We start from the raw sequence: 48,858 nt of genomic DNA on the forward strand, positions 1-48,858 counted from the left end.
GGTGTGTTAATATCTCTTATTTACTTATTCTCAAGAGACATCTTATCACTATTTTTAACAAGTCAAACTACAATTGAAATTGCTCATAGCTTAGTTATGATTACGTTATGGAGTTATTTAATTTTCGGTCATGCACAAATTATTAGTGCGACAATGCGAGCGAGCGGTACAGTACTTTGGCCAACTGTTATTGGAGTTGTTTCAATTTGGCTTGTAGAAGTACCCGTAGCATATTATCTTTCTTACCATACAAGTCTTGGAATAGAAGGCATCTGGATCGGGTATCCAGCAGCATTTATTGTCAGCTTAATATTACAGTATGCATATTATAAGCTTTCATGGCAAAAGAAACGAATTACACGATTAGTTAGTTAAATAGAAAAAATGTCCCTAAGTTATTAGACTTAGGGACATTTTTTCGTAAGTGCAGGTTTACAAATAGCTTTTTAAAGTGATATCAAAATGTTGTCTAATGAGTGTTTTATCACTCATATAAAACTCCCACGCTTTTTCCGGTTCACCGATAATCTCAAAGGATTCTTCTGTAATATATAAAGCGCAATTATCCTCGAGTGCAATTCCTTCTATATTCCCTTGATGATTTTGTAAAAAGGAATGGAAGGCGTTCATTCTGTTTAATTGATTATAATGTGGACAAAATCTTTTATTAACAATCCCCCATCCGTTACTTTCTATATAACCAGCACCTTCATAATCTGATCGGATACTAGACGTGAACCAACACATAGCACCAGCGCTATAACCAGCAATAAGTGTTCCTTGTTGCAGAGCCAATAATAATTTTTCATCGAGTCTATGTTCTTTCCATTGCGTAAGCATGTGAATATAGTTCCCGCCACCTAGATAAATTAAATCGGCTGAATGAATCATCTCGTCTATTTCATACTTAGAAGGTGAATCTGTTGTAGTACGTAAAATTTGTACTTCACAATGTAATTGTTTTTCAAACATGTCTAAAAATAATTTTATATAGCTTTCATCATCATGACTAGCCGTTGGAATAAACAATATTTTTGGGTACTGTTTATTTGTTAATTCTATAAGGCGTTCATTAATAGGCAAGTGATTTGAATCTTGTAAATCACCGCCACCAATGACAGCTAATTTCATAGTAAAGCACCACCTAATCATTTTTGTTATATAAAAATTCGATAGAAGAGAGTTACATTCCTTCCGTAATGTAATCAATAATTAGAAAATATAGCTTAAGTATATCGGAATAGTAAAGAAACTACTGACTATATATACCAATGCATTAGAAACCATTCATTGATATATAATATTTCATACTAATGTTTCAAAATATGGAAAAAATATGTTTAAATAGATATAATGACGCATTCATTCATATTGAATTTATACTTATATTTTAAAAGGGTATCGGAAATAAAAGCGATTTTCTAAAACAGTTTTTACTTTTAATAGGAAGTTTTATTACAATATGGTAAAATTATTTCAATATATTTATTTAATATAAAATACAAAGAAGGAGCGTGAAAAAAGTGGATTTTCGATTTGAATTTACAACGAAGCTGAAAGAATACTTAGACGATGAGAAGGATGAAAAAATAATAAAAGATGGACATAGAGATGTAATTTTTCACTATTTATATGCGTTAGAGACTGAAATTGGCGTTGTTAAAAATCCTAATTTTACTTTTTTTGCATCAGGAAGACGTTCACATATAGTGTTAGAAAACGTTGAATTTAAAACAGAAGTAAATGTAAAAAGTAATATAATTGAAATTACAAAAATCGTGGATAATGTAGCTATTCCGTTAGATACTATCGTAGCGAAAGATCGGGAATTATTTGCCCTTGGGCGTAATGAGAAGTTTAGTGTACAAATATTAGAGCAGTACCTTTTTGATACATTTGGAGAAAAATTAGGTTTAAAATGAATGGAATAGCCTATGTATTTATAGGTAGTTAATTTTCGTATATATCATTTACGTTTGACCTTTCATTTAATTTATACTACAATTCGTAGTGTGAAAGGAGTTGTACAATGTTTACTCAAAACTATAAGTTAAATGAGCACGGGTTAAATCATTTCTTTGGACCGCTTGAAGCAAAAATTATGGAGATTGTTTGGTCTAGCGATGGTATTACGATTAAAGAAGTGCAGCAGAAATTAAGTGAAGAATCACCTGTGAATTTTAACACTGTTATGACAGTTATGAACAGGTTAGTAGAGAAATTACACTTAGAAAAACAGACTGTGAAAAGAAGTGGCATATATCGTGCTGTACAAACGAAAGAAGAATTCTTATCCAATCAAACGAAGAAAATGACACAGGAATTGATGGGGGAATTTGGAGAATTAGTTGTAAATCATATGTTAGATGAGTTAGAGCAGGCTGATCCGACTTTAATAAAAAAGTTAGAAGACAAATTGAGTCAGTTAAAAAAAGAGGATTAATGAAATGAAATGGCAAATGCGTAAAATCGTATTGTTAGCAGTAATTGTTAGTACCCTCTTTTTCAGCTTGTTACTGTATTACGTTACATATCCATTTCTGTTTCAAAATAAGATGTTCCTTCTTTCAAAATTTTGCTTGTTCCAGTTAGAAAAACATATGAAAGAATTATCGCTGATTCGTATAATAATCGCTGGATTATTATTACTTACTGTATTAATCGTGTGCAAAAGAATTTGGCGACAATTTTTCTATAGTAAAAAATTACAAAAAGTACTTATCCCTTTCATCCGAAAAGGAAAACAAATATATATATTGCCGACTACGGAAGTTGCGGCATTTACAATTGGGCTATTTCGTCCGAAAGTTGTCATGTCAGAAGGGATGCTTCAAACATTTTCAGATGAAGAAATGGATGCAATTATTTTCCATGAAGAATATCATCAAAAGAATTGGGATCCGCTAAAATTATTTTGTTTTACGCTATTAGCAGAAGGAATGATGTACATACCAATATTAAAAGGGTTGTTACAGCGATATCATACGTATCAGGAACTAGCTGCTGATAAATATGCGATGCAAAAAATGGAATCCTCACTTGAGTTAGGTAGCGCGTTATTAAAATTAATTAAAATAAAGACAATGGAAAATCGATGTGTTACAGCTTCATTTGCAAAAACAGCAATAAATTTACGAATCGAGCAAGTGTTAAATGAAAAGGTTGTTAAGCTTACTATTCCGTTACATACGAATTCGGTATATGTAACAGTAGGTTTATTCTGTATGTCGGTTGTACTTATTGTCGGAGAGTGCATATAGCCTCTTTTTTTTAGAATAAACACTACTCATTGTAGTGTTTCAGGGGGAATAAAATGAATGCAGCAGATTTAACAATTTGGCTTGTGGCTGGGGCGGGAGTATTGTCATTTATATCACCGTGCTCTTTACCGCTATATCCATCTTATTTATCTTATATTACAGGTGTGTCTATTCAAGATTTAAAAGAAAATCGTGGGATTATGCAAAAATCAGCGATTATACATACAGTATTTTTTATGATCGGATTTTCGGTTATATTTTACGCGTTAGGTTTATCGGTAAGTTGGATTGGAATAACATTTTCATCTAACCAAAAATTGATTCAACAAATTGGTGGGATTTTTATTGTTTTAATGGGGCTATTTATGACGGGCTTGTTTCAGCCTAAGTGGCTTATGGCAGAGAAAAAGGTGCAGTATAGAAGTAAATCGACTGGATTTATTCGCTCGATTTTAGTCGGTATGACATATGCAGCGGGTTGGACGCCATGTGTTGGACCGATATTTTCAGCTGTACTCATGCTTGGCGCGACGAATCCTGAAGGGGCACTTCTTTATATTACAGCGTATACTCTTGGGTTTGCGGTTCCATTTTTCGTGATGGCATTCTTTATTGGGAAGGTAAAATGGATTGTTACATATGCCAATGTCATGATGAAAATTGGCGGTGGAATGATGATTGTAACGGGTATTTTATTGTATACAAATCAAATGACGAAAATTACAGCATTCTTTATTCGACTATTCGGTGGATTTACAGGTTTTTAAAAATGAGGAGGAAGAAAAGTGAAGAAACTAATTGCTATTATACTAGTAGGTGCTCTCGTTTGGGCGGGGGTTAACTTTTATAATTCAAAGAAAGAAGAAAAGGAAAGAAAAGCAAAGCAAGCAGAGTTACAGGAGAAAGAAGTATTACCACAAGTCGGTTTTAAAGCACCTAGCATCACATTAAAAGGATTAGACGGAAAGTTGCAGTCGTTAAATGATGCTAAGGGAAAACCATATATTATTAATTTTTGGGCATCATGGTGTGGGCCGTGTGAAATGGAGGCACCTGATTTAGTTCATATGTATGATAAATATAAAAAGGATGTTGAAATTTTTGCGGTGAATGCAACTGTTAGTGACCCAGTACAAGAAGCAAGCGCATTTGCTAATCGCTATGGGTTTGAGTTTCCTGTTCTATTAGATATGGACGGAGTAGCTGGACTAGATTATAAAGTATTCTCTTTACCGACGACATTTTTTGTTAATAAAGATGGAATTATAGTAGATCATGTACGAGGTGTATTACCACCAGATCAATTAGAAAAGAAATTTAAGAAATTGATTGAGAATTAAAAGGAGATTTCGTGACGATGGAGTGGATCGTGAGGTTACAACCCATATCTCTTATAATTGGAAGTCTATTTGGATTTGTGTTGATGAAACGAAAGATGAGGCATCAAAATGTATCATATGAAAAAATGATGGATGCCGTAACAAATGCTTTTCTTATCATCGTATTTGTATGGAAGTTTGCACCATCAATTTTAAATCCTGTATGGGCCTTTGGGGCGCCAGTGCAAGCAATATTAGCTGTTGGAAGTATGCAACATATTGTAGTAGGATGCGTGATTGCGAGTGTATACATTGTTTGGAAAAGTAAAAAGGAGCAATTTTCGCTTCGTATTTTACTTGATGCATTGCCTTTGGGTCTGTGTGTGAGTATTATCTTTTATTTTCTATTACATCATGAAGTAGGTGCACAAACGACACTACCATGGGGAATGAAAATATATGAATCTAAACTTTTATATCACCCTATTTTCGTATATGAGATCAGCCTTGCTCTTTGTATAATGGGCTTGTTATGGATGAAAAATGAAAGGCTCGGAAATGGAAAGAATATAAGTGTTTTTCTAATTATTGAGGGGTTTGCTCATATTATTATTTCGCTTGTTAGTGAACAAAATTCGGTTCTGTTTGGTCTATCAGCAGAGCAAATAATGAGCTTTTGTATTATTAGTTTAGGGATTTTGTTGGTGTCGAAAAAATAAAAGATAGCCATGTACAGAGAGTATATGGCTATCTTTTATAAGCATATTTCTTCATCATATGCTAAATCATTATATTGTAGAAATCTAAAAACCCCTTTATTAGGGGTTTTTAGGTTTCTATAGGTCTGCATGTGTTTCTTGTTTATCTGTATCCCATTTTGGAAGTTGTTTTGCTTGTTGACTTTCAGTAAAATTATTAAATCCAAAAGCAAGTATGCATGTAAAGGTTAAAATAGCTAAACTAATCTTTTTCATTATCTTAGTGCCTCCTTAGTTAATAATTTTTGTTTTGCTTCGTAAGTATTGAAAAAATATTTTTGAGATTTCTCTATTTTATTCACTTTATGAAATTCTACTGCTAATAATTCGTAATATTCTTGTACATAATCGTATAATTCTTTACTGTTAAAATATGTAGTGCCTGCAATGATTGCGTTTTCTAAGTCGTCTAGAATACCAGTGTGTTGTGTTTTTAAGATAGTGAAATGGTGTTTATATTCTTGATTATTTAATTCATTACAAATTTCTAAGCCTTTTTGAACCCAATCGTTTGCAATTTCTTTTTCATTTAAACTAAAATGTTCTTTGGCTTGTAGAAAATTGGCTTTTAGGTGTTTAGGTAATTTGTTTGTAACTATTGTAAGATGTCTAATAGCAAGGGTTGATAGATTTTGAGAAGAGTAGAGCCAACCTAAGTTATTTCGAACTTTTAAGATTAGTGTATCGTCTTTCAGCTTTTGTAAAATATTGATTGCTGAATTATAGTTCTCTTCGGCTTGTTCGAATTGTTTTAAATAAACAGAACATGAGCCTAAAATGTTTTCGCATAGAGCTATTTTAATTTCATAACGTGGATATTTTGAGAAAATCTCTTTAGCTTGATTTGCATAATTGATTGCTGTAAGTGGTTTGTTTGTATGGTGATTAAATATAGCGAATTTATATTTATATTCAGCTTCTTCTAGTTCGCCTGGTACATGTTTTAAAAGGGATTCAGCTTTTTCGTATTCTTTTTTTGCTTCATCATAATTTCCAATAATGGTAGCATGTTCAGCTTTAAAAAAGTGATAATAATAAGTAATAAAGTCTTCAGTTATTGGATTGTCTAAACGAACAATTTGACTAAAAGTATCATATTTAATGTTTGTCCAATCGGTTAGGACCTTATATTTAAAGTTTAGTAGGGAGTAGTAAAGCGATAGATTTTGATCAGCTTCAATTTTATTAATCTGTTTCTCTATTTTTTCTTTTAATTGTTTCGCTTCAATTAATTGCTCCGCTACCATTACTTGATATAAAATGTTTAATTCGTTGACAATCTGTTCATGCCCTTTTAATAACACACTCATTATATATTCCCCCATTCGATAAAAGTATCCTAATTTAATTATTTCTATAATAGCAAAATAGAAGAAGTATAAGAGTGATTTTACCATATTTTTCAACAAAATTCTGAAAAAATAATTAATTTTTACATATTTCTTATTTTTATGTGAATATTACAAGTGCCTCTGGTAGTGGTGGGATGAATCTGACTCATGATACGTTAGCATCAATGGGAGGGATAGTTTTACTTGTAAATATGTTTTTAGGAGGATTGTTCGGATTGGGTCCAACTGTTAAGTTTTTAACAAAAATTTCACTTTCTTATTTAATAAAAAATCGGCGGAGTAACAGAAAATAAGACTATCGCGTTTTTTTCAAAATGATTCACCCATTTATGCTTTAAATAAGCAGGTATTTTTACACTGTCGCCAGTTTCTAATACGTATTCTTCCTCATTTAAATATAATGTGATTTTCCCATCTAAGACAAATGCTAATTCTTCTCCTTTATGTTCTAGCACATTTTCTGATGAAGCTGTATTAGGCGGGACGGTCATAATTGCTGTTGCTAAATTTCCAGTGAAATCAGGTGAAAGCATTTCATATGATAAATTATCAATAATCATTTTCTTTCGTTTATGGGAACGTACAATTAAATCGTCTGTATTTGTATCTTCAAGTAAAAAGCTAAATGTTGGCACATCAAGAGCTTTAGCAAGCACTTTTAATGTTTGGATAGAAGGGTTAGCGGACCCGCGCTCAATTTGACTTAACATTGATGGTGTAATATCGGCCATCTTTGCTAGTTCTTTACTAGTTAAACCTTTTTCTTTTCTTTGTTTTTCAATTTTTTTACCAATATCTATATTTTCCATAATGAAAATCTCCTTAATAATTATTAAATTATATTTAAATAAATTAAATTAAAATTAACTTAATGGGATTATTTGTGTTAAACTATATTAAAATTAATTTAATTATAATTTATTGTATGGTGAGCTACAAGGATATAAGGAGGAAACAAAATGAAAGAAATAGGGGCATTACAAGCAGAATATCCATTAGTGAATAAGCTTATTGCAACAGAAGAAGTATTTTGGATAAATCCAAACATACAAATGTATGAAACAGCAATAAAAGATTCACCACTTAATGAAGAGAATGTAAAAGATGCGGAAGAGAGATTAAAGCGTTTTGCACCATATATTGCGAAAGTTTTTCCTGAAACGAAAGGGGCGAACGGCATAATCGAATCACCTTTAGTGAAAATACCTTCTATGAAAGAAGCTTTAGAGAGAAAATATGAGCAACCTATTTTAGGAGAATTATTATTAAAATGTGATAGTCATCTTCCAATATCAGGATCAATTAAAGCTAGGGGCGGCATTTATGAAGTGTTGAAACATGCTGAGCAACTAGCATTGCAGCACGGAATGGTAACAGAAGAAGATAATTATTCCGTTTTAGATAGTGATACATGTAGAGAGTTTTTCTCGGAATATTCAATTGCAGTAGGTTCTACAGGGAATTTAGGACTTAGCATAGGGATTATGAGTGCGAATCTAGGTTTTAATGTAACTGTTCATATGTCAGCAGACGCAAAAAAATGGAAGAAAGATTTATTAAGAAGTAAAGGTGTAAACGTTATTGAATATGAAGATGATTATAGCAAAGCAGTAGAAGAAGGAAGAAGACAAGCGGATGCGGATCCTAGCTGTTATTTTGTAGACGATGAAAACTCACATGATTTATTTTTAGGATACGCAGTAGCCGCATCACGATTACAAAAGCAATTAGAAGAGTTAGAGGTTGTAGTAGATGAAGATCATCCTTTATTTGTTTACCTTCCGTGCGGAGTAGGAGGAGGACCTGGCGGAGTAGCATTCGGTTTAAAGTTATTGTATAAAGATAATGTTCATTGTTTCTTTGCAGAGCCAACACATTCTCCTTGTATGTTACTCGGCTTAATGACAGGCCTTCATGACAAAATTTCCGTTCAAGATATCGGAATTGATAATGTAACAGATGCGGATGGACTTGCGGTAGGAAGGCCATCTGGATTTGTCGGTAAAACGATGGAACCATTTTTGAGTGGGAATTACACAGTAAGCGATGAAGAGTTATATAGATTGTTAAAAGAACTAGCTGATACGGAAAATATTTATTTAGAGCCTTCTGCACTAGCAGGTATGATAGGGCCAGTGAAAGTATGCAAAGAAGGTGAGTATTTACAAAAGCAACAGGTAACAGAGAAGGTGAAAAAAGGTACTCATATTGTGTGGGGAACGGGTGGAAGTATGGTTCCAAAAGATGTAATGAATGAGTATTATAGGAAAGGTTTGGATTTAACGGTATAAGAAAAATGAGGCTAGTTGTAGCCTCATTTTTTCATGTACATAAAAATCTTTGTTATTTTCACAATAGTTCTTTATAGTATATATAAAGGATAACTAATATTGAATAAATACAACAAAAAAGCTTTATTTTACATAATAAGAGGATGTGTATACGATGTCATTACAGACTAAATATATAGCGGGTATTTCGCTTGGGGTTATGGGTGTCGGCTTTGCGGCTTCTATCCCTTTTCAAGGAACGGTAGCTGGAGAGATTATACAAGGTGGATTTGAAGCTGGATTGGTTGGTGGACTTGCGGATTGGTTCGCGGTTACAGCTTTATTCCGTCATCCGATGGGAATACCAATTCCGCATACAGCTTTGTTACCTAAAAACCGTAAACGGGTAACGAAAGGACTCATTCATACGTTAGAAAATGAATGGCTGACGAAAGAAAGTATTACGAATAAAGTAAAAGAGATGCAGTTAGTACAAATGGTACTGCAAATTGCTGAGAGAGAAATGCAGTCTGATGCTGTGAAAAAGGGGATTGTAACGATTGCAGAGAAAGCAATTGTTACAATAGATACAGAAAAGTTAGCTGTTATTATTGAAAAAGAATTAAAAACATATGTGCATACAATTAATACAAGTAACATTTTACAAGTGCTTGTTGATCAATTAGTTGTGCAAGAATATGATGAAAAGACACTTGATTACATATTAGTGAAGGTAAAAGATTGGACAGCGCAAGATGAAGCTCGTTACCAGCTCGGTAGCTTAGGTCTGAAGGCGATGGAAAATATAAAAGTAGATGGATTCTTGCAGTTTACTTTGAAATCATTTATGAATATTGTAGATGAAGATAAAATTGGCGGCATTTTGCAGAAGTTTATCATTAGTAATATTAACAGCTTACAAGAGGCTGATAATAGCACAAGACAACTTATATTAGCGAAGATTCGTCAAGAAATTATCAATGTAAAAGAAAATGAAGCCTTATTACAGGAATTAGAAAATTGGAAAGAAAAGTGGATTGCGAATTGGAATGCTACTGACAAAATAAAAGAGATGCTAGAGCAAGTACAACAAAGAGCAGTTGCTTTTGTAAATAATGAAGAATTTGCTGATAAATATGTTATTCCATTTTTACAAAAACAAATGAACAAAATAAAAGAAGATGAACAAACTGTTCAAAAAATAGAGGAGTGGTTACAAAAGCAAGTTGTTACACTTGTGGAAAAAAACCATTCGAAAATCGGTAAGCTTGTACAAGAAAATCTTGATAAGTTAGATGATAAAACGTTAATCGAAATGATTGAAAATAATGTCGGTAAAGATTTGCAGTGGATCCGAGTGAACGGGGCGGTTTGCGGATTTATGATTGGATTAGTGTTAGAAGGAATTAAAGCGATTATATGAGAAAAACCTTCCGCAATTGCGGAAGGTTTTTTATTTTTCGAGAACACTCATATTCAAATTATAAGCTTTCTCAATATTTAACTTGTACGTGCCATTTCCAGTTTTAATCGAATTTTTATACCAATGTTCTTGGTTGTTTAATTCTGGATGTTCTTCTGGAGAAGTATTTTCTTTTTTCGTTAAATCTTCTACTTGTTCCCAAGGTGTGCTTCCATGTGTTTCTTTTTGATTTGTTACTGCTGTTAAAGATACATCACTCTCTTTTGCAAGATGGACAGATACTCTTGAGCTTTCCTGTACAAACCAATTAGTTTGTAATTGACCTGGATAAAGAGATAGTTCGTTATTTGAAGCACGGATTTCCACATTTTTATTTTGCGGAAGAACAAGCGTTGGTTTCACCTGTGGTGCTGAATTAAATAACGTATGCTGAACAGGTAATGATTTTAAAGTGATATACATCGTTTCTCCAGCCGTTTGAACTGAAAGGAAATCATCTCGTTTTAAATTGAGTTTTTTATTTGCTTTCGTCGTCATTTCATAAGTTCCCAAAAGGTGAATTTGATTTGTATTATTTCCCTCTATCGTTAGAGGCTGATGACCTGCATCTACTACGATTTTTTTGATAGATTCAGGTATATCAAATTGTCCGTCTGGAATATTACTCGTTTGCCTCGTTGTGTTAATAGAGTGACGAACTTCTTCTAGTAATCCAGTTGATAATAAACAGTAAAAAGCAATTCCGACGCTTCCTAAAACACCGATAAAGAAAATACTAAAAATATCATATTTAATAAATGATTGTTCCTTCTTAGAAAATAGAAGGTATAGTAAAACTTCAGCTCCAAGTATGATAAGTAAAACTGGCCACCATGCAGTTAGTGTATCTAATACTTGAATTCCTTTTACGACTGAAAATAGTAAAAAGCATCCTAACGATATAATAGAAAGCCCCATTGAGAATGTTCCAACACGCCAAGTCCTCATTCGCTTGTCCCACCTTTGTTTTCTTTATTTCCAAGTAACAATTTAAAGCCGCCGCCAATTAAAAGGAGCGCAACGATAGATGTCTGGAAATAGCGATAATATAGTTCACTAAGATGAATATTAAATATAGTTACAAAATAATCATTCAAAATAGGAAGGACTGTTTGATTTAATAAATAATAACCACCGATTGTAATTAATCCGATACCGATCCATCTTTGATGATTTATAAAATAATCGATAATGGGTTCGTCTTGTACTCGTTCTTTTCCGTATTTTGCTGTTTGCTGTAACGCATCAAAAAAGCTATAGAACCAAATGATTGGTACTAAAAATAAAAACGCAGAAAGTCTTAATAAGTCGAGTAAATAAATAGATAGTAAAAAGGCTGCCATAAGCTGAAGACCACGGCGTTGTAAACCTAAATACATATGACCTGCTCCAGGGAACATCGCTAAAATAGAAGCAAATGTTTTACTTTTCTTTCCTTGCTCTCGATGTTCTTCAAAATCTTCGAAAATAGTACGGTCATCTAGTTGCTCGCCACGTTCTTTTTTCTGGAGTTGCTGAACAACATCAAAGAAATTGTAAATCCATAAAACAGGTAATGTAATAAGGAAGATAAGAAAACTTTCTTGCGATGTTAAAAGTGCAACGAAAATAATCATACTTCCGATTCCTGTGCAAGCTACTAAAAATGTAAGTCCACGTTGCATAAGTCCTAATTGGAAATGGCCAAGTCCAGGGATGATGGATAGGAGAATGATATAAAATCGTTCGCTCTCTTTAGAGGAATTTATCAATTCTCCAGCTTCTTGTTTTTTCGTTTGTTTTATAATGGTGATAACTAAATCTAGTAAGTTAATTACCCATAGAACAGCTAGTAAAAATAGAGAAAGAAAAGCAATATCACGTCCTCTTACTACTATGGTACAAAATACTGCAAAGGAGAATAGAAATAAAGATCCTCCGCTATATAGAATAAACCGTCCTAGCTTTTTTAAGTATAAATGTCCAAGCCCAGGAATTAGCCCTAATACAAGTGCTAAAAAGGGGTTTTTATTCATGCTTTAAACCTCCGTCCTTTTTTGATGTATCTACCGATTTGTTTACAATTTGTTGTGAGATAGAAGACTCGTTATGCTTTGAAGATTTCTCGAAATTTGATGTCGCTGTAAAAATATATTGGAATAAACCACTTACCATAAAAATAATTGTAGCTGCAGTCGCAATTATGTAGTGAATAATTGTGCGTTTTAGTGAGTTTGTTTTTATATTTTCATTAGGTTGTAGCGTTTCAAAATTAATTTGCGTCATAACTTCGTTCGTAAATGAATCATCATTTATCATTGGAAGGTTTTCATGTTGTTCATCAATATTTTCCATATAAAGTGCTAAACAATGATCACATTCATAAAGGTGTTCTTCCATAGATTTACGTTCATTGTTTTCTATAAAATCTAATGTATAATTGCGCCAATCTTCTTTTGAATAATGCATCATAGAAACTCTTCCTCCTTCCAATGTTTTTTTATCCATTTTCTTGCCCGATACAGTTTCATTTCTACTGTTTTCACTTCGATGTTTTCTTGGAAAGCAATTTCTTGATAGCTTTTTTCCTCTAAGTAATGCGCGAGAACAACGTCACGGTAATTTTCCGGAAGTTCTCTCAGTTTTTGAGCAATAAGTAATTTTTGCTCTTTCGTCAATAGTAAAGCTTCAATGTTATGAGAGGATTTTATATTTTCCTCTGTTTCTTTACATAAGGAGAGTTCTTCGTGTTCTCTAGCTTTCTTTCTCTTATAATCAATAGCGTGATTGGTGGCAATACGTGCCATCCACGTTTTTAATCCGCGAAATTGATAATTTGGGAGAGAGGTATGAATTTTTACGAATACTTCTTGTGTAACATCTTTAGCATCTTCTTCATGTCTTAAAATAGAAAAGATAACTTGAAAAATATAATGACGATATGTTTGTACAAGGATACGAAAAGCATGCTCGCTTCCTTGCTGTGCTTTTTCAATTAATTGTTTTTCCTCAATCGGTCTCTCCCTCCTTTTTGACGCATTCTATTATATAGACGTAAAGAATGATAAGTCACCCTACACATTTTGTAAAAAAAGAATAATATATTTTTTGCAGGAGTGCTAGATGAAAAAAGGTGTGAAAAAATGGTAAAGAGAAGTATATAATGAGCAAGTAGGAAATGTTACGGGAAGAAAGGATGTGAATGTTAGTAGGGGAAGGGCCATACTAACAAACATGAAAATTAAAATATTAATAGCGGATGATAACTCTTTTATTAGAGAAGGCATGAAAATTATTTTAAATACATATGAAGAGTTTGAAGTTGTAGATACAGTAAATGATGGAAAAGAAGCAGTGGAGTATTGCAAAAAGAACGATGTTGATATCGCTCTATTAGATGTTCGCATGCCAAATATGAACGGGGTAGAGGCGACGAAGTTCATTTGTGAAGAGACGAAAACAAAACCGCTTATTTTAACGACGTTTGATGATGATGAATATATTTTGGATGCAGTAAAAAACGGAGCGAAAGGTTATTTATTAAAAAATAACGATCCGGAGCGTATTCGTGATGCGATAAAAGGGGTTTATAACGGTCAAACTGTTATGCAAGATGTTGTTCTTGATAAAATTAAGTCTAATTTAATGGAAAGTAAAGAGGAAGAATGTAAAATTGATAAGAGCCTTTTCACAGAAAGGGAGCTTAGTATTATCGCATTAATTGCAAAAGGTTTCTCAAATAAAGAAATTTCGAAACAGCTTTTTATATCTGAGGGAACAATTGCAAATTATATTACGTCAGTTTTAGGGAAAACTGAACTTGAACATCGCACACAAATTGCGATTTATTACTTAACAGGGAAAGTAGATTAATGATATGGAATTTTGGTTAACTGTAAGTAAATTAATTGTCTTTTTATATATTGTGTTTAGTTATATTTACGTAAATGTAGCAAATTTACCATGGGTTATATTTACTTTACTTATTTACCTCTCTGTAAACGTAATGATTTCTATATTTAAAAAAGATACGTATAAAAAAATATTAATCTGTATGTCCATTGGCGTAGTTATGTTATTTATATGGAGGGTTCATCCATTTTTTATTTTGTTTTTACCTTTGAACTTATACGAAATTACATTCCATTACATAGAAAAGAATTGGCCACGCTTTGTCATTATGATGCTCCCAATTACGATTGCAGATGAAAGTATTCGAATGACTTATGGATTAATTGTTGCATTTACTTTTCTCGTTTTAACTATGGCAGATCGATATATATCGCGTGTAGTAAAGCTTGAATCGCAAAATGATAAAATGCGAAAAGATATGCAACGACTTACGAAAAGTTTACATGAAAATAAAGAGTACATAAGACAATCTGAATACACATTTAAGCTAGAAGAGAGAAATCGGTTATCGCAAGAAATTCATGATAAAATTGGTCACTCGATGACGGGTGCACTTATTCAAATGGAAGCAGCAAAAAGGTTAATGGAAATAGATAAAGAAAAATCTGCGGAGTTATTACAAAATGCAATTCACATTTCAAAAGATGGAATTGAAAGTATTCGCATTACATTAAAAAATATGAAGCCACCAACTGAGCAAATTGGTATTCATCGTATGAAATTATTCATAGAGGAATTTGCCGGTAAGAATGATGTGAATATTCCTTTTGTATACAAGGGGAACTTAGATATGATTTCTCCCATTCAGTGGAAAATTATCGGTGAGAATGTTACAGAAGCACTAACAAATGCAATGAAATATGCTGATGCGACAGTTATTTCTATAGATATTCATGTGCTTAACAAGATGGTTAAGGTGCAAGTGAAGGATAACGGGAAAGGCGCAGCTCTTGTTAAGAAAGGTCTCGGTATTATGGGGATGGAGGAGCGAACAGCATCAGTAAACGGCAAAATTATTGTAGATGGAACAAGTGGTTTTTCAGTGACAATGTTGTTTCCGATATAAGAGAATGGGACGAAGATGAATCATCTCATATGAAAAAAGTGAATATTCTCATGTGAAAAGAATGAACTTCTGCACTGAGCAGGTTCATTCTTTTTGTTTATAATAACAGCAGAGAAACCGAAATAGGGGTGAAATGATGAATACATTAGAAATTAAAAATTTAACGAAAAAATTTGGTGATTTCATCGCAGTTGATAATATGTCTTTATCTATTAAAGAAGGAGAAATATTTGGCTTTTTAGGATCGAATGGTGCTGGTAAGAGTACGACAATTAATATGATTGCTGGTTTGTTAAGAAGTAATGAAGGCGAAATTAGCATACTAGGAAAAAATATAAAGAAACATAATCGATTTGCAAAGATGAATATTGGTATTGTTCCGCAAGATATTGCGATTTATGAAGAGTTAACTGCTTATGAAAATGTGAAGTTCTTTGCTGGATTGTACGGATTAAGAGGGGCCGAACTAAGAGTGAGAGTAGAGGAAGCACTTCAATTTGTAGGACTTAGTGATAAACAGAAAAGTTATCCGAAAAACTTTTCTGGCGGGATGAAGCGAAGATTGAATATCGCTTGTGCAATTGCACATAGACCGAAGTTAATTATTATGGATGAACCGACAGTTGGAATTGATCCGCAGTCAAGAAACTATATTCTTCAGTCTGTCCGGAAGTTAAATGAAATGGGAAGCACTATTATTTACACGAGCCACTACATGGAAGAAGTAGAAGAGATTTGTACGAAAATCGCAATTGTCGACCACGGTAAAGTGATTGCAGAAGGTACGAAAGAACAGTTAAAAGCGATTATTACAGATACGAAAGATATTTGGATTGAAGTGAAGTCAGTAGAAAATTTAGATGTAGAAAAGTTAAAAGAGATCAACGGTGTGAAAGCAGTTCAAATTGAAGAAAACGTAATTAAAGTGAATTCTGATGCGGGATTAAATAATTTAAATAAAATCATTCAACACTGTATCAATCATGATATTGAAATTCGTTCATTAGAGGAGCAGGCTCCCAACTTAGAAACAGTATTTCTTACATTGACGGGAAGAAACTTACGAGATAAATAAAAAGTAAATGAAGAAAAGGTAAAGGGAGGTTCATCAATTGAACATCTTCAATATTGCAATTATGCATATTAAAAGAGATTTCAGAGACGTAAGGACTTTAGTTTTTATGTTAGCATTTCCGATTGTGCTTATGCTTGTGTTAGGAACAGCGTTAACCAACGCATTTAATAGTGATAGTCATTCGATTAAAGATATACAAGTGCTATATAAAGATGAAGCGAGTAGCACGTTTTCTCAATCATTTGAAGCATTTACGAAAGAAGTGGATAAATCAGGTATTCATTTTAAAAAAGCTTCCGGCAGTATAGATGGGAAAGAAGAAGTGAAGCAAAATAAATATGCCGCTTATGTAGAGTTAAATAAAGATGGTGCAAAATTTTATGGAAGTGACAAAAGTAGTATTGAGGGAAGTATTGTGGAAGGAATGCTTACAACATTTGTTGATAAGTACAATGTAGCGGTCGAAGTTGCAAAAGTAGATCCTACTAAGGTTAGTACGGTTATTTCAAACGGAAATCATAATGATTATATAAAAGAAACATCTTTACAAGCTGCGAAAAAACCAGGTTCTATGGATTACTATGCGGTTGTAATGACAACGATGATTGCACTATATGCTGCGATGGGAGCGAGTTCTTTAATTCGAGGAGAACGAATACGTAAAACAGGAGATCGTCTCATTGCTGCACCTATAAGTAAAGCTGAAATATTCATTGGAAAAGTACTTGGTAGCCTAGTAGCAAATGCCCTGTGCATATTACTCGTCATGTTATTTAGTAAATTTGTTTTTCAAGCGAATTGGGGCGACCATCTTGGAATCATATTTCTTATTTTATTAACACAAGTCTTTCTAGCAATTAGCTTCGGTTTAGGAATCGGATATATTACGAAAACAGCTGAAGCGTCTAGGGCAATTATTATGGTTGTTGTGCAATTAGCTTCTATTTTTGGAGGTGCATATTTCGTAGTAGAAGAAAATTTCGTTACGAACTTATCACCATTAACTTGGGCAAATACAGCTGTTATGAAAATTATTTATGCAAATGATGTAGGGGCAGCACTACCAGTCATTTCTTTAAACATTGGAATTTCAGCACTCTTTTTATTAATTGCAATTATTGCATTACGTAGACGGGAGGGGCTATAGTATGAAGGATATTTTATGGCTCATACAAAAAACGTTATCTGTGCTTTTGAAAAATAAAAAAAGTTTACTCATTATAATTAGCTTGCCGATAATAGGGACGCTCATTTCCTTCTCGATATACGGAAATGCAGGGCAAGGAACGTTAAATATCGGGATTGTAAATAAAGAAAATGAGCCAATAGCAAATGATACGATAAAGTTTTTAGAAGGATTAAATCATGTGAATGTGAGTAAGGTTAAGGAGTCTGAAGTAGAAGATAAACTCACTTCCAAAAAACTTGATGGAGTTATTACATTAGATTCTGGTTTTTCAAAAAGTGTTCGAGAAGGGAAACCAGAGCATATTGAAATTTCATCGATTAAAGGTGATCAAGTAACAGGATTTATAAAATCATATTTATATAATTATATTGATAATATAGCAGCTATTAGTAAAGTAGCAGGAACAGATCAAAGTACATTCGACAATATGTACGCAGGGTATCAAAAAAGTTCATTTAAAATGAAAACGGAGACGCTAGAAGATACTTCGAAAAATAAAGATATGACAAATCAAACGATGGGTTACCTTATTATGTTTATGCTGTTTTCAGCAGCGAACCTATCAGGTCATATTTTAAAAGAAAAAGAGAATAGAACGTACTTTAGACTATTATCAACGCCGATAGATGGGAAGAAGTTTATATTATCTAATGTCGGAGTAAATATGATAATACTAACAGTACAAATTTTGATTACAATCCTATTCCTAACGAATGTTTTTCATACGAATATCAATATGCCTTTTATAGTGATGATGGGCGTACTAATGCTATTTGCATTAATCGCAATTGGAATATCATTAGTCCTTGTAGCTTTTTCGAAAAACTCAGCATCGGCAAATGCGATGCAAAATATGGTCATTGTACCAACATGCTTACTTGCTGGATGTTATTTCCCATATGACATTATGCCAAGTGCAGTACAAAAAGTAGCTAATTTTCTTCCGCAGCGCTGGTTGTTAGACACAGTATCGAAACTACAGCAAGGAATTCCATTCTCTGAGTTGTATTTAAATATTTTAATTTTATTCGCTTTCGCGATTGCATTCTTCTTAATTGCGATTTATAAGTTTGGAAGAAATAATGATGCGAGGAATTTTGTTTAATGTGAAAAGGATGTGACGTTAAGTCACATCCTTTTTTGTATGAAGCATGAAATCTAAACTTGAATGACAAAATAGAAAGGTGGAAAGAAAATGATCGGAAGGAAATCAAAATGATTAAAAAAATATTGCGAGTTACTTCTATTGTTATTGCTATTTTCGTTTTTATTTTAATATGGATGCATATCGATGTTACCTTAGGTAGGAAAATGGAAGCTGGGAAAAACATGCCGACAGAGTATGCGCCTCATTATAGTGACTTTCAATTATATGTAGAAGGGAAGCCTTTTTATAAACAATTATTTACTGATATAAGAGAAGCGAAAAGCTCCATCTACACTTATTTCTTCATTTTGTCGGATGATAAAAGTAGCCATACTTTTTTAAACTTATTAAAAGAGAAGGCAAAAGAAGGATTAAACGTCTATTTATCAGTTGATCGCATTAATGATTTATCATTTGAAAGAAAGGTGATAAATGAATTGCGGGAAAGTGGTGTACATTTTACATATAGTAGAAAACCTACATTACCATTCGGATTTTATTCACTTCACCATCGTAATCATCGCCGTATTACGACGATTGATGGAGAAATTGGCTATACAGGCGGATTTAATATAGGAGATGAGTACTTAGGGAAAGATAAGCGATTTGGATATTGGCGTGATTATCATGTGCGGCTTAAAGGAGAAGGAGCAAAAGATTTAGAACAGCAATTCGCTTTAGATTGGAAACGAGATACGAAAGAAGAGATAAAGAGAAGTACGAATAAAGCTAGTAAAGGGACTACATTACATACTATGACTAGTTACAATGGGCATTACGTTGCTGAAAAATATATAGAGCTCATAAAACAAGCTCAGCACTCCATTGTAATTGCAACACCGTATTTTATAGCGAAAAATAAAGAATCTATGAATGCTTTAATCGCGGCGCAAAAGCGTGGTGTTACAGTAAAAATACTTTGGTCATATAAACCGGATCTACCTCTTATAAAAGAAGCGGCGTATCCATACATACGTCAAGCTGTTAATAATGGGATTACTGTATATGGTTATAAAAAAGGAATGTTCCATGGTAAATTAATGCTTATTGATAATGAATTAACCGTTATTGGTACAACAAACTTTACTTCGCGTAGCTTCAATATAAATGATGAAATGAATTTTTATATTTATGGTGGTCCTATTGTAGGACAAGTTAATAAGGCGTTAACAGAGGATTTTCATGATTCGAAAGAAATGACGAAAGAGTTTTTTGAAAAGTTATCTTTTTGGGAGCGTTGTAAGGAGAAAGTGGCGGGATTGGTTGACTTCTATTTGTGATGATGAATTAGGAAAGGGTGCCTACAAAAGGCACCCTTTTTGGTGGGGAATTATTATTTTTCATGCACCAGCATCGTAACATCATCATTGATCAACGTCCCCACATGTTCGCCTAAACATATTTTCTTCATGACACCAGGCTCATCAAAGTTAAAGACGTGTGCTGGTAAATTGTAGTCCCGGGCAAGCAGTAATGCCGCTTGATCCATGACTTGTATATTTTGTCTAACGACATCATTATAGTTTAGTTTGCTGTACATTTTTGCTGATTTATTATGCTTTGGATCACTTGTAAAGACGCCATCGACCCCTTGTTTTGCGACTAATATGGCATCACTATTCATCTCGATGGCTCTTTGTACACTTGGATAATCTGTTGTCACGAACGGTTGGCCGTTTCCGCCTCCAAAGATAACGATATAACCGTTATCTAAATGGTGGACTGCACGCAAGCGAATGTATGGTTCAGCTACTGCATTAAATGGAATGGAAGTCATAACGCGTACTTCTCTATTTGTTTTACTTGTTAAAACACCGCGAAGCATTAAGCTGTTAATGATTGTACCTAGTGTACCGATATTATCAGCTTCTACGCGATCGATGCCCCATTCTTCAGCTAGATGCCCCCTAAAAATGTTACCGCCACCGATGACGATGGATACTTCGATACCTAAATCAACAATGGATAAAATTTCGTTTGCGATATGTTCTAATCGTTTGGAGTTAAAGCTATTTCCAGTTTGATCGGCAAGTGCACCGCCGCTTAATTTAATTAAGACACGTTTATATGGTCTCATAACAATTCCCCCTATATAGATTGCAATAAAAAAGGAACAAAGGCGAATGCCTTTGTTCCTTTTTAAGAAAATGAAAAAGAAAAGAAGAAGATAGGACGAATTGCTTTGTATAGTTTTTCATAACATCCACTCCTTTTCCTTTTGATTTGTTGTAAGTATATATCTTTTTGATTATACGAAATAATCTGATTGCTTATCAAGTTTATTTTATCGTTTTTTAACAAAATGGTGTCAATGAAAAAAAGAAGAAAAATATTTGAATTTTTTGTGACGAACTTGTAGGTTTTTGTATGATTTTGTAGGTTCGCTTATAAGATGTGTGAGTAGCTTTTATAAATTCAAATTGAAAGCGTTCGCATGAAGGGGATGAACATAAATGAAAAAATTCGGATTGGCAACACAAATTTTTGTCGCGCTTGTTTTAGGGATTGTAGTAGGGGCATTCTTTTATGGCAATAAAACGGCGATTTCTTATATCACACCAATTGGGGATATATTTATTCACTTAATTAAGATGATTGTAGTACCAATTGTTATTTCAGCATTAATTGTTGCGGTAGCTGGTGTAGGAGATATGAAAAAGCTTGGGAAACTGGGCGGTAAGACAATTCTTTATTTCGAAATTATTACGACGATTGCTATTTTAATGGGATTACTTGCAGCGAATATATTCCAACCAGGTACTGGTGTTGATATGAGTAATTTACAGCAAAGTGATATTTCTTCTTATAAACAAACAGCAGATGCAACGGAGAAGAAAGGTTTTGCTGAGACAATTGTTCACATTGTACCAAAAAACGTATTTGAATCGATTGCACAAGGTGACCTATTACCGATTATATTCTTCTCAGTATTATTCGGCTTAGGAGTTGCGGCAATTGGGGAAAAAGGAAAGCCTGTTTTTAACTTCTTTGAAGGCGTACTCGAAGCAATGTTTTGGGTTACAAATCAAGTTATGAAATTTGCACCATTTGGTGTATTCGCATTAATTGCCGTTACAGTTGCAAAATTTGGTGTAGCAACATTACTTCCGCTAGGAAAACTAGTGCTAGCTGTATACGTAACTGTTATACTATTCGTTGTGATTGTATTAGGTATTAATGCACGAATGGTTGGAGTAAACATTTTTACATTAATAAAAATTTTAAAAGAAGAACTGATTCTTTCGTTTACGACAGCAAGTTCAGAAGCTGTTTTACCTAATATAATGAGAAAAATGGAAGAGTTCGGTTGTCCAAAGGCAGTTGCCTCTTTCGTAATTCCGACAGGTTATACATTTAACTTGACTGGATCGGCTATTTATCAAGCGTTAGCGGCATTGTTTGTTGCCCAAATGTACGGTGTGCACATGTCACTAACGGAGCAAATAACGTTATTATTCGTTCTCATGTTAACATCCAAAGGTATGGCGGGAGTTCCAGGTGCATCGTTCGTTGTTGTATTAGCAACGTTAGGTTCAATGGGGCTACCACTAGAAGGTATCGCGTTAATTGCGGGAATTGACCGCATTTTAGATATGATTCGCTCATCTGTCAATGTATTAGGAAATGCATTAGCGGCCATTGTTATGTCGAAGTGGGAAGGCGAATTCGATAATGAGAAAGCAAAACAATATGTAGAAACAGTCAAAGAAACAAAAGCAGCATAAGAAATCGTTAAGGAGTGAATAATCATGGCAACATTAACTGAAGTTAAAAATGGTGTTCGAATTGAAAAAGATTTTTTAGGTGAAAAAGAAGTACCAAACTATGCATACTATGGCGTACAAACAATGCGTGCAGTTGAAAACTTCCCAATTACAGGATACAAAATCCATGAAGGTTTAATTAGAGCATTCGCAATTGTAAAAAAAGCAGCAGCACTTGCGAATACAGATGTAGGAAGATTGGAATTGAACAAGGGTGGCGTGATCGCAGAAGCTGCTCAAGAAATTCTTGATGGAAAATGGCATGATCATTTCATCGTAGATCCAATTCAAGGCGGAGCAGGTACTTCAATGAACATGAATGCAAATGAAGTCATTGCCAATCGTGCTCTTGAATTATTAGGAATGGAAAAGGGAGACTATCACTATATTAGTCCAAATAGTCATGTAAATATGGCGCAATCAACAAACGATGCATTCCCAACGGCGATTCATATCGCAACGTTAAATGCATTAGAAGGCTTATTACAAACGATGGGTTATATGCATGATGTATTTGAATTAAAAGCAGAACAATTTGACCATGTTATTAAAATGGGTCGTACACATTTACAAGATGCTGTGCCAATTCGTCTTGGACAAGAGTTTAAAGCATACTCTCGCGTACTTGAACGTGATATGAAACGAATTCAACAATCGCGTCAACATTTATATGAAGTAAATATGGGGGCAACTGCAGTTGGTACAGGCTTAAATGCAGATCCAGAATATATTGAAGCAGTTGTAAAACATTTAGCTGCAATTAGTGAACTACCACTAGTTGGTGCAGAAGACTTAGTAGATGCAACGCAAAATACTGATGCATACACAGAAGTATCTGCAGCACTGAAAGTATGTATGATGAATATGTCTAAAATTGCGAATGACCTTCGCTTAATGGCATCAGGTCCACGTGTTGGTTTAGCAGAAATTATGTTACCAGCTCGTCAGCCAGGTTCATCTATTATGCCAGGGAAAGTAAATCCTGTTATGCCAGAAGTTATTAACCAAATTGCGTTCCAAGTAATTGGTAATGACCATACAATTTGCCTTGCTTCAGAAGCAGGACAATTAGAATTAAACGTTATGGAACCAGTACTTGTTTTCAACTTACTGCAATCAATTAGCATTATGAATAACGGTTTCCGTGCCTTTACAGATAATTGCTTAAAAGGAATTGAAGCGAATGAAGATCGCTTAAAAGAGTATGTTGAGAAAAGTGTAGGAATTATTACAGCCGTGAACCCTCATATCGGTTATGAAGCTGCAGCTCGCGTTGCGAAAGAAGCAATCGCGACAGGGCAATCCGTTCGAGAACTTTGTGTGAAAAATGGTGTACTGTCACAAGAAGACTTAGAGTTAATTCTAGATCCATTCGAAATGACGCACCCAGGGATTGCAGGAGCAACTCTTTTAAAGAAAAATTAAAAGAAGAGGGGGGACAAGCCCCTCTTTTTTGTTTACAATATAGAAATGCTATATATGAATAGAGGTAGGGATGTTATGAGCAAGTTTACAGTAGCTTCTAATGGTGCATTAGAAACAACATTAAGAGGAGCAGAAGTATTATCAACACCACTTTTAAATAAAGGGGTAGCTTTCACACAAAATGAAAGAGAAGAGTTAGGTTTAAAAGGGTTATTACCGCCAGCGGTTTTAACGTTAGAAGAACAGGCACGCCGAGCATACGAACAATTTAGTTCTCAGCCGGATGATTTATTAAAGAATGTATACTTAACTGCGTTACATGATCGAAATGAAGTATTATTTTATCGTATATTAACAGATCATTTACGTGAAATGTTACCGATTGTATATACACCAACTGTCGGTGTAGCAATTCAAAGATATAGTCATGAATATCGTAAACCACGTGGTGTTTATTTATCGATTAACGATCCATCAGGTATTGAAGAAGCATTCACCAATATTGGTGCAACAGCTGAGAACATTGATTTAGTCGTTGTAACAGATGGAGAAGGCATATTAGGAATTGGTGACTGGGGCGTTGGTGGTATTAACATTGCAATCGGAAAGCTAGCTGTTTATACGGCCGCAGTTGGAATCGATCCTAGCCGCGTATTACCGGTAATATTAGATGTAGGTACAAACCGTGAGGAACTATTAAACAACCCATTTTATATTGGAAATCGTCACCCTCGTATAACAGGTGAATCTTACGATGAATTTATTGATACATTTGTTCAAGCGGTAAACAAACAATTCCCGAAAGCACTTTTACATTGGGAAGACTTTAGCTCTCGTAACGCACGAAAAATTTTAGATAAATACCGTCATGACGTTTGTACGTTTAATGATGATATTCAAGGTACAGGTGCAGTTTCACTTGCGGCAGTATTATCGGCAGTGAAAGCTTCTGGTGTACCACTGAGTGAACACCGCGTTGTTGTGTTTGGCGCTGGTACAGCTGGAATCGGTATCGCAGATCAAGTAAGAGATGCAATGGTCCGTGCTGGCTTATCAGAAGAAGAGTCACATAATCGTTTCTGGTGTATTGACCGAAACGGATTAGTTACAGATAACATGGAAGATCTTCTTGATTTCCAAATTCCATATGCAAGAAAAGAAGCAGAAGTAAGTGAGTGGAAAGAAAATGATGTAATCGGACTTGCTGAAGTTGTGAAACATGTACAACCGACAATTTTAATTGGTACATCTACTGTGGCGGGCGCATTTAAAGAAGAGATTATTAAAGAAATGGCTTCTCACGTAGAAAGACCAATCATTTTGCCAATGTCGAATCCGACGCCACTTGCTGAAGCAAAACCAGCAGATTTAATCGAGTGGACAGAAGGAAGAGCGTTAGTTGCAACAGGAAGTCCATTTGAACCAGTTACATATAACGGTGTAACGTATGTGATTGGACAATCAAATAATGCACTTATTTTCCCAGGGCTTGGTCTTGGAACAATTGTAGTACGAGCAAGCGTCATGACGGATGGAATGTTCGCAGCGGCTGCTGAAGCAGTTGCAAGTATGGTAGATACAAGTCAGCCAGGAGCACCTATTTTACCAGAGGTCGAAGAATTACGTAATATCTCAGAAATGGTTGCAATTGAAGTAGCGAAAGTTGCAGTTGCAGAAGGTGTTGCAAGAGTGAACTTAAGTGATAACGATATCAAGATGGCAGTGCAAGAAGCAATGTGGAAGCCAGAGTATCGCCAAATAAAAGCGGTAGAAAAGGTTAGAATATAGAAAGAAAGCCCGTTTATAACAATAAGCGGGCTTTCACTTTTACTACTGAAAAAAGTATAGGAAGTGTCACCTTTGAATTGGAATCAATTATGGAAGAAAGATATGTCCCTTTTAATTATATTAATGGTCGTTGTTCCGATTGCTGGGGAGCTGAACTTTCATCCCTTTAATGATACGTTTCGAGTTAGCTTCGGTACACCGCTATTCTTCTTTTTATTATTATTTTTAAGAAGAGTACCAGCAGGAGTTGCAGGTATTCTTGTTGGTATATCTGTAGTCTTATTCCGAGTATGTCTTGACTGGATCATGCAAGGTTCATTTCATATGACAGAATCATTTTATTTGCGTTATCCTGTGTTCTTCTATTATTTTATTTATGGCAGTTTTTTTTCGCTTTGTAGGGTAAATAAGTTCCATCAGAAACCAATCATTATTGGATGCCTTGGAATTTCAATTGAAATTGTTGCAAGTATGTCAGAACTTGCGTTTTATCACATGTTAGTACTAGGTACAACAATAACGATTTCTGAAGTGAATAAACTTATTATTATTGCTATTTTTCGTAGTTTCTTTGCACTTGGTTTTTTAAATATGATGAATTTATATGAAACGAAATTAAAAGAATCGCAAGTTCGAAAAGAAAATGAAAATATGTTAATGCATCTTTCTAATTTATATGTGGAATCTGTTCATTTGAAAAAGACGTTACAAAATGCGGAGTTAATTACACAAGAAGCATATCAACTATATCGAAATTTACAAGTAAGCGCTGATTCAAGTAGTAAAACAGCATTGAAAATAGCGGGGGAAGTGCATGAAATAAAAAAGGATAATCAAAGGATATTTGCAGGGTTATCTAAACTGTTATTAGATAAAAATGTGGCTGAATATGTAGAAGGACATGAGTTAGCAGAAATGATTGTTAGAATAAACGAGAAGTATGCTGAAATGCTAGAAAAGGATATACGTTTTTCTAAACATATAGAAGGTGAGCATGCTGCATACCACGTGTATACAGTTCTATCAATTTTTAATAACCTCGCTGCAAATGCAGTTGAAGCAATTGAAGATAAAGGTGTCGTTATTATTAAGCTATATAAAAGAGATCAACATATATTTTTTGAAGTAATTGACGATGGACCTGGTATTGCACAAAAGTATAAGAAATTAGTATTTAAGCCAGGATTTACTTCCAAGTATGATCAAACGGGAACACCGTCAACTGGTATTGGGCTTTCTTACATAAATGAAATGGTAACAGAGCTAGGCGGAGAAGTGAGATTAGAAGGCCGAGAAAATAAAAGAGGATGTAAGTTTATCGTTTGTTTACCAGAGGGTAGTTTAAAGCGGGAAGGGGAATAGATTTGTTTTATTATATCGTAGACGATGATGAAGTTTTCCGTTCGATGCTTTCGCAAATTATTGAAGATGGAGATCTTGGAGAAGTAATTGGTGAGGCGGATGACGGAGCTTTTATTGAAGCGGATCAACTAAATTTTAAAAAAGTAGATATTTTATTTATTGATTTGTTGATGCCGATGAGGGACGGAATTGAAACAGTTCGTCACATTGCGTCAACTTTCACGGGGAAAATCATTATGATTTCTCAAGTGGAATCGAAGCAGCTTATAGGTGAGGCATATACACTTGGTGTAGAATATTATATTACAAAACCATTAAATAAAATCGAAGTTGTATCTGTTGTACGCAAAGTGATGGAGCGTATTAGATTGGAGCGTTCTATACATGATATTCAAAAATCATTGAATAACGTGTTTCAGTGGGAAAAACCGCAATTGCGTACTGAACCAGTGCAAGAAGGAAAAAAGATAGGGGATTTAGGACGCTTTTTACTATCAGAACTCGGTATTGCGGGAGAGAATGGAAGTAAAGATTTACTTAGTATGCTGGAATATTTATATGGTCAAGAAAAGGCACAGACATTTGAGTTTGGCTTTCCTGCGTTAAAAGAAATTTTTCATCATATTACGATAAGGAAATTAGGGGATCTAGCTTTAGGTGCGGATATTGATAAAGAGAAAAAAGCGTCTGAACAAAGAGTACGTCGAGCTATTTATCAGTCGTTAAATCATTTGGCTTCTTTAGGACTAACAGACTTTTCAAATCCAAAATTTGAAAGCTATGCTCCAAAATTTTTCGATTTCACCGTAGTTAGAAAACGGATGACAGAAATGACGAAAGATGAACTCGCATCTTCTGGTCATACGCGAATTAATACGAAGAAGTTTATTCAAGTGTTGTATTTTGAGGCGAAGAGGTTGATGGAGATAGAGTGAAGAAGATGCTTATAAATAAGCATCTTTTTTTGTTAAATCAACATTTTATATTTTCTCGTGGAGCATGTAAAATGTTAAGTAAGAGAAAATGGTTTTATATTAAGGAAGTGTCAAAGCGATGAGTTTCACATTGAATAAATCGATTATTAAAGAAGTGTGCGGAGAGACCTCATATAATAGAGGTGAAACCTATTATAAATCAAATAAAGTGATAATAGATCATTACGATGAAAATAAAGAAATTTGTGAGGCGACAGTAAAAGGGAACGAGGATTTCCATGTTACAGTAGCAAAAGCCAAAAAGGGTGATGTTGTTGCAAAATGTAGTTGTCCTTCATTAGCGTCTTTTCAAACGTACTGTCAACATGTTGCAGCAGTATTAATACAAATAAACTATAATCAACAAACAGGTGGAATGAGCTCCACTAGTAACAGAAATGATCAATTGACAAGTGGTATGTTTCAGCTGTTTGCAGACAAACCACTGAGGCCAAAAAGTAAACAACACCGTTTTGATACACGTGAAATATTAGATGTTGAGTTTATATGTACACCAGTAGCTACGAGAAGTGGTGGTGCTCTTCTTGGAATTCAATTGAAACTTGCCAAGGTGTATTTCATAAATCATATTAGAGAATTTCTTTCTAAGGTGGAGAAAAGAGAGTCTTTTCATTGTTCAAATGAATTTACATATACACCAGATGTACATAGTTTTAAACAAGAAACGGATGCAATTATTCAGCAGCTCATTAAAATGTATCATAACGAAAAAATGTATGAGGATGCGCTAGAAGTACATGCGAAACAAGATGAAAGTATGATATTTATACCACCAGCTTCATGGAAAGATATGCTCTCTTCACTTTCTAAAGTTGAATATGTACAGCTGAAACAAAATAAACAACTGTTTCAGGGATTACAAGTTTCAAAAGGTTTGTTGCCGTTACACTTTGAATTTACGAAGGGAAATAATGGCGGATTTACACTTCATATAGATGGTCTAAATCGTGTACAAGTTATGGATATGTATAACAATGCACTTTATGGTGGGAAATTATATCACTTACACATTGAAGATTGTATGCGACTTATTGAATTACAAAAGATGATGAGTCGCTCAAATAGTAATCAGTTTTATATTCCAGAAAGTAAGATGGAACATTTCGTCGAGAAAGTTGTACCAGGATTAATGAAGCTCGGAACTGTACACATTGATGAAGTAATATCGGATCGTGTTGAAACACCTTTGCTAAAAGCGAAATTGTATTTAGACCGCGTGAAAAATCGCTTATTAGCAGGTCTTGAATTTCACTATGGGAACGTCATGATTAATCCGCTAGAAGAGGATGGACAGCCGTCTGTTTTTAATCGTGATGAGAAAAAAGAAAAAGAGATTTTAGACATTATGAGTGAAAGTGCCTTTGCAAAAACAGAAGGCGGTTACTTTATGCATAATGAAGAAGCTGAGTATAACTTTTTATATCACGTCGTGCCAACATTAAAAGGTTTAGTTGATATTTATGCGACGACAGCAATCAAATTGCGAATTAGTAAAGGGAATGCAGTTCCTCTTATTAGAGTGAGAAGAAAAGAAAGAATTGATTGGTTGTCATTTCGTTTTGATATAAAAGGAATACCAGAAGCAGAAATTAAAGGTGTATTAGCGGCCCTTGAAGAGAAACGTAAATATTATCGATTGGCGAATGGTTCGTTTTTATCGCTAGAGAGTAAAGAGTATAATGAAATTAATCAGTTTATAAAAGAATCAGGTATTCGGAAAGAATTTTTACATGGAGAAGAGGTAAATGTTCCGCTTATTCGAAGTGTAAAATGGATGAACGGACTTCATGAAGGCAATGTTTTAAGTTTGGATGATTCTGTTCAAGAGTTAGTAGAAAACATTCAAAACCCGAAAAAATTAAAGTTTGCTGTGCCAAATACTTTAAATGCAGAAATGAGAAAGTATCAAGTATATGGGTTCGAATGGATGAAAACACTTGCTCATTACCGTTTTGGCGGTATTTTAGCAGATGATATGGGACTTGGAAAAACGTTGCAAAGCATTGCTTTTATAGATTCTGTTTTGACTGAGATTCGAGAAAAGAAACTGCCAATATTAGTCGTTTCACCATCATCTCTTGTTTATAATTGGTTTAGTGAATTGAAAAAATTCGCCCCGCATATTAGAGCAGTTATTGCAGATGGAAACCAAGCAGAGCGCCGGAAAATTTTGAAAGATATAACGGAATTTGATGTCGTAATCACGTCATATCCATTACTGAGAAGAGATATAAGATTATATGCAAGACCATTTCATACACTATTTCTTGATGAAGCACAGGCGTTTAAAAACCCTACAACGCAAACGGCAAGAGCTGTGAAAACAATTCAAGCTGAATACCGTTTCGGACTAACTGGTACACCTGTAGAAAATTCATTAGAAGAGCTATGGTCTATCTTCCATGTCGTCTTCCCGGAATTATTACCAGGAAGAAAAGAGTTCGGTGATTTAAGGCGTGAAGATATAGCGAAGCGAGTGAAACCATTCGTATTAAGACGATTAAAAGGGGACGTATTAAATGAGTTGCCAGAGAAAATAGAGCACTTACAATCATCGGAGTTATTACCCGATCAAAAGAGTCTCTATGCTGCTTATTTAGCGAAGTTAAGGGAAGAAACGTTAAAGCATTTAGACAAAGACACGTTACGTAAAAATAAAATTAGAATTTTAGCTGGTTTAACGAGATTGCGACAAATTTGTTGTCATCCCGCTTTATTTGTTGATGATTACAAAGGAAGTTCAGCTAAATTTGAACAACTGTTAGAGATTTTAGAGGAATGTAGAAGTACAGGGAAGAGAATATTAATTTTTTCTCAATTTACGAAGATGCTTTCCATTATTGGTCGTGAGTTAAATCGACAAGCAATTCCATACTTTTATTTAGACGGGAGTACACCAGCGCAGGATCGTGTAGAGCTGTGCTATCGGTTTAACGAAGGAGAAGGAGATCTATTTCTCATTTCTTTAAAAGCTGGTGGTACCGGACTTAATTTAACTGGTGCAGATACAGTAATATTATATGATTTATGGTGGAATCCAGCTGTTGAACAACAAGCGGCCGATAGGGCGTATCGAATGGGACAAAAAAATACAGTGCAAGTTATAAAGCTAGTAGCTCAGGGAACAATTGAGGAGAAAATGCATGAACTGCAAGAAAGTAAGAAAAATTTAATCGCTGAAGTGATTGAGCCGGGAGAAGAGAAATTGTCCTCAATCACAGAGGAAGAAATTCGAGATATTTTAATGATTTAATGTAAAAAAGCTATGCCTTCAAATTTATGAGGGCATAGCTTTTTTGTTGTAATAATTATATTTTGTTTTGTACAAAGTAAAGAAATCAAATGTTATTTAAATTACTTCTTTGTACCTTTACTTTTGTATGGTTTGGCAGCTGCCTTTTTCTTTGCACTTGATTGCCAACGGTTCCATCCTTTACTTCCTGTACCTTGTCCTACACCTTTTTTCGGTTTTGCTTTCGTTTTACTCATATGATCACTCCGTTATATAAAAATCTTATTTGATAATAGTCAATGATTTAGAAAATACTCTTTATAAATGACTATGATTGCTTTAAGTAAAAATAAACTGCTTGAATGCTATAGTATAACATGAATTTGCAAGTAAACTGAAAGGAATTATAAAGAAAATGAAAATAATAAGAAATACTGCAGATTCTATATTCCGAACGATCACATTAATTGTTGTGTATACGTTAGTTTCGGTCAGTGAAACATTTTTTGGATTGACGAGGCAGAAAAAGTAAAGATGTTAAATTAACAACAATCAATAAAGCCGTAAAATAAAGAATTGAAAAACATTTTAAAACTTTTTGTTGACTTTCTTTATTTTTTGTATAGAATAATCATTAATAAAATGTTTCAGAGATGTGACAACAAAACGACTATGAAAGGACGAGTAGTAGTAGGACGTAGTTTAAGCGAGTCAGGGGTGGTGTGAGCCTGATACGAAGCCTATTATGAAGAACCTCCTGGAGTTGCTAACCGAAATCCTTTATAGGAAAGTAGACTTAGCCGGGAACTTCGCCGTTACAAGAAGAACAGTATCGAGATATTTCATCTCCGTATTGTATAAGTGAGCAACCTCTGTTGCTAATTTGGGTGGTACCGCGGAACCAAAGCCTTTCGTCCCAGTTTTTTGGGAAAGAAGGGCTTTTTTTGTTGGCTTCTTTTCACAACATCCAAACATTTTAGGAGGAAACCACCATGTATCAATCATTAATGACAGTAAGAGAGACTCAAATCGCAATTAAGGAAGTTAAAACATTCTTCGAGGACCAATTAGCAAAACGCCTTGAACTATTCCGCGTATCTGCACCATTATTCGTAACGAAAAAATCAGGATTAAACGATCACCTAAACGGTGTAGAACGTCCAATTGAATTTGATATGTTACATTCAGGAGAAGAATTAGAAATTGTTCATTCACTAGCGAAATGGAAACGATTTGCATTACATGAATACGGATATGAAGCTGGTGAAGGTTTATATACAAACATGAACGCGATTCGTCGTGATGAAGAACTTGATGCAACGCATTCCATTTATGTTGACCAATGGGATTGGGAAAAAATCGTTCAAAAAGAATGGCGTACTGTTGAATACTTACAAAAAACAGTACAAACAATTTATGGAATATTCAAAGATTTAGAAGATCATTTATTTGAAAAATATCCGTTCCTTGGAAAGTATTTACCAGAAGAGATTGTTTTCATTACTTCCCAAGAACTAGAAGATAAATATCCAGAATTAACACCGAAAGATCGTGAACACGCAATTGCAAAAGAACACGGTGCAGTCTTCATTATCGGAATTGGTGATGCACTTCGTTCAGGTGAAAAGCATGACGGACGCGCAGCTGATTATGACGATTGGAAATTAAACGGTGACATTTTATTCTGGCACCCAGTACTACAATCTTCATTTGAGTTATCATCAATGGGAATTCGTGTTGATAGTAAATCGCTTGATGAGCAGTTAACGAAAACTGGTGAAGACTTCAAACGTGAGTATGATTTCCATAAAGGTATATTAGAAGACGTACTACCATTAACAATCGGCGGTGGCATTGGACAATCAAGAATGTGCATGTACTTCTTACGTAAAGCACATATCGGTGAAGTTCAATCTTCTGTATGGCCTGACGATTTACGTGCAGCTTGTAAAAAAGAAAACATTCATCTGTTTTAATAGAAGTGAGGGAATAGCTTAAATATAGAGCTATTCCCTCTTTTTTTAATTGTGTAAACGAATGGTTTACAGAGAGTTTTACTAATGGTTTCTTTCATTTATATCTCTTTTTATGTAATAATTTGTTAAAGGAGGGGACGTTATGAGCATAGGAGAGCAGCTAAAAAAACTACGAGAATCAAAGGGGTTTTCGCAAGAGGATGTTGCTAAAAAGATTGGTGTGACGAGGCAAGCAGTGTACAAATGGGAAAATGATAAAAGTTATCCTGATATTGATAATCTAATTTTACTAAGCGAAATGTACAATGTTACGCTTGATGAGTTAATAAAAGGGAAACAGAATATTAAAGAAAAAATACATATTGATGAAGAAGATGAGGATTTTGAGAAAGAGAATGATTTTGGTTTTTATATTGGGTTTGGATTGCTAATTATGAGTGCATTCATTGATTATGAAGGAATACAAGTATTTGTATTAGGAGTTGCACTATTCATGATGGTTTTTTATTCGAATGTGAAGAAAGTTATTTTGAATGAATATAGATCGTTTTTTCAAGAGAAAGAGCGAAAAGATATATGTGATAAAAAGTGAGAAGAGTTAGTTATATTTCCTAGGAAAGGGTATAACGAATATTTTCATTGTATTATAATGATTTTGGGATATCGGTAATATGAAAGCTATTTGGGTAGATCCTTGAAACCTATATGTAAAATGATAATAAAGTTATTTAATTTTAAAAGCTCAAACAAGCATAACCCCGTTCTAAAGCAAGGACGGGGTTCAAAATATAATAATAAAATCGCTTAAGAGTCTACGTTTTATTCAATGATAGTGCCTTTTTATAAAACGTCACTTGCTTATTTATTACCGAGTTCTTCCGCTAAACCGATTAAAATTCCTTCGACTCCACGAATGTAGCAGAGACGATACGAGTTCTCGTACTGAACTACTTCGCCAACGAGCTCTGCACCATGCTTAGTGAGTCTCGATACCATTTCGTCAATATCTTGAACGGTAAACATGACGCGTAGATAACCGAGGGCGTTTACAGGAGCTTTTCGGTGATCTGCTATAGTAGGAGGGGTGAGAAATCGCGAAAGTTCAATTCGGTTGTGGCCATCTGGAGTGACCATCATAGCGATCTCTACGCACTGAGAACCGAGTCCAGTTACGCGACCAGCCCATTCACCTTCGACATTGGCTCGACCTTCGAGATTCAAGCCAATCTCCTCAAAGAAAGAGATTGCGTTATCAAGAGATTCTACAACGATGCTGACATTGTCCATTCGTAGTAATTTGTTTTTTGCCATAGTCTTATCTCCTTATGTATAAAAGTTCATTATTTAATCATCCTCATAATTATACTACTAAGTAGTTACAAATTCCTTTCAGTCAAAAACACCTTGTCACAGTATAGGAAAAATTGACAAGGTGTTTTTTTATATGTCATATAGCATCTTGTTAACGAACAGCCTTTATTTAATAGGAAGGAAGTAGATTAATATGATTTATTTATAAGTGTTACTGAGCATATCAAATTAGCTCATTTGCACTAAAGGCTCAATTTTCGCCATAAATGATTGATGCAGTGCCTCAACACCTGTTACTAAATGAAGGCGGTCAATAACGACAGACACTTTAATTTCTGATGTACTTACCATTTTAATATGAATATCTTCTTCTTTTAAAGTAGTAAACATATTTGCAGCGACACCAGGGTTAGATACCATGCCAGATCCTACGATTGATACTTTTGCTAAGTGATTTTCATGTTCTACAGATTCGTAGTGAAGAGTTTCTTGATTTTGTTCCAAAACTTTTAAAGTTTCTCTTAAATCATTCGAGTGAATGGAGAAAGAGAGATGTACAGTTCCTTCATTTGTAATACTTTGAATGATGATATCTACATTAATGTGTGCTGCTGCTAATGTAGAGAAAACTGTTGAAAGCGAGCCTTGTTCTAGTCCTTTAATTGTGACACGTGTAATGTTATCCTCAAATGCAATACCTTTAACGATTGATTGTTGTTCCATGTTACATTCTCCTTTTACAATTGTTCCGTTTTCTTGTTCCATACTTGAGCGAACTTCTAAAACTACGTTATGATTTTTAGCAAACTCAACAGCGCGCGGGTGTAATACGCCAGCACCGAGATTAGCAAGCTCTAACATTTCGTCATAAGAAATTTCGTCTAATTTGTAAGCGTCTTTTACAACTCGTGGGTCCGTTGTATATACGCCTGTCACATCCGTATAAATATCACATTTTTTTGCTTTAAGTGCAGCGGCTAGTGCGACAGCAGTCGTATCAGAGCCACCACGGCCAAGCGTTGTAATTTCATTTTCTACACTTATACCTTGGAAACCAGCTACAATAACAATCGTGCCTTTAGTAAGATAAGACTGAATTCGATCTGTATTAATTTCAGTAATCCGTGCACTACTATGTACAGATTCTGTCGTAATACCAGCTTGCCATCCTGTTAATGAAATCGCGTTATACCCTTTTGCTTGTAGTGCCATCGTTAATAATGAAATAGTTACTTGCTCTCCTGTCGATAGAAGCATATCCATTTCGCGTTTACTTGGATTTTCTGTAATTGCGTTAGCGAGTGCGACAAGTTCATCCGTGCTTTTTCCCATTGCTGAAACGACAGAGACAACGCTATGACCTCGTTCATATTCTTCAATAATTAAATTTGCTACATGTTGAATGCGCTCGACGCTTCCGACAGAAGTGCCACCAAATTTTTGAACAATTGTTTCCATTACAAATTCCTTCTTTCGTCTATTTTTAAGAATAGATTAGGAAATATATAAATCCCAATACTCCTGTAGTTACCATAAAGACAAACAAAAAACACCATCTCAAATAAGTGAGGATGGTGCTGTTACAGGAAAAGGGAAACAGAAAACGGAGCTAATAAAAAAACCGCCAAAAAAGGAATATCATAAAAAATGATATCTCTTTTTTGTAGATAGCTCTTCATACGTACACGTCTGTACATATGACAGTTCTGTTTCTATTCGAAAACAGCCCCAATTGATAAATGCAGAGAAACTTATCAATTTCGGCAATACTTCCTTTCATCTAAGTTCATAGACATCTCTGTGTCTCCATTAGAATACTCATAAGTATCGCAACCTCTATCTCACGTTTTAGGCGAGAGTGTTTGATTTATGAAGTTGTTGGTAACATTTGTTTTATAATAATTTAAATTTTTCGGGGAATCAAGTGTTTTATATATATTTTAAAAATTCTTTCTTTTTTCTGAGGAAGTTTGTGAAAAATGTAGCAAAATAAATTCATTGCATGTACATTAAACTTATGGTGCATAGGAGGTGGGAGAATGAAAAGGAAACAGCCTATTTATGTTGCGACAAAAATGAACACGACGATGGGAAAATTATGGGAATATACGCAAGAACCAGATATACATACAGAGTGGGATGCTCGCTTTACTGAAATTTCGTATTTAGAGAAAAAAGAAGGAGAACCACAGAAGTTTTTGTATAAAACAAAGATTGGATTTGGGCTTGAAATAGCTGGAGAAGGGGAATCAATAGGTGAAATAAGAAAAGAAACTGGTGAAAGAATTTCTTCTTTAAAATTTTGGACGGATAATACATTATCTCTTATTCAAATAGGACGTGGTTATTGGAAGTATACGCCGAATAAAGAATACATCCATTTTGAGACACAATATGATTATGATACAAGATTTGGTCGTATAGGAAATGTGATAGATTCCTATATTTTTCGTCCGTTATTAGGTTGGGCGACTGCTTGGAGTTTTGATGCCTTAAAATTATGGTTAGAAAAGGGGCTTCATCCTAGGTTACTAATTAGAAGAACAATGACGTATTGGCTCGTATGTTTTTTGTTTGCTTTTGTATGGATATATCAAGGGATAGTGCCAAAACTACTGTTTACTCATTCAGAAGAAGTAAAGATGCTTTCTGTATTAATCGGTTCAAATGAAAATAGTGTATATATACTTAAAATAATTGGGGTGTTAGAAATAATTTTCGGTGTCGTATGGCTGTTGCCACTAACAAAACGAAAATTATTTATACTGCATATTATTGTATTACTAGTTTTAACATTAGCGGCAGGATTTACGAATATTGCAAGCTTTACAGGGCCGTTTAATCCGATTACATTAAATGTTCTTCTAATGGGGTTATCAATTGTCGGTTATATAAATAGTTTCGATTTACCAAGCGCGAAAAATTGCAAGAGGACGAGAAAGGGATAAGTGTATGGCTAATATGTATGAACGATTATTAGGGGATATCTATAAAAATCTTCATCCTGAATTGCAGAAGCGTTATGCGATTACAGAAGAAAATAGTTTTACAGGGGAAGGAAAGATGGATGAAATTTACGGTGGTTCTTTTTTCGTAAAATTCATATTAAAAATTGCATCGAAGTTTCGAATGTTTTTCTCAGAACGAGGAGAGGAAATTCCATTTACGATACAAAATACAGCTGAGCGAGATGAATATGGACAAGAATTAGTAAGGTGGAATCGTACTTTTTATTTTCATAATAAGAAAAGATATTTTAATGCAGTTATGCAATTGGATGAAAAAGAAAATGAAATTGTAGATTATTTTGGCGAACCACATTTACTCGTTTCTACACTGCATTTTCATATCGATGAGTTAGGTGCAATGCATATTTCTTCAAAGAAACAATGGTTTTATATGTTTGGAAGAAAAATTCCGTTACCAAAATTTTTGTATGGTGAGGCAAAAATTGTTGAAAGTTATGATGCAACACTACAGTGTTTTCGAATTCACGTACAAGTACGAAACCCGTTAATTGGCTCGCTTTTTTCATATAAGGGAACATTTGTGGAAAGGAAATAAACGATATGAAAAATATAATATTTGGGCTTGCTTGTTATGTTGTTTTTCTAATATATGAGTGGTCGAATATAAATCCTGTTGAAGCAATTATATTATTATCTGTTTTATTATTTATACCAATGTCACTTTGTATTATTGATAAAAGAAAAAGAGATGGATCGTATTTATTATTTTATAAATTCGTATCGTTTTTATATCCAATCGCAGCAATTTGTGCAATGCTAGCTTTCATCACAAATCACTATGTATTTGCGCTAATTTGGTTTGTATATACAGGAATTGTTGCGTTATTTGGTGTAAGTAGATTGCTAGAAAGAGGATGGAAGCCGTTAGAAGAGATCGCCATAGATAGTGCGTTTATTTATTTGTTTTTAGGTGGTTTTTGGTTTTTTGCTTCAGTAGCAAAACTTTCAATTATGCATTTTAGCTCTGACATTGTTTTACTCACAGCAGCGCATTTTCATTATTCGGCGTTTCTATTGCCATTATCAGCTGGTTTAATAGGGAGAAAAAGAGAAAAGAGAAGTAAAGTATATGATGCTATTATGTTTATAATCATGATTTCACCTATGACAGTTGCAATAGGAATTACATACTCGAGAATATTTGAATTTTTTGCAGTGCTCCTATATTTATGTGCGATTTATGGATATGGATTTTACGTTTGGAGAGCAAAATTTAATGCTATCAGTGCAAAGATTCTTTTAATCGTTTCGTCTAGTACACTCATGGTTACAATTATGTTCTCACTTATATACTCATACGGGAATTTGAAGCATGTAATGACGATTACAATTGCTCAAATGGTTTGGATTCACGGTGTTGTCAACGGAATTGGAGTAGCGTTACCGGCATTTGTCGGCTGGATGATCGAAAAGAGTGTTCCGAATTATAAATACTATGGGAAACCAATGAGTAAATTAAGAGGAAGTGTGGCAATTGGTGAGGCTTTTTTATATAGCGGCAATTTAGTAGGCAGTAAGGAATACAACGGTTTAGTTGATCAAATAACTGATTTTCATAGTGAGTCATTTGACGTGACGAAGGTACCTTTAAGTATTATTCGTTTTTATGAAAATACAACAGAGTATGAGTTGCAATCAAATATTAAATGGGCTCGTTGGTTCCGCCTATTTGCATTTTGTTATGAGAAAATGAGCAAGCATGTAGGACAAATACATTTAGGAATGGGCGACAAGTGGGAAACGATGCATGGCTCTATCATTGGTGTAATGGATGAGGAAGATGGAAGAGAGAATGTAAGGGCTTGGCTAAGGAAAAATGAAGCAGGTGAATCTATTTTTGTAGCTCTTTATTCAAAGCATACAGATAAGGATGAGACATATATGAATATCGCCTTGCCTTTACCTTATTCGAATATGACTGGTATTTTGAGGCTATGTAATGATAATCATGATTTAATCATTACTAGTAAGTTAAGAGAAAATGGCCAGGGAGATGAGGGGATTTATTTACATACTCGGTTCTTAACAATCCGTTTACCGTTAGCAGAGACTTTCATCATTACAGAGGGTAAGGATAAAATGTTAACAGCTCATCATAGCATGTGGCTATTTGGACTTGAATTTTTACATATTCATTATAAGATTGAAAAAATTGCACAGAAGTAAGAAAGGCTTGGATGGGTTTCCAAGCTTTTTTATGTATGGGTAATTGTCATAGAAATTTGTTTATTTAGCTCATTATCCCGAACACGTTGAATTTCAAAAGTGCCTGTTTCAAAAAATAATGGGAATCTTTCTTTAAACCAAGTTTGCATAGGTAGCTTTAGTGCTGTATCGATTGGTATCCATAATAATTCACCCTCAGGAGGATTCAAAAGAAGTTCACCTTCAAATGAGTCTGTCCAATAGTTAAATACCATATATCGAACATTACCTTTCGGATTGACATATTCATCTAATCCTTTAAAAGTTAAATTGGAAACAAGTAATCCAGTTTCTTCTTTTACTTCTCTTATAGCGGCTTGAACGATACTTTCGGGGAAATCTACTTTGCCGCCAGGAGCGATGTAGCCAGGGAAACCTCGATGGCTGGGGCGTTTTATGAGTAAAATTTCATTGTTACGTTGGATCATACACATTGTATAGATCTGATGTTCGATGTTATGTGAATTTGGAGGCATAATGATGTATTCTCCTTTATATTTTTTTGATAATTTTACCATAACATAATTGTTTCTTATATAATTAGAAATGGAATGTTATAAATTTTCAGTTATATATTATAAATTCTATAGTCATTCGAAAAGAGGGGAGAGACATGCAAGGAGAAATACAAAAGGAGAAAAGTTTGGGTTATGTTGGTAAATTATTATTACCGGTTAAAGTATCAACGCACTTTAAGTTTTTATGGATTGGACAATTACTCTCGGTCTTAGGTAGTTCGATAACTATGGTCATACTCCCAGTTGTTGTGTATTCATTAACTGGTTCAACAGTTGTAATGGGGATGACGATGGCAATGTACATGCTACCTAATATTCTTGCCTTACCGTTTGCGGGTTTAGTTGTAGACCGAATTGATCGGGTTAAATTAATGTTATTTACGGATATAATCCGCTGTATATTAATGCTATTACTTGCATCGCTTGTATTTATGGATTTATTAACAATTACAATTTTATATATTCTCGTTGCCTTATACGGACTTATGGAAGGGATATTCCAACCAGCATATGCTGCTGTAAGAGCGAAAGTATTTGTTCCTGAAATTCGTAATGCAGCTAACGCACTCACTCAAATGAGTAATCAAGGTATACGATTAATTGGACCAGCACTTGGTGGATTAATCGTATCGGTTGCGTCTGCAGGGATAGGCTTCGGACTAGATGCAGTAACGTACTTATTATCATTTTTATGTTTATTATTTTTAAAAGAAATTAAGTTTAAAAAAGTAAAGTCTATTGAAAAGAGTAACATTGATTACAAACAAGAGTTTATGGCAGGTGTTTTCGTTTTAAAAAGTCATCCTTGGCTATGGATTACAATTTTAGTCTTTTCTTTTATAAATATTTGTTATGCCGGCATTATCGTCGTATTAATTCCATGGTTATTTAATGTTCATCATAATTTTGAAGCTTACGTGTATGGACTTGGCATGGCCTTTTCTGGTGGTGGAGCTGTAATTGCTGCATTAATATTTGGTGGGAAAGAGCGGTGGCAGAAGAGAGGATTACTGGCTTATGGAGGTGTTTTAATTAGTGGGATTGCTTTATTAATTATGCCATTCATTTCTTGGGCACCTGCTTTAATATTCTTAATGGCAATTGAAGGATTCGGCATGATGATATTTGGACTCATTTGGGAAACGAGTTTACAGGAGCTTGTACCAGAAGAAGCGTTCGGAAGAGTGGCAAGCCTTGATATGTTGGGTTCTTTTGCTTTATTACCATTAGGGTACGTAGTTGTAGGCTGGTTAGCTACTGTCATAGGTGGCGAGATAACTATTATAACACTAGCTAGTTTAGTAATTTTAACAATTGGAATCGCATTGTCTGTACCGAGTATTCGTCGATTTGATTGATTATATGGGAAAAGAGGGCGATATGCATGACTATAGAAAACTTGAAAGATATAGTAACAAGGCAATTAGAGAGTAAATACATTTTGGAAGAAAAGGTCTTTGAAGCAAAAAATTTTACAGTCTATATCTCTACCCAAATAGAAAATAACTTAGCATATAATCAACTAGTATTAATAAAACATCTTTGTAATGAAAAACCTTCCATACATATTTGGCACAAAAAAATTAGTATGGAAGCAACAGAATTGGAAATCACAAAAGAAGTGATGGAAGCGATACAAGCAGGTTTCAAAAAAGAAGAATAAGCCCTAAAGAAATTAGGACTTATTCTTCATTAAATACAAATGTTTGTTTCATTTTTTTACCTTCATTTACCGGATGGCCGTTATAAGAGAAATTCTTTTCTTCCCAAGTGATCACAACTTTAAAATTATGACTATTAAAGTCTAATGGGAATACCATGTAGTCAAAGCTTGTATGACTTTTAGAAATATTTTCATTAGGTGTAGTAGGTTTAAAGGTAGCCTTAGAGGTAGGATTGTTATCAAGTATTTCCACGGATACGTTTGATACATCATGACCGATGTTTTTTACGAGTAAACTATACGTATCAAATACACCTTGTTTCGGCTGGATTGCTTGCTTGTTTGAGTTATGAGATTTATCAATTTCGACATACCATTGTTTAGACTTTGATGCAATCGGTAGTGACTGAAATGTGTAAGCACTAGCTTGCATTGGTAGTGCTAAACATATAAGCGTAAAGAGAGTTAATATTTTTCGTTTCATTTTTTGAGATCTCCCATTCTTTAATGAATTTACTTGTTATTATCTTCTTTTTACGAGTGAATATACCATATAATGTAAAGTGGTTATTGTGAGTAGTGAATTAATATCTTATTCACTACTCTTATAGCTGGCATAATTACGTATGTAGTAAGAAAGAATAAATTTATTTTTTCTATACTTAGATTGCCGCCCTTTTTAAAAGGGCTATTTTTACGTTTTAATAAAAAGAATATCCTAAGAGTTCCGTATAAATTATTTATTTTAATGTAGTTAAATGTGCTTATATATGTGAAATTAGAGAAGGAAGCTGTGTAGAGATGTTTCTACACAGCTTTTTAGGATATGAAAAAATTTCCAAAAATATGTTAAAATAACATTGTCATACAACAAGGGGGATTTGTTTTATGGAAAATGGACATCTTGCTAAAGTAGACTTAACGAAAAAAATTGAATCAAAATCTAAGTACAACAAGAAACTCGAAAAATATCAAAGGCGCTTATTAGCATTACAACAAATTTTGAAAGAAGAAAAAATCGCGGTTATGCTTGTTATGGAAGGATGGGATGCGGCTGGTAAAGGTGGGGCAATTAAGCGGGTGACGGAACATCTTGACCCACGTGGGTTCCAAGTAAATCCAATTGGAGCACCTGCACCTCATGAAAAACGTTACCATTATTTGCAACGTTTCTGGCGCAAAATTCCACAGTACGGGCAAATCACCATTTTTGATCGCTCATGGTACGGTCGTGTGTTAGTTGAGCGTGTTGAAGGATTTGCTACAAAGGAAGAGTGGATGAGAGCATATGATGAGATTAATGATTTTGAAAAACTACTAACAGATGACTATTACATAATAGGGAAGTTCTTCTACCATATAAGTAAAGAGGAACAGTTAAAGAGATTTAAAGATAGAGAGAAAAATCCTTTGAAAAGATGGAAAATTACAGACGAAGATTGGCGTAATCGTGAAAAATGGGATGAATATGTTGAAGCAATGGAAGACATGTTTGAAAAAACAAGTAAGCCAAATGCGAAGTGGCATATTATTGAAAGTAACGATAAATTGTATGCCCGTGTGAAAACGTTAAAAATCATTATTTCATTCATTGAGGATTATTTCTTAGAACATGGTATAGAATTGCCTTCTTATTATTATGAAATGAAAGAGGATATTGAAGTTTTGCAAGATGTAGGTGTTAAAGAGTAAAAAAGAAAATGGTCCTGTGAATTGGTGAAACCAAATTATGGGGCTTTTTTATTTAGAAACATTTTACAATTAACAGAATAAGGTATATAATCAATAATCATATTAACATTGTTAATATGATTATTGATTATATACTATGTGGGGGTTTTACTTTGAAGGGAAGAGATGTTGTTTTAGGTTTATTAATGGAAAAGGAATTGTCTGGTTACGATATTAAAATTGTGTTTGAAGACGTATTTACTCATTTTTTTGATGGAAGTTTTGGAATGATTTATCCAACGTTACGACAATTGGAGAATGAAGGGAAAATAAAAAAAGAGGTTGTCATGCAAGAGGGAAAACCGAATAAGAAAATGTACTTTATTACAGATGAGGGGCGTGAAGAATTTTATCAATACATGCAGACACCTGTAGAGAAGGATGTTTTACGTTCGGATTTTTTAATGAGAATGTATTTTGGTAACTATAGTGATGATGTAACAATAAAAAAATGGATTAAAGATGAAATTGAAAGAAAAGAAGCGTACATTGCAGATCTTCGATTGAAATATGAAAAGTGGAGAGTAGGTATTACTTTCGTCGAAGAAATTTCACTAGATGTAGGTATTGCATCGTATAGTGCACAAGTGGAGACTTTGAAGAAAAAATTAGAAGAGTTAGAGGCGAAAGAAAACAATAAAACAGAAGAATGAAAAACGCGTTCACAATAAATAAAGGGGTATATAAAGATGGAGCAATCAAAGGGTATTAAGATTGTCTTTTTAATGTGTCTAGGTATCTTTCTTTGTATGATTGATACGACAATTATGAATATAGCTTTACCGGCAATACAATCGAGTGTAAATACTTCGTTAGAAAAGATGTCTTGGGTATTAAATGTTTATACAATGACGATTGCAGTACTTGCCATTCCGTTAGGGCGGATAGCTGATATCTTTGGAAAAGCAAAGATGTATATTCTTGGTCTGGTGATTTTTGGTGGTGGATCGGTACTTTGCGCTTTTGCTAATACAGGTGATTTTCTTATTTTTTCTCGTTTTATACAAAGTATTGGGGCAGCGATTTTATTTCCAACAAGTATGGTAATTGGTGTATCAGCTATGCCATTAGCTAAAAGGCATGTTGCGCTTGCGATTTTAGGAGTAACACAAGGATTGTCAGCTGCTATGGGACCAGTAATAGGTGGAATTATTACGCAAAATTTAGGATGGAGATGGGTGTTCTTCGTTAATGTTCCGGTTTGTATAATAGGAATCGTGTTATGTTGCATCATGCTACAAATAAAAAATGAAGAACGTATTATCTCAAAAATAGATTGGATAGGACTACTATTAAGTAGCACAGCAATTTTTTCATTTACTCTCATATTAGTAAAAGGTAATACATGGGGATGGCAAAGTAATATTGCTTTGTCTTGTTATGCAATTAGCACTATTTCTCTTATTCTATTTGTTTTAGTAGAACGAAAGATTCATAATCCAATGGTGAATTTAAAGTTATTTCAAGATCGAATGTTTGTCGGAGCGTCTATCGTTGTTATATTAAGTAATTTATTTTTAATTGGAGTTACTGTATTGCTTCCAACTTTCTTGACGAAACTACAAGGTCGAACGGAAATTGAAGCGGCTTTTTTAGTGACACCTATTTCAGCAATGATATTTTTTGTCTCACCAGTTGCAGCAACTTTAATTAAAAAACTCGGAAAAGTAACTATTATTTTGTCAGGATTTCTTATTATGGGGCTTTCCTACTATTGGTTGCAAATGATTGATGTTCATTCAACAAATATAGAAATTATTATTCCATGTATGATATTAGGTGTTGGATATGGTTTAGTAGTGGGGCCAATTACAGTTTTAAGTGCGTCTTCGTTTGAAGGAGAATTGTTAACTGCTTCTCAAAGTGTTGTATCAATGTTACGACAAGTCGGAATTGTATTGGCAGTCGCAATATTTGTCTCTAACTTAACTCACAATTTAACTGTAAATAAAGAAAAAGTATATCGTTATGCAGAAGAAAAGGTGCGTACTATTCATGTGAATAGTACTGAGCAAACTGAAATTTTACAAATGACTAAAGAAAAAATAGAGAATCAAAGTTTAGAGTCGAATATAAATAAGAAACAAAATGCAATGACAATGGGATTAAGTAAAGAGAAAAAGGAAGAATTGATTCGCGACAAGACGGATGAAATATTAAGAAAAGTTCCAGTAGAATATAGAGATGTAAAAAGAGAAGAAGTTATGAGGCAAGTGACAAAAGAAGTTGAAAAACAAGAGGAAAGTATAAAGAAAGAAGTACTCACATTTTCAAATGATGTGAATCATTATGCCAAGAATCAGATGGCTATGAGTTTTACAGATTTATATAAAGCAAGTGTGCCAATTATTTTAATTTGTGCTTTCGTAAGTTTGTTGTTTTGGGAAGGGAAAGCTTTGAGTAAAAAGAGAAAGGGAAGGATAGTAGAAGAAGCGTAAAGGAAAACAGGCTGCTATTAGCCTGTTTTCCTTACGTTAGTATGAAAAATCTGGATTTAATTCTTTAAATTTATGACTATAATGCCTTTTATTATTAAAACCAACAAAATCAATTCCGACGCAAGATTCTAAATTTCCGTCTACAATTGTAGAATCCACGAAGCTTAAATGTTTTAATTTTTGTAGTTCTTTAATGAATTGTAGATTTCGTATGTTACCACAACTTGATAAGATGAGAGTTTCTAATTCCGTTAAATAGCGCAAATATTCGTGGTTTTTAAGCTTACTGCAATGGTCGAATTCGATGTGTTTTAAAGTTGAAGCATTGTTTTCAATTTCATCAATATGCTCTAAATTTCTTAAATAATTGAGTTCTAAATGCTTTAATTTAGGTAATGACCTACATCCTTTTAATGAATTAATGTTCCCTTGTGTAATGCTTAGTTTTTCAATTTTTTGTAAAGACATTAATTCTTCAAGGTTCTTTTGTTTCGGTTTGTATTTCCAAATGTATAGTTCTTTTAAGTTAGGACAAGATTCGAAGCCTTTAATGTTTTTATTACACTTTATGTGAAGTTCCTCTAAATTTGTAAAGCTTTCTAGCTCTGTTAAGTTTAGTGGAACTTGTGGTTCTTCTAGTGATAAAGATTTTAAGTTTTTTAATTTATATAGGGATGAATAATCAGTAATATATATACTACTAATGTGTAAGCTTTCAATTTGCGGGCAGTGTTCAAGAAAATTAATATGGTGCAAACTATACCTAAGATCATTAATGTAAACATCAGTAAAGTTGTTTGTATTAATGAAGTCTACGTATTCATCCAGTCTGTTTTCATGGATTTGTACTGTGCCATCCATAACTAAAAAGTTTTGTGGTTTCTTTTTGATAGATATTTGTAAAGGATTCATGTATTGAAATATTTCTGTCTTGTTTTCTAAAATAGTTTCAACACTTCTTTTGACAGTTGGAACATTGTCTCTTTGTTTGTAAGCTATTAAGGTTGACTTTATTTCTGACGGATCTGCTAATAAAATTTTTGGATCCATTTCATGTAGTACATCTTCATTTGCAGGTATACAGCTAACCATTGCATCAAGTGCTATTAAACTTAAAGGGTGTCCTTTTGTTAGCCAAGACTTAATTCGTCTCCAAGTTAGTTGTGATACTGCAGCTAATCGCGCCCAATCGTTATGAAATGATACTGTATGTTCCTCTATCCAATCTAATGTTTCTGATGATTGAAAAGAATGCAGACAAATGAAGGAAGTGGTCGGAAGCTCACTTTTTAATACTGTTTTTAGCCTTTCTATTACTAAAGGAAAGGCTTCTTCAAATGGTAAACAATAAGCTGCAGCGTGAGAAAGAGGTGCAAGTAAATCTTCATCAAATGCCTTCCACAGTTTTTTTATCCAATCTGAGGCGAATTCTCCTAGTATACATATAACAATCTCAAGTAATCTAGTTTTAATTACACCATTCATTGTGTTTGAAAAGCGGTTTATAACAGCATCTAGTACTTCGTTTTGATCGTACCTATTAAGAGCTTCAATTTCTGCTTCTTGAAGAAACCATCTAGTCATGGTGTAATCAAGTAATTCCTCTAAACTAGAGCGAACTTCTTCTAAAGTGGGCACGGGTGTAAGTTTGTGCTCATTCATCTCTAATTTTGGTTGCTTCGCTTTACCATCTTCTTCATAAAAACTATCATGCAAATAATATTTATAAGGTGAGTGAATCATTACAAGGTGGTACCATTCTTTAGGATGTAAAGATAACGAAATAAGACGCTCATGACATTGGTTACATAATTTATAAGGTTGATTTGCTTGATCGGATTCTTCTATTTTATATACTGGATCATGTTTGCAAGCTTCACATAATTCTACTGTTTTTTTCATTGTTTTCTCCTTGCATATTGTGAATAGTAGTATTTTTAATATAGCATGGGATAAGTCGAGTATGATTAGAAAGTTTTTTAGAATGAAAGGAAGGAATGGAAAATGCCATTGAATATGTAACGTTATACATAGTACATTAACAAGAGGGATTAATTTTAAAAGGAGGATGGGGAATTGCTAGATAAGGCAGGGGCTTTAATAGATAATCATGTGTACACAGAAGAAGAGCAACAAAAACTATACAAACGAACGTTAATAATCGTCAGCATTTCACAAATGTTTGGCGGTGCAGGACTAGCTGCTGGTATTACGGTGGGAGCACTTCTTGCGCAGCAAATGCTTGGAACAGATGCGTTTGCAGGATTACCAACTGCTATGTTTACATTAGGATCGGCATTAGCAGCTTTCATAGTAGGGAAGCTTTCGCAACGATATGGACGCCGGATAGGTCTTGCAACAGGGTTTATAGTAGGTGGATTTGGAGCAATTGGTGTTGTAATGGCAGCTTTAACAAATAGCATTATTCTTTTACTTATTTCTTTACTCATATATGGTGCCGGTACAGCTACGAATCTACAAGCTCGTTATGCAGGTACAGATTTAGCAGATAAGAAGCAGAGAGCAACGGCTGTTAGTATTACGATGGTAATGACGACTTTTGGTGCAGTTGCAGGACCAAATTTAGTAGGAGTAATGGGTAGTTTTGCTCATTCAATTGGAGTTCCTAAAC

Annotated in this window: 47 protein-coding genes, 1 riboswitch and 1 other annotated feature (1 of these 49 running past the window's edge); of the genes, 32 read left to right on the plus strand and 15 right to left on the minus strand. The window is 34.1% G+C overall.

All coding sequences use genetic code 11. The features are described from left to right. Nucleotides 1-375, plus strand: partial view of an MATE family efflux transporter gene (locus H6481_RS19320; RefSeq protein ID WP_000804127.1) — the final stretch only. It extends 1,035 nt beyond the left edge of the window; only the last 375 of its 1,410 coding nucleotides appear in the window; its start codon lies off the left edge, out of view; it ends in the stop codon at nucleotides 373-375. 57 nt (nucleotides 376-432) lie between these two features. Here H6481_RS19320 and H6481_RS19325 read toward each other — a convergent pair whose 3' ends face one another. After that, nucleotides 433-1,131, minus strand: a complete 699-nt coding sequence (locus tag H6481_RS19325) for a peptidase E (protein WP_182812852.1) — start codon at nucleotides 1,129-1,131, stop codon at nucleotides 433-435. A 392-nt stretch (nucleotides 1,132-1,523) separates the two neighbouring features. Between H6481_RS19325 and H6481_RS19330 the strand changes: the two genes are divergently transcribed. The 6 genes from H6481_RS19330 to H6481_RS19355 all read left to right on the plus strand — a co-directional run bounded on the left by H6481_RS19330 (nucleotide 1,524) and on the right by H6481_RS19355 (nucleotide 5,298). Continuing rightward, nucleotides 1,524-1,922: a DUF3942 family protein gene (locus tag H6481_RS19330; RefSeq protein ID WP_000347525.1), complete on the plus strand. Its 399-nt coding sequence runs from the start codon at nucleotides 1,524-1,526 to the stop codon at nucleotides 1,920-1,922. A gap of 107 nt (nucleotides 1,923-2,029) precedes the next feature. Beyond that, on the plus strand, nucleotides 2,030-2,443 hold the full coding sequence (locus tag H6481_RS19335) for a BlaI/MecI/CopY family transcriptional regulator (protein WP_182812854.1): 414 nt from the start codon (nucleotides 2,030-2,032) through the stop codon (nucleotides 2,441-2,443). A 4-nt stretch (nucleotides 2,444-2,447) separates the two neighbouring features. Continuing rightward, nucleotides 2,448-3,260, plus strand: coding sequence for a M56 family metallopeptidase (locus H6481_RS19340; RefSeq protein ID WP_023521637.1), 813 nt, complete (start codon nucleotides 2,448-2,450; stop codon nucleotides 3,258-3,260). A 53-nt stretch (nucleotides 3,261-3,313) separates the two neighbouring features. Further along, nucleotides 3,314-4,027 carry a cytochrome c-type biogenesis protein CcdA gene (gene ccdA, locus H6481_RS19345; RefSeq protein WP_000990439.1) on the plus strand — a complete coding sequence of 238 codons (714 nt, stop codon included), beginning with the start codon at nucleotides 3,314-3,316 and terminating at the stop codon, nucleotides 4,025-4,027. An 18-nt stretch (nucleotides 4,028-4,045) separates the two neighbouring features. Continuing rightward, a complete protein-coding gene (locus H6481_RS19350; RefSeq protein WP_000733187.1) occupies nucleotides 4,046-4,600 on the plus strand; it encodes a TlpA disulfide reductase family protein in 555 nt (184 codons plus the stop codon). A gap of 17 nt (nucleotides 4,601-4,617) precedes the next feature. After that, nucleotides 4,618-5,298, plus strand: coding sequence for a prolipoprotein diacylglyceryl transferase family protein (locus H6481_RS19355; RefSeq protein ID WP_000454853.1), 681 nt, complete (start codon nucleotides 4,618-4,620; stop codon nucleotides 5,296-5,298). 117 nt (nucleotides 5,299-5,415) lie between these two features. On the opposite strand, the gene H6481_RS19360 is transcribed toward H6481_RS19355, so the two are convergent. The 3 genes from H6481_RS19360 to H6481_RS19370 form a co-directional block, all read right to left on the minus strand. Continuing rightward, nucleotides 5,416-5,553: a hypothetical protein gene (locus H6481_RS19360; protein WP_000724012.1), complete on the minus strand. Its 138-nt coding sequence runs from the start codon at nucleotides 5,551-5,553 to the stop codon at nucleotides 5,416-5,418. Next, entirely contained in the window at nucleotides 5,553-6,647 is a 1,095-nt protein-coding gene (locus tag H6481_RS19365; protein WP_000114845.1) for a tetratricopeptide repeat protein, read from the minus strand. The genes H6481_RS19360 and H6481_RS19365 overlap by 1 nt, the downstream gene beginning before the upstream one ends. 302 nt (nucleotides 6,648-6,949) lie before the next feature. Beyond that, complete coding sequence (locus H6481_RS19370) at nucleotides 6,950-7,498, minus strand: XRE family transcriptional regulator (RefSeq protein WP_182812856.1); 549 nt, start codon at nucleotides 7,496-7,498, stop codon at nucleotides 6,950-6,952. 150 nt (nucleotides 7,499-7,648) lie between these two features. Here H6481_RS19370 and H6481_RS19375 point away from each other — a divergent pair, with 150 nt between their 5' ends. Next, nucleotides 7,649-8,980, plus strand: a complete 1,332-nt coding sequence (locus H6481_RS19375) for a D-serine ammonia-lyase (protein ID WP_098377201.1) — start codon at nucleotides 7,649-7,651, stop codon at nucleotides 8,978-8,980. A 154-nt stretch (nucleotides 8,981-9,134) separates the two neighbouring features. After that, on the plus strand, nucleotides 9,135-10,382 hold the full coding sequence (locus H6481_RS19380) for a DUF445 domain-containing protein (protein ID WP_182812858.1): 1,248 nt from the start codon (nucleotides 9,135-9,137) through the stop codon (nucleotides 10,380-10,382). A gap of 30 nt (nucleotides 10,383-10,412) precedes the next feature. Here the strand turns inward: H6481_RS19380 and exsE are convergent, their stop codons facing one another. Genes exsE through H6481_RS19400 form a run of 4 tightly spaced genes read right to left on the minus strand, consistent with a single transcriptional unit; the run spans nucleotide 10,413 to nucleotide 13,414 of the window. Then, a complete protein-coding gene (gene exsE / locus H6481_RS19385) occupies nucleotides 10,413-11,369 on the minus strand; it encodes an exosporium protein ExsE (RefSeq protein WP_182812860.1) in 957 nt (318 codons plus the stop codon). Then, the gene (locus tag H6481_RS19390; RefSeq protein WP_182812862.1) at nucleotides 11,366-12,436 is read right to left on the minus strand and encodes a hypothetical protein; all 1,071 of its coding nucleotides are present in this window, start codon (nucleotides 12,434-12,436) and stop codon (nucleotides 11,366-11,368) included. Before H6481_RS19390 ends, exsE begins: the two co-directional genes overlap by 4 nt. After that, nucleotides 12,429-12,872 carry a hypothetical protein gene (locus H6481_RS19395; protein WP_071730898.1) on the minus strand — a complete coding sequence of 148 codons (444 nt, stop codon included), beginning with the start codon at nucleotides 12,870-12,872 and terminating at the stop codon, nucleotides 12,429-12,431. Before H6481_RS19395 ends, H6481_RS19390 begins: the two co-directional genes overlap by 8 nt. Then, a complete protein-coding gene (locus H6481_RS19400) occupies nucleotides 12,869-13,414 on the minus strand; it encodes an RNA polymerase sigma factor (protein WP_306236426.1) in 546 nt (181 codons plus the stop codon). The genes H6481_RS19395 and H6481_RS19400 overlap by 4 nt, the downstream gene beginning before the upstream one ends. Before the next feature lie 220 nt (nucleotides 13,415-13,634). On the opposite strand from H6481_RS19400, the gene H6481_RS19405 reads away from it, so the two are divergent. The 6 genes from H6481_RS19405 (at nucleotide 13,635) to cls (ending at nucleotide 20,069) form a co-directional block, all read left to right on the plus strand. After that, nucleotides 13,635-14,273, plus strand: coding sequence for a response regulator transcription factor (locus H6481_RS19405; protein WP_000694105.1), 639 nt, complete (start codon nucleotides 13,635-13,637; stop codon nucleotides 14,271-14,273). A gap of 4 nt (nucleotides 14,274-14,277) precedes the next feature. Beyond that, nucleotides 14,278-15,378, plus strand: a complete 1,101-nt coding sequence (locus H6481_RS19410) for a sensor histidine kinase (protein ID WP_182812864.1) — start codon at nucleotides 14,278-14,280, stop codon at nucleotides 15,376-15,378. A gap of 136 nt (nucleotides 15,379-15,514) precedes the next feature. After that, nucleotides 15,515-16,453, plus strand: coding sequence for an ABC transporter ATP-binding protein (locus H6481_RS19415; protein ID WP_001093826.1), 939 nt, complete (start codon nucleotides 15,515-15,517; stop codon nucleotides 16,451-16,453). Nucleotides 16,454-16,490: 37 nt separating this feature from the next. Next, complete coding sequence (locus tag H6481_RS19420; RefSeq protein ID WP_001020156.1) at nucleotides 16,491-17,600, plus strand: ABC transporter permease; 1,110 nt, start codon at nucleotides 16,491-16,493, stop codon at nucleotides 17,598-17,600. Between the two features lies 1 nt (nucleotide 17,601). Continuing rightward, a complete protein-coding gene (locus H6481_RS19425) occupies nucleotides 17,602-18,747 on the plus strand; it encodes an ABC transporter permease (protein ID WP_000651881.1) in 1,146 nt (381 codons plus the stop codon). 110 nt (nucleotides 18,748-18,857) lie between these two features. Then, nucleotides 18,858-20,069: a cardiolipin synthase gene (gene cls, locus H6481_RS19430; RefSeq protein ID WP_000591938.1), complete on the plus strand. Its 1,212-nt coding sequence runs from the start codon at nucleotides 18,858-18,860 to the stop codon at nucleotides 20,067-20,069. A 53-nt stretch (nucleotides 20,070-20,122) separates the two neighbouring features. Here cls and pyrH read toward each other — a convergent pair whose 3' ends face one another. After that, nucleotides 20,123-20,866 (minus strand): UMP kinase, encoded by a 744-nt coding sequence (gene pyrH / locus H6481_RS19435; protein WP_001248059.1) that lies wholly within the window; start codon nucleotides 20,864-20,866, stop codon nucleotides 20,123-20,125. 376 nt (nucleotides 20,867-21,242) lie between these two features. Here pyrH and H6481_RS19440 point away from each other — a divergent pair, with 376 nt between their 5' ends. From H6481_RS19440 to H6481_RS19465, 6 genes are all read left to right on the plus strand, one after another. Beyond that, nucleotides 21,243-22,514, plus strand: a complete 1,272-nt coding sequence (locus H6481_RS19440) for a cation:dicarboxylase symporter family transporter (RefSeq protein WP_097987200.1) — start codon at nucleotides 21,243-21,245, stop codon at nucleotides 22,512-22,514. Between the two features lie 24 nt (nucleotides 22,515-22,538). Next, the gene (gene aspA, locus H6481_RS19445; protein ID WP_000224200.1) at nucleotides 22,539-23,978 is read left to right on the plus strand and encodes an aspartate ammonia-lyase; all 1,440 of its coding nucleotides are present in this window, start codon (nucleotides 22,539-22,541) and stop codon (nucleotides 23,976-23,978) included. Between the two features lie 75 nt (nucleotides 23,979-24,053). Further along, entirely contained in the window at nucleotides 24,054-25,766 is a 1,713-nt protein-coding gene (gene malS / locus H6481_RS19450; protein ID WP_065486057.1) for an oxaloacetate-decarboxylating malate dehydrogenase, read from the plus strand. 63 nt (nucleotides 25,767-25,829) lie between these two features. Beyond that, nucleotides 25,830-27,128 (plus strand): sensor histidine kinase, encoded by a 1,299-nt coding sequence (locus H6481_RS19455; protein WP_002195356.1) that lies wholly within the window; start codon nucleotides 25,830-25,832, stop codon nucleotides 27,126-27,128. Between the two features lie 2 nt (nucleotides 27,129-27,130). After that, the gene (locus H6481_RS19460; RefSeq protein ID WP_006918521.1) at nucleotides 27,131-28,063 is read left to right on the plus strand and encodes a response regulator; all 933 of its coding nucleotides are present in this window, start codon (nucleotides 27,131-27,133) and stop codon (nucleotides 28,061-28,063) included. Nucleotides 28,064-28,181: 118 nt separating this feature from the next. After that, nucleotides 28,182-31,376 (plus strand): DEAD/DEAH box helicase, encoded by a 3,195-nt coding sequence (locus H6481_RS19465; protein ID WP_182812866.1) that lies wholly within the window; start codon nucleotides 28,182-28,184, stop codon nucleotides 31,374-31,376. A gap of 101 nt (nucleotides 31,377-31,477) precedes the next feature. Here H6481_RS19465 and H6481_RS19470 read toward each other — a convergent pair whose 3' ends face one another. Next, complete coding sequence (locus tag H6481_RS19470; RefSeq protein WP_000047588.1) at nucleotides 31,478-31,612, minus strand: DUF3934 domain-containing protein; 135 nt, start codon at nucleotides 31,610-31,612, stop codon at nucleotides 31,478-31,480. Nucleotides 31,613-32,018: 406 nt separating this feature from the next. After that, nucleotides 32,019-32,277 (plus strand) — a binding site (T-box leader). Nucleotides 32,278-32,347: 70 nt separating this feature from the next. Here H6481_RS19470 and asnA point away from each other — a divergent pair. Next, nucleotides 32,348-33,331 (plus strand): aspartate--ammonia ligase, encoded by a 984-nt coding sequence (gene asnA, locus H6481_RS19475; protein WP_098127355.1) that lies wholly within the window; start codon nucleotides 32,348-32,350, stop codon nucleotides 33,329-33,331. A 142-nt stretch (nucleotides 33,332-33,473) separates the two neighbouring features. Beyond that, complete coding sequence (locus tag H6481_RS19480; RefSeq protein ID WP_023521645.1) at nucleotides 33,474-33,923, plus strand: helix-turn-helix transcriptional regulator; 450 nt, start codon at nucleotides 33,474-33,476, stop codon at nucleotides 33,921-33,923. Between the two features lie 266 nt (nucleotides 33,924-34,189). On the opposite strand, the gene H6481_RS19485 is transcribed toward H6481_RS19480, so the two are convergent. Next, nucleotides 34,190-34,642, minus strand: coding sequence for a VOC family protein (locus H6481_RS19485; RefSeq protein WP_001107258.1), 453 nt, complete (start codon nucleotides 34,640-34,642; stop codon nucleotides 34,190-34,192). Nucleotides 34,643-34,870: 228 nt separating this feature from the next. Then, a complete protein-coding gene (locus H6481_RS19490) occupies nucleotides 34,871-36,100 on the minus strand; it encodes an aspartate kinase (RefSeq protein ID WP_182812868.1) in 1,230 nt (409 codons plus the stop codon). 202 nt (nucleotides 36,101-36,302) lie between these two features. Beyond that, nucleotides 36,303-36,489, minus strand: a riboswitch (Lysine riboswitch). Between the two features lie 192 nt (nucleotides 36,490-36,681). On the opposite strand from H6481_RS19490, the gene H6481_RS19495 reads away from it, so the two are divergent. Genes H6481_RS19495 through H6481_RS19505 form a run of 3 tightly spaced genes read left to right on the plus strand, consistent with a single transcriptional unit; the run spans nucleotide 36,682 to nucleotide 39,837 of the window. Continuing rightward, complete coding sequence (locus H6481_RS19495) at nucleotides 36,682-37,590, plus strand: DoxX-like family protein (protein WP_182812870.1); 909 nt, start codon at nucleotides 36,682-36,684, stop codon at nucleotides 37,588-37,590. A 4-nt stretch (nucleotides 37,591-37,594) separates the two neighbouring features. Then, a complete protein-coding gene (locus tag H6481_RS19500) occupies nucleotides 37,595-38,206 on the plus strand; it encodes a DUF4166 domain-containing protein (RefSeq protein ID WP_078400940.1) in 612 nt (203 codons plus the stop codon). 5 nt (nucleotides 38,207-38,211) lie between these two features. Further along, a complete protein-coding gene (locus H6481_RS19505; RefSeq protein ID WP_182812872.1) occupies nucleotides 38,212-39,837 on the plus strand; it encodes a YndJ family protein in 1,626 nt (541 codons plus the stop codon). A gap of 29 nt (nucleotides 39,838-39,866) precedes the next feature. Here H6481_RS19505 and H6481_RS19510 read toward each other — a convergent pair whose 3' ends face one another. Then, nucleotides 39,867-40,352, minus strand: a complete 486-nt coding sequence (locus H6481_RS19510; RefSeq protein WP_182812874.1) for an 8-oxo-dGTP diphosphatase — start codon at nucleotides 40,350-40,352, stop codon at nucleotides 39,867-39,869. A gap of 137 nt (nucleotides 40,353-40,489) precedes the next feature. Here H6481_RS19510 and H6481_RS19515 point away from each other — a divergent pair, with 137 nt between their 5' ends. Further along, nucleotides 40,490-41,752: an MFS transporter gene (locus H6481_RS19515; RefSeq protein ID WP_182812876.1), complete on the plus strand. Its 1,263-nt coding sequence runs from the start codon at nucleotides 40,490-40,492 to the stop codon at nucleotides 41,750-41,752. Between the two features lie 26 nt (nucleotides 41,753-41,778). Next, the gene (locus H6481_RS19520; protein ID WP_069355389.1) at nucleotides 41,779-42,057 is read left to right on the plus strand and encodes a hypothetical protein; all 279 of its coding nucleotides are present in this window, start codon (nucleotides 41,779-41,781) and stop codon (nucleotides 42,055-42,057) included. Between the two features lie 19 nt (nucleotides 42,058-42,076). On the opposite strand, the gene H6481_RS19525 is transcribed toward H6481_RS19520, so the two are convergent. Next, complete coding sequence (locus H6481_RS19525; protein ID WP_000823337.1) at nucleotides 42,077-42,541, minus strand: hypothetical protein; 465 nt, start codon at nucleotides 42,539-42,541, stop codon at nucleotides 42,077-42,079. A 404-nt stretch (nucleotides 42,542-42,945) separates the two neighbouring features. On the opposite strand from H6481_RS19525, the gene H6481_RS19530 reads away from it, so the two are divergent. The 3 genes from H6481_RS19530 to H6481_RS19540 all read left to right on the plus strand — a co-directional run bounded on the left by H6481_RS19530 (nucleotide 42,946) and on the right by H6481_RS19540 (nucleotide 46,226). Beyond that, a complete protein-coding gene (locus H6481_RS19530; protein WP_182812877.1) occupies nucleotides 42,946-43,749 on the plus strand; it encodes a UDP-galactose-lipid carrier transferase in 804 nt (267 codons plus the stop codon). A gap of 152 nt (nucleotides 43,750-43,901) precedes the next feature. Next, on the plus strand, nucleotides 43,902-44,441 hold the full coding sequence (locus H6481_RS19535) for a PadR family transcriptional regulator (protein WP_000678333.1): 540 nt from the start codon (nucleotides 43,902-43,904) through the stop codon (nucleotides 44,439-44,441). Between the two features lie 36 nt (nucleotides 44,442-44,477). Further along, a complete protein-coding gene (locus H6481_RS19540; RefSeq protein WP_182812879.1) occupies nucleotides 44,478-46,226 on the plus strand; it encodes an MDR family MFS transporter in 1,749 nt (582 codons plus the stop codon). Nucleotides 46,227-46,262: 36 nt separating this feature from the next. On the opposite strand, the gene H6481_RS19545 is transcribed toward H6481_RS19540, so the two are convergent. Continuing rightward, nucleotides 46,263-48,128: a hypothetical protein gene (locus H6481_RS19545; protein WP_182812881.1), complete on the minus strand. Its 1,866-nt coding sequence runs from the start codon at nucleotides 48,126-48,128 to the stop codon at nucleotides 46,263-46,265. Nucleotides 48,129-48,302: 174 nt separating this feature from the next. Between H6481_RS19545 and H6481_RS19550 the strand changes: the two genes are divergently transcribed. Further along, the coding region (locus tag H6481_RS19550) for an MFS transporter (RefSeq protein ID WP_182812883.1) at nucleotides 48,303-48,858 on the plus strand (556 nt) is incomplete at its 3' end.

The sequence above is a fragment of the Bacillus sp. ME78 genome, from assembly GCF_903970865.1.
GTDB lineage: Bacteria > Bacillota > Bacilli > Bacillales > Bacillaceae_G > Bacillus_A > Bacillus_A cereus.

Bases quoted from the DNA above. Each gene is read 5' to 3' on its own strand.
- H6481_RS19325 (WP_182812852.1), bottom strand. From the start codon at position 1,131: ATGAAATTAGCTGTCATTGGTGGCGGTGATTTACAAGATTCAAATCAC.
- H6481_RS19335 (WP_182812854.1), top strand. From the start codon at position 2,030: ATGTTTACTCAAAACTATAAGTTAAATGAGCACGGGTTAAATCATTTC.
- H6481_RS19340 (WP_023521637.1), top strand. From the start codon at position 2,448: ATGAAATGGCAAATGCGTAAAATCGTATTGTTAGCAGTAATTGTTAGT.
- ccdA (WP_000990439.1), top strand. From the start codon at position 3,314: ATGAATGCAGCAGATTTAACAATTTGGCTTGTGGCTGGGGCGGGAGTA.
- H6481_RS19355 (WP_000454853.1), top strand. From the start codon at position 4,618: ATGGAGTGGATCGTGAGGTTACAACCCATATCTCTTATAATTGGAAGT.
- H6481_RS19360 (WP_000724012.1), bottom strand. From the start codon at position 5,553: ATGAAAAAGATTAGTTTAGCTATTTTAACCTTTACATGCATACTTGCT.
- H6481_RS19365 (WP_000114845.1), bottom strand. From the start codon at position 6,647: ATGAGTGTGTTATTAAAAGGGCATGAACAGATTGTCAACGAATTAAAC.
- H6481_RS19370 (WP_182812856.1), bottom strand. From the start codon at position 7,498: ATGGAAAATATAGATATTGGTAAAAAAATTGAAAAACAAAGAAAAGAA.
- H6481_RS19375 (WP_098377201.1), top strand. From the start codon at position 7,649: ATGAAAGAAATAGGGGCATTACAAGCAGAATATCCATTAGTGAATAAG.
- H6481_RS19380 (WP_182812858.1), top strand. From the start codon at position 9,135: ATGTCATTACAGACTAAATATATAGCGGGTATTTCGCTTGGGGTTATG.
- exsE (WP_182812860.1), bottom strand. From the start codon at position 11,369: ATGAGGACTTGGCGTGTTGGAACATTCTCAATGGGGCTTTCTATTATA.
- H6481_RS19390 (WP_182812862.1), bottom strand. From the start codon at position 12,436: ATGAATAAAAACCCCTTTTTAGCACTTGTATTAGGGCTAATTCCTGGG.
- H6481_RS19395 (WP_071730898.1), bottom strand. From the start codon at position 12,872: ATGATGCATTATTCAAAAGAAGATTGGCGCAATTATACATTAGATTTT.
- H6481_RS19405 (WP_000694105.1), top strand. From the start codon at position 13,635: ATGAAAATTAAAATATTAATAGCGGATGATAACTCTTTTATTAGAGAA.
- H6481_RS19410 (WP_182812864.1), top strand. From the start codon at position 14,278: ATGGAATTTTGGTTAACTGTAAGTAAATTAATTGTCTTTTTATATATT.
- H6481_RS19415 (WP_001093826.1), top strand. From the start codon at position 15,515: ATGAATACATTAGAAATTAAAAATTTAACGAAAAAATTTGGTGATTTC.
- H6481_RS19425 (WP_000651881.1), top strand. From the start codon at position 17,602: ATGAAGGATATTTTATGGCTCATACAAAAAACGTTATCTGTGCTTTTG.
- cls (WP_000591938.1), top strand. From the start codon at position 18,858: ATGATTAAAAAAATATTGCGAGTTACTTCTATTGTTATTGCTATTTTC.
- pyrH (WP_001248059.1), bottom strand. From the start codon at position 20,866: ATGAGACCATATAAACGTGTCTTAATTAAATTAAGCGGCGGTGCACTT.
- H6481_RS19440 (WP_097987200.1), top strand. From the start codon at position 21,243: ATGAAAAAATTCGGATTGGCAACACAAATTTTTGTCGCGCTTGTTTTA.
- aspA (WP_000224200.1), top strand. From the start codon at position 22,539: ATGGCAACATTAACTGAAGTTAAAAATGGTGTTCGAATTGAAAAAGAT.
- malS (WP_065486057.1), top strand. From the start codon at position 24,054: ATGAGCAAGTTTACAGTAGCTTCTAATGGTGCATTAGAAACAACATTA.
- H6481_RS19465 (WP_182812866.1), top strand. From the start codon at position 28,182: ATGAGTTTCACATTGAATAAATCGATTATTAAAGAAGTGTGCGGAGAG.
- H6481_RS19470 (WP_000047588.1), bottom strand. From the start codon at position 31,612: ATGAGTAAAACGAAAGCAAAACCGAAAAAAGGTGTAGGACAAGGTACA.
- asnA (WP_098127355.1), top strand. From the start codon at position 32,348: ATGTATCAATCATTAATGACAGTAAGAGAGACTCAAATCGCAATTAAG.
- H6481_RS19480 (WP_023521645.1), top strand. From the start codon at position 33,474: ATGAGCATAGGAGAGCAGCTAAAAAAACTACGAGAATCAAAGGGGTTT.
- H6481_RS19485 (WP_001107258.1), bottom strand. From the start codon at position 34,642: ATGGCAAAAAACAAATTACTACGAATGGACAATGTCAGCATCGTTGTA.
- H6481_RS19490 (WP_182812868.1), bottom strand. From the start codon at position 36,100: ATGGAAACAATTGTTCAAAAATTTGGTGGCACTTCTGTCGGAAGCGTC.
- H6481_RS19495 (WP_182812870.1), top strand. From the start codon at position 36,682: ATGAAAAGGAAACAGCCTATTTATGTTGCGACAAAAATGAACACGACG.
- H6481_RS19500 (WP_078400940.1), top strand. From the start codon at position 37,595: ATGGCTAATATGTATGAACGATTATTAGGGGATATCTATAAAAATCTT.
- H6481_RS19505 (WP_182812872.1), top strand. From the start codon at position 38,212: ATGAAAAATATAATATTTGGGCTTGCTTGTTATGTTGTTTTTCTAATA.
- H6481_RS19510 (WP_182812874.1), bottom strand. From the start codon at position 40,352: ATGCCTCCAAATTCACATAACATCGAACATCAGATCTATACAATGTGT.
- H6481_RS19515 (WP_182812876.1), top strand. From the start codon at position 40,490: ATGCAAGGAGAAATACAAAAGGAGAAAAGTTTGGGTTATGTTGGTAAA.
- H6481_RS19520 (WP_069355389.1), top strand. From the start codon at position 41,779: ATGACTATAGAAAACTTGAAAGATATAGTAACAAGGCAATTAGAGAGT.
- H6481_RS19525 (WP_000823337.1), bottom strand. From the start codon at position 42,541: ATGAAACGAAAAATATTAACTCTCTTTACGCTTATATGTTTAGCACTA.
- H6481_RS19530 (WP_182812877.1), top strand. From the start codon at position 42,946: ATGGAAAATGGACATCTTGCTAAAGTAGACTTAACGAAAAAAATTGAA.
- H6481_RS19540 (WP_182812879.1), top strand. From the start codon at position 44,478: ATGGAGCAATCAAAGGGTATTAAGATTGTCTTTTTAATGTGTCTAGGT.
- H6481_RS19545 (WP_182812881.1), bottom strand. From the start codon at position 48,128: ATGAAAAAAACAGTAGAATTATGTGAAGCTTGCAAACATGATCCAGTA.